The sequence below is a fragment of the Streptomyces sp. M41(2017) genome, assembly GCF_002078175.1.
Lineage (GTDB): Bacteria > Actinomycetota > Actinomycetes > Streptomycetales > Streptomycetaceae > Streptomyces.
On record NZ_MWFK01000003.1, the window covers coordinates 281,003 to 336,261 of the forward strand.

The 55,259-nt window shown below is 71.0% G+C and carries 56 protein-coding genes (2 of these 56 running past the window's edge); 27 read left to right on the forward strand and 29 right to left on the reverse strand.

Translation table 11 applies throughout. From position 1 onward, the window contains the following. From B0675_RS37900 to B0675_RS37915, 4 genes are all read left to right on the forward strand, one after another. A protein-coding gene (locus B0675_RS37900) for an STM4014 family protein (RefSeq protein WP_081224315.1) crosses the window boundary here: on the forward strand, positions 1-478 show its final stretch. Its footprint begins 671 nt before the window's first position; the window shows 478 of its 1,149 coding nt (coding positions 672-1,149); the start codon falls outside the window, past its left edge; its stop codon occupies positions 476-478. A 71-nt stretch (positions 479-549) separates the two neighbouring features. Continuing rightward, the gene (locus B0675_RS37905; protein WP_081224584.1) at positions 550-1,356 is read left to right on the forward strand and encodes an STM4013/SEN3800 family hydrolase; all 807 of its coding nucleotides are present in this window, start codon (positions 550-552) and stop codon (positions 1,354-1,356) included. Further along, the gene (locus B0675_RS37910) at positions 1,353-2,708 is read left to right on the forward strand and encodes an STM4012 family radical SAM protein (protein ID WP_081224316.1); all 1,356 of its coding nucleotides are present in this window, start codon (positions 1,353-1,355) and stop codon (positions 2,706-2,708) included. Before B0675_RS37905 ends, B0675_RS37910 begins: the two co-directional genes overlap by 4 nt. 6 nt (positions 2,709-2,714) lie before the next feature. Next, positions 2,715-3,605 (forward strand): STM4011 family radical SAM protein, encoded by an 891-nt coding sequence (locus B0675_RS37915; RefSeq protein ID WP_081224317.1) that lies wholly within the window; start codon positions 2,715-2,717, stop codon positions 3,603-3,605. Between the two features lie 34 nt (positions 3,606-3,639). Here the strand turns inward: B0675_RS37915 and B0675_RS37920 are convergent, their stop codons facing one another. Next, positions 3,640-4,821, reverse strand: a complete 1,182-nt coding sequence (locus B0675_RS37920; RefSeq protein ID WP_081224318.1) for a serine hydrolase domain-containing protein — start codon at positions 4,819-4,821, stop codon at positions 3,640-3,642. Between the two features lie 190 nt (positions 4,822-5,011). Here B0675_RS37920 and B0675_RS37925 point away from each other — a divergent pair, with 190 nt between their 5' ends. Continuing rightward, the gene (locus B0675_RS37925) at positions 5,012-6,277 is read left to right on the forward strand and encodes a TDT family transporter (RefSeq protein WP_081224319.1); all 1,266 of its coding nucleotides are present in this window, start codon (positions 5,012-5,014) and stop codon (positions 6,275-6,277) included. 312 nt (positions 6,278-6,589) lie between these two features. On the opposite strand, the gene B0675_RS37930 is transcribed toward B0675_RS37925, so the two are convergent. From B0675_RS37930 to B0675_RS37945, 4 genes are all read right to left on the reverse strand, one after another. Continuing rightward, entirely contained in the window at positions 6,590-7,069 is a 480-nt protein-coding gene (locus tag B0675_RS37930; protein ID WP_081224320.1) for a DUF6884 domain-containing protein, read from the reverse strand. Between the two features lie 76 nt (positions 7,070-7,145). Further along, the gene (locus B0675_RS37935; protein WP_081224321.1) at positions 7,146-7,523 is read right to left on the reverse strand and encodes a nuclear transport factor 2 family protein; all 378 of its coding nucleotides are present in this window, start codon (positions 7,521-7,523) and stop codon (positions 7,146-7,148) included. Positions 7,524-7,626: 103 nt separating this feature from the next. Then, complete coding sequence (locus B0675_RS37940) at positions 7,627-8,340, reverse strand: SDR family oxidoreductase (RefSeq protein ID WP_081224322.1); 714 nt, start codon at positions 8,338-8,340, stop codon at positions 7,627-7,629. 262 nt (positions 8,341-8,602) lie between these two features. Next, positions 8,603-9,526, reverse strand: a complete 924-nt coding sequence (locus B0675_RS37945; protein ID WP_081224323.1) for a LysR family transcriptional regulator — start codon at positions 9,524-9,526, stop codon at positions 8,603-8,605. Positions 9,527-9,723: 197 nt separating this feature from the next. Here B0675_RS37945 and B0675_RS37950 point away from each other — a divergent pair, with 197 nt between their 5' ends. Beyond that, positions 9,724-10,026, forward strand: a complete 303-nt coding sequence (locus tag B0675_RS37950) for a muconolactone Delta-isomerase family protein (RefSeq protein WP_081224324.1) — start codon at positions 9,724-9,726, stop codon at positions 10,024-10,026. A gap of 146 nt (positions 10,027-10,172) precedes the next feature. Then, the gene (locus B0675_RS37955; RefSeq protein ID WP_081224585.1) at positions 10,173-11,354 is read left to right on the forward strand and encodes a YbfB/YjiJ family MFS transporter; all 1,182 of its coding nucleotides are present in this window, start codon (positions 10,173-10,175) and stop codon (positions 11,352-11,354) included. Positions 11,355-11,438: 84 nt separating this feature from the next. Here B0675_RS37955 and B0675_RS37960 read toward each other — a convergent pair whose 3' ends face one another. Beyond that, entirely contained in the window at positions 11,439-12,059 is a 621-nt protein-coding gene (locus B0675_RS37960; protein WP_081224325.1) for a TetR/AcrR family transcriptional regulator, read from the reverse strand. Between the two features lie 57 nt (positions 12,060-12,116). Between B0675_RS37960 and B0675_RS37965 the strand changes: the two genes are divergently transcribed. Continuing rightward, positions 12,117-12,854, forward strand: a complete 738-nt coding sequence (locus B0675_RS37965) for a transporter substrate-binding domain-containing protein (RefSeq protein WP_081224326.1) — start codon at positions 12,117-12,119, stop codon at positions 12,852-12,854. A gap of 66 nt (positions 12,855-12,920) precedes the next feature. Here the strand turns inward: B0675_RS37965 and B0675_RS37970 are convergent, their stop codons facing one another. Beyond that, complete coding sequence (locus B0675_RS37970; RefSeq protein WP_081224327.1) at positions 12,921-13,640, reverse strand: TetR/AcrR family transcriptional regulator; 720 nt, start codon at positions 13,638-13,640, stop codon at positions 12,921-12,923. A gap of 115 nt (positions 13,641-13,755) precedes the next feature. On the opposite strand from B0675_RS37970, the gene B0675_RS37975 reads away from it, so the two are divergent. After that, positions 13,756-14,973, forward strand: coding sequence for a saccharopine dehydrogenase C-terminal domain-containing protein (locus B0675_RS37975; protein ID WP_081224328.1), 1,218 nt, complete (start codon positions 13,756-13,758; stop codon positions 14,971-14,973). 48 nt (positions 14,974-15,021) lie between these two features. Here B0675_RS37975 and B0675_RS37980 read toward each other — a convergent pair whose 3' ends face one another. Continuing rightward, on the reverse strand, positions 15,022-15,540 hold the full coding sequence (locus B0675_RS37980) for a GNAT family N-acetyltransferase (protein ID WP_081224329.1): 519 nt from the start codon (positions 15,538-15,540) through the stop codon (positions 15,022-15,024). 140 nt (positions 15,541-15,680) lie between these two features. Here B0675_RS37980 and B0675_RS37985 point away from each other — a divergent pair, with 140 nt between their 5' ends. Together B0675_RS37985 and B0675_RS37990 are read left to right on the forward strand one after the other, a co-directional pair. Continuing rightward, a complete protein-coding gene (locus tag B0675_RS37985) occupies positions 15,681-16,427 on the forward strand; it encodes a DUF1838 family protein (protein ID WP_081224330.1) in 747 nt (248 codons plus the stop codon). 127 nt (positions 16,428-16,554) lie between these two features. After that, positions 16,555-17,109 carry a dihydrofolate reductase family protein gene (locus B0675_RS37990; RefSeq protein ID WP_081224331.1) on the forward strand — a complete coding sequence of 185 codons (555 nt, stop codon included), beginning with the start codon at positions 16,555-16,557 and terminating at the stop codon, positions 17,107-17,109. A gap of 68 nt (positions 17,110-17,177) precedes the next feature. On the opposite strand, the gene B0675_RS37995 is transcribed toward B0675_RS37990, so the two are convergent. After that, positions 17,178-18,281, reverse strand: a complete 1,104-nt coding sequence (locus tag B0675_RS37995) for a hypothetical protein (protein WP_081224332.1) — start codon at positions 18,279-18,281, stop codon at positions 17,178-17,180. Between the two features lie 156 nt (positions 18,282-18,437). On the opposite strand from B0675_RS37995, the gene B0675_RS38000 reads away from it, so the two are divergent. Beyond that, a complete protein-coding gene (locus B0675_RS38000) occupies positions 18,438-19,076 on the forward strand; it encodes a VOC family protein (protein WP_081224333.1) in 639 nt (212 codons plus the stop codon). On the opposite strand, the gene B0675_RS38005 is transcribed toward B0675_RS38000, so the two are convergent. From B0675_RS38005 to B0675_RS38015, 3 genes are all read right to left on the reverse strand, one after another. After that, complete coding sequence (locus B0675_RS38005; RefSeq protein WP_241540166.1) at positions 19,069-19,503, reverse strand: hypothetical protein; 435 nt, start codon at positions 19,501-19,503, stop codon at positions 19,069-19,071. The two genes, B0675_RS38000 and B0675_RS38005, sit on opposite strands and share 8 nt — an antisense overlap. 167 nt (positions 19,504-19,670) lie before the next feature. Continuing rightward, complete coding sequence (locus B0675_RS38010) at positions 19,671-21,248, reverse strand: N-acetylmuramoyl-L-alanine amidase (RefSeq protein ID WP_081224334.1); 1,578 nt, start codon at positions 21,246-21,248, stop codon at positions 19,671-19,673. A gap of 328 nt (positions 21,249-21,576) precedes the next feature. Then, positions 21,577-22,326 (reverse strand): D-Ala-D-Ala carboxypeptidase family metallohydrolase, encoded by a 750-nt coding sequence (locus B0675_RS38015; RefSeq protein ID WP_081224335.1) that lies wholly within the window; start codon positions 22,324-22,326, stop codon positions 21,577-21,579. Between the two features lie 234 nt (positions 22,327-22,560). On the opposite strand from B0675_RS38015, the gene B0675_RS38020 reads away from it, so the two are divergent. Both B0675_RS38020 and B0675_RS38025 read left to right on the forward strand, forming a co-directional pair. Next, positions 22,561-23,598, forward strand: coding sequence for a helix-turn-helix domain-containing protein (locus B0675_RS38020; protein WP_081224587.1), 1,038 nt, complete (start codon positions 22,561-22,563; stop codon positions 23,596-23,598). Positions 23,599-23,707: 109 nt separating this feature from the next. Further along, the gene (locus B0675_RS38025; protein ID WP_241540167.1) at positions 23,708-25,048 is read left to right on the forward strand and encodes a DUF1254 domain-containing protein; all 1,341 of its coding nucleotides are present in this window, start codon (positions 23,708-23,710) and stop codon (positions 25,046-25,048) included. A 12-nt stretch (positions 25,049-25,060) separates the two neighbouring features. On the opposite strand, the gene B0675_RS38030 is transcribed toward B0675_RS38025, so the two are convergent. The 4 genes from B0675_RS38030 to B0675_RS38045 all read right to left on the reverse strand — a co-directional run bounded on the left by B0675_RS38030 (position 25,061) and on the right by B0675_RS38045 (position 28,433). After that, positions 25,061-25,663 carry a GNAT family protein gene (locus tag B0675_RS38030; protein ID WP_081224336.1) on the reverse strand — a complete coding sequence of 201 codons (603 nt, stop codon included), beginning with the start codon at positions 25,661-25,663 and terminating at the stop codon, positions 25,061-25,063. Then, positions 25,660-26,742, reverse strand: coding sequence for a ThiF family adenylyltransferase (locus B0675_RS38035; protein ID WP_241540168.1), 1,083 nt, complete (start codon positions 26,740-26,742; stop codon positions 25,660-25,662). The genes B0675_RS38030 and B0675_RS38035 overlap by 4 nt, the downstream gene beginning before the upstream one ends. 239 nt (positions 26,743-26,981) lie before the next feature. After that, the gene (locus B0675_RS38040) at positions 26,982-27,311 is read right to left on the reverse strand and encodes an N-acetyltransferase (protein ID WP_241540170.1); all 330 of its coding nucleotides are present in this window, start codon (positions 27,309-27,311) and stop codon (positions 26,982-26,984) included. A 213-nt stretch (positions 27,312-27,524) separates the two neighbouring features. Further along, a complete protein-coding gene (locus B0675_RS38045) occupies positions 27,525-28,433 on the reverse strand; it encodes a helix-turn-helix transcriptional regulator (protein ID WP_107482977.1) in 909 nt (302 codons plus the stop codon). A 247-nt stretch (positions 28,434-28,680) separates the two neighbouring features. Here B0675_RS38045 and B0675_RS38050 point away from each other — a divergent pair, with 247 nt between their 5' ends. From B0675_RS38050 to B0675_RS38060, 3 genes are read left to right on the forward strand one after another with little or no spacing between them, the layout of a single operon-like run. Then, positions 28,681-28,995, forward strand: coding sequence for a carboxymuconolactone decarboxylase family protein (locus B0675_RS38050; RefSeq protein WP_081224338.1), 315 nt, complete (start codon positions 28,681-28,683; stop codon positions 28,993-28,995). Positions 28,996-29,049: 54 nt separating this feature from the next. Then, a complete protein-coding gene (locus tag B0675_RS38055) occupies positions 29,050-29,889 on the forward strand; it encodes an SDR family oxidoreductase (protein WP_081224339.1) in 840 nt (279 codons plus the stop codon). Positions 29,890-29,947: 58 nt separating this feature from the next. Continuing rightward, positions 29,948-30,358, forward strand: coding sequence for a cupin domain-containing protein (locus B0675_RS38060; RefSeq protein WP_081224340.1), 411 nt, complete (start codon positions 29,948-29,950; stop codon positions 30,356-30,358). Positions 30,359-30,400: 42 nt separating this feature from the next. Here B0675_RS38060 and B0675_RS38065 read toward each other — a convergent pair whose 3' ends face one another. The 3 genes from B0675_RS38065 to B0675_RS38075 form a co-directional block, all read right to left on the reverse strand. Further along, positions 30,401-30,961, reverse strand: a complete 561-nt coding sequence (locus B0675_RS38065) for a TetR family transcriptional regulator (protein WP_081224341.1) — start codon at positions 30,959-30,961, stop codon at positions 30,401-30,403. Beyond that, complete coding sequence (locus tag B0675_RS38070) at positions 30,958-32,493, reverse strand: MFS transporter (RefSeq protein WP_081224342.1); 1,536 nt, start codon at positions 32,491-32,493, stop codon at positions 30,958-30,960. The genes B0675_RS38065 and B0675_RS38070 overlap by 4 nt, the downstream gene beginning before the upstream one ends. Positions 32,494-32,635: 142 nt before the next feature. Then, on the reverse strand, positions 32,636-33,694 hold the full coding sequence (locus B0675_RS38075) for an ABC transporter permease (RefSeq protein WP_081224343.1): 1,059 nt from the start codon (positions 33,692-33,694) through the stop codon (positions 32,636-32,638). A gap of 78 nt (positions 33,695-33,772) precedes the next feature. Here B0675_RS38075 and B0675_RS38080 point away from each other — a divergent pair, with 78 nt between their 5' ends. Continuing rightward, positions 33,773-34,237 carry a MarR family transcriptional regulator gene (locus B0675_RS38080; protein ID WP_241540172.1) on the forward strand — a complete coding sequence of 155 codons (465 nt, stop codon included), beginning with the start codon at positions 33,773-33,775 and terminating at the stop codon, positions 34,235-34,237. Positions 34,238-34,426: 189 nt separating this feature from the next. Continuing rightward, entirely contained in the window at positions 34,427-36,151 is a 1,725-nt protein-coding gene (locus B0675_RS38085; RefSeq protein WP_081224344.1) for an MOSC and FAD-binding oxidoreductase domain-containing protein, read from the forward strand. A gap of 59 nt (positions 36,152-36,210) precedes the next feature. On the opposite strand, the gene B0675_RS38090 is transcribed toward B0675_RS38085, so the two are convergent. Beyond that, positions 36,211-36,459, reverse strand: coding sequence for a DUF5133 domain-containing protein (locus B0675_RS38090; protein ID WP_081224345.1), 249 nt, complete (start codon positions 36,457-36,459; stop codon positions 36,211-36,213). Positions 36,460-36,662: 203 nt separating this feature from the next. Continuing rightward, positions 36,663-37,796 carry an NAD(P)/FAD-dependent oxidoreductase gene (locus B0675_RS38095; protein ID WP_081224592.1) on the reverse strand — a complete coding sequence of 378 codons (1,134 nt, stop codon included), beginning with the start codon at positions 37,794-37,796 and terminating at the stop codon, positions 36,663-36,665. Positions 37,797-37,993: 197 nt separating this feature from the next. On the opposite strand from B0675_RS38095, the gene B0675_RS38100 reads away from it, so the two are divergent. After that, entirely contained in the window at positions 37,994-38,614 is a 621-nt protein-coding gene (locus B0675_RS38100; RefSeq protein WP_081224346.1) for a TetR/AcrR family transcriptional regulator, read from the forward strand. Between the two features lie 29 nt (positions 38,615-38,643). Here the strand turns inward: B0675_RS38100 and B0675_RS38105 are convergent, their stop codons facing one another. Further along, positions 38,644-38,934 (reverse strand): DUF3303 family protein, encoded by a 291-nt coding sequence (locus B0675_RS38105; protein ID WP_081224347.1) that lies wholly within the window; start codon positions 38,932-38,934, stop codon positions 38,644-38,646. A gap of 187 nt (positions 38,935-39,121) precedes the next feature. Next, the gene (locus B0675_RS38110; protein WP_081224348.1) at positions 39,122-40,009 is read right to left on the reverse strand and encodes an SDR family NAD(P)-dependent oxidoreductase; all 888 of its coding nucleotides are present in this window, start codon (positions 40,007-40,009) and stop codon (positions 39,122-39,124) included. A gap of 70 nt (positions 40,010-40,079) precedes the next feature. On the opposite strand from B0675_RS38110, the gene B0675_RS38115 reads away from it, so the two are divergent. Beyond that, positions 40,080-41,021, forward strand: coding sequence for a LysR family transcriptional regulator (locus tag B0675_RS38115; protein WP_179165553.1), 942 nt, complete (start codon positions 40,080-40,082; stop codon positions 41,019-41,021). A 61-nt stretch (positions 41,022-41,082) separates the two neighbouring features. Here B0675_RS38115 and B0675_RS38120 read toward each other — a convergent pair whose 3' ends face one another. After that, a complete protein-coding gene (locus B0675_RS38120; protein WP_081224350.1) occupies positions 41,083-41,292 on the reverse strand; it encodes a hypothetical protein in 210 nt (69 codons plus the stop codon). Positions 41,293-41,539: 247 nt separating this feature from the next. Here B0675_RS38120 and ppk2 point away from each other — a divergent pair, with 247 nt between their 5' ends. Next, positions 41,540-42,502 carry a polyphosphate kinase 2 gene (ppk2, locus tag B0675_RS38125; RefSeq protein ID WP_081224593.1) on the forward strand — a complete coding sequence of 321 codons (963 nt, stop codon included), beginning with the start codon at positions 41,540-41,542 and terminating at the stop codon, positions 42,500-42,502. 15 nt (positions 42,503-42,517) lie between these two features. Here the strand turns inward: ppk2 and B0675_RS38130 are convergent, their stop codons facing one another. From B0675_RS38130 to B0675_RS38145, 4 genes are read right to left on the reverse strand one after another with little or no spacing between them, the layout of a single operon-like run. Beyond that, a complete protein-coding gene (locus B0675_RS38130) occupies positions 42,518-44,461 on the reverse strand; it encodes a glycogen debranching N-terminal domain-containing protein (RefSeq protein ID WP_081224351.1) in 1,944 nt (647 codons plus the stop codon). Next, positions 44,458-45,822, reverse strand: a complete 1,365-nt coding sequence (locus tag B0675_RS38135) for a hypothetical protein (RefSeq protein WP_081224352.1) — start codon at positions 45,820-45,822, stop codon at positions 44,458-44,460. The genes B0675_RS38130 and B0675_RS38135 overlap by 4 nt, the downstream gene beginning before the upstream one ends. Next, positions 45,819-46,619, reverse strand: a complete 801-nt coding sequence (locus tag B0675_RS38140) for a sugar phosphate isomerase/epimerase family protein (protein ID WP_081224353.1) — start codon at positions 46,617-46,619, stop codon at positions 45,819-45,821. The genes B0675_RS38135 and B0675_RS38140 overlap by 4 nt, the downstream gene beginning before the upstream one ends. Before the next feature lie 13 nt (positions 46,620-46,632). After that, positions 46,633-47,679 (reverse strand): zinc-binding alcohol dehydrogenase, encoded by a 1,047-nt coding sequence (locus tag B0675_RS38145; RefSeq protein WP_081224354.1) that lies wholly within the window; start codon positions 47,677-47,679, stop codon positions 46,633-46,635. Positions 47,680-47,803: 124 nt separating this feature from the next. Here B0675_RS38145 and B0675_RS38150 point away from each other — a divergent pair, with 124 nt between their 5' ends. The 5 genes from B0675_RS38150 to B0675_RS38170 are packed head-to-tail and all read left to right on the forward strand — an operon-like array spanning position 47,804 to position 53,303. Further along, positions 47,804-49,207 (forward strand): extracellular solute-binding protein, encoded by a 1,404-nt coding sequence (locus B0675_RS38150; RefSeq protein WP_081224355.1) that lies wholly within the window; start codon positions 47,804-47,806, stop codon positions 49,205-49,207. Between the two features lie 31 nt (positions 49,208-49,238). Next, positions 49,239-50,258: a sugar ABC transporter permease gene (locus tag B0675_RS38155; protein ID WP_081224356.1), complete on the forward strand. Its 1,020-nt coding sequence runs from the start codon at positions 49,239-49,241 to the stop codon at positions 50,256-50,258. After that, positions 50,255-51,139 (forward strand): carbohydrate ABC transporter permease, encoded by an 885-nt coding sequence (locus B0675_RS38160; RefSeq protein WP_081224357.1) that lies wholly within the window; start codon positions 50,255-50,257, stop codon positions 51,137-51,139. Before B0675_RS38155 ends, B0675_RS38160 begins: the two co-directional genes overlap by 4 nt. Before the next feature lie 3 nt (positions 51,140-51,142). Beyond that, positions 51,143-52,357, forward strand: a complete 1,215-nt coding sequence (locus tag B0675_RS38165; RefSeq protein ID WP_081224358.1) for an ROK family protein — start codon at positions 51,143-51,145, stop codon at positions 52,355-52,357. Between the two features lie 34 nt (positions 52,358-52,391). Continuing rightward, a complete protein-coding gene (locus tag B0675_RS38170; protein WP_081224359.1) occupies positions 52,392-53,303 on the forward strand; it encodes a Gfo/Idh/MocA family oxidoreductase in 912 nt (303 codons plus the stop codon). Positions 53,304-53,493: 190 nt separating this feature from the next. On the opposite strand, the gene B0675_RS38175 is transcribed toward B0675_RS38170, so the two are convergent. Continuing rightward, positions 53,494-55,259 carry the 3' portion of a SpoIIE family protein phosphatase gene (locus B0675_RS38175; RefSeq protein WP_081224360.1) on the reverse strand. 442 nt of this gene lie beyond the right edge of the window, so 1,766 of the gene's 2,208 nt are visible here — the last part of the coding sequence; its start codon lies off the right edge, out of view; it ends in the stop codon at positions 53,494-53,496.

Sequence of the window (55,259 nt, forward strand, 5' to 3'; positions counted from 1 at the left end):
GGACGGGCTGCACATCGAGCGCTGGCTGCCGAAGGCCTCGCTCGGTGACCGGTCGGCCGACCTGCGGGTCGTGGTCGTGGCCGGCCGGGCCACCCACGCCGTGGTCCGGACGAGCCGCTCCCCGCTCACCAACCTGCACCTGGGTGGGGCACGTGGTGATCTCGCGGCGGTGCGCGCGCTCGCGGGTGACCGGTGGGCGCAGGCGCTCGACATCAGCGAGCGGGCCGCCGCCTGCTTCCCCGACACCCTGTGTGTCGGCGTCGATCTGCTTCCCGCGATCGGCTGGCGCCGGTTCACCGTGGGAGAGGTGAACGCCTTCGGTGATCTGCTCCCCCGCCTGACGGGTCTGCCCGGCAGCGGCGCCGAGGGCCTGGACACGTATGCGACGCAGGTCGCGGCGGTCCAGTCCGTCTCGCCCGACCGCTTCCCCGCACGCCCCGCTCCCACCGCTCGACGCACCACCGAGGACAGCACATGATCCCGCCCGACACCGGCCCCGTCGCCGCGCACAGGCCGCCCGCCACACCCGGTCCCTGCGTCACACCGGACATGAACGAGGTGGTGGGCCGCGACGACCTGCTCCTGCTCACGCTCGACACCCTGCGCTACGACGTGGCCGTCGAACTCGCCGCCGCCGGCCGCCTTCCGAACCTCGTGGCGCATCTGCCCGGGGGCACCTGGGAGCGACGCCACGCGCCGGGCAACTTCACCTACGCCTCGCACCAGGCGATGTTCGCGGGATTCCTTCCCACGCCCGCCTCCCCGGGACCACATCCTCGGTTGTTCGCGGCGCGCTTCGCCGGCAGCGAGACGACGGCGGGCCGCACATACGTCTTCGACACCCCGGATCTGGTGTCCGGCCTCGCCGCCCGGGGCTACCGCACGGTGTGCATCGGCGGGGTCGGCTTCTTCAACAAACAGGGCGCGCTCGGCGGCGTACTGCCCGGCCTCTTCGAGGAGAGCCACTGGGAGGCGGAGTTCTCGGTGGCCTCTCCGACCTCGTTCGAGGCACAGGTCGCCCGGGCCGAGAAGACCGTGGCCGAACTTCCTCCCCGGCAGAGGCTGTTCCTGTTCCTGAACGCGTCGGCCCTGCATCAGCCGAACTGGTTCCATCTGCCCGGCGCGACCCGGGAGACCGGCGACAGCCGGGCCACTCACGCGGCGGCTCTGGAGTACATCGACCGGCATGTGGGCCGGCTGTTCGCCGCCATGAGTTCCAGGCGCCGGTGCTTCGCCATCGTCTGCTCCGATCACGGCACCGCCTACGGGGACGACGGCTACACGGGCCACCGCCTCGGCCACGACAGTGTGTGGACCGTGCCCTACAGCCACTTCTTCCTGGAGCCGACCGTATGACCCTCACTCCCGTGGCCGCCCCGACCGGGACACCGCGCCCGTATCAGAGCTACACCTACGCCTATCCGCACAAGACCGCCTATCGTCCCCTCACTCCGCGCCCCACGCTGAAGGACGTGTGGGCGGGCGAGTCCCGGAGTTCGCTCTCGCTGTACGTGCACATACCGTTCTGCGAGGTCCGCTGCGGGTTCTGCAACCTGTTCACCCGGATCGGGGCGCCCGACGATCTGAGCGGGCGCTATCTGGACGCGGTGCGACGCCAGGCCGTGGCGATGCGCGAGGCGCTGGGCGACGACGAGCCCCCGCGATTCGCCAACGCCGCGTTCGGCGGTGGCACACCCACGTTCCTCGACGCCGGCGAGCTGGAGCGGCTGTGCGACATCGCCGAGCGGGAGATGGGCGCCGACCTCCGTGCGATCCCCCTGTCCGTCGAAGCCTCTCCTTCCACCGCCACGGCCGACCGGCTGGCCGTGCTGGTCGCTCGGGGCACCACGCGCCTCAGCCTGGGAGTGCAGAGCTTCGTCGAGGAGGAGTCACGCGCCGCAGTACGGCCGCAGCGCCGCTCCGACGTGGAAGCGGCACTCACGCGGATCCGCGAGGCGGCGGTACCGGTCCTCAACATCGACCTGATCTACGGCATCGACGGCCAGACGGCGGCCAGCTGGCGTGTCTCCCTGGACGCCGCCCTGGCCTGGCGGCCCGAGGAGATCTACCTCTACCCGCTCTACATCCGCCCTCTCACCGGCCTCGGCCGGCACACCGATCCGCACCGTGCCGACCGGGAGTGGGACGAGCAGCGCCTGCGCAGGTACCGCGAGGGGCGCGACCACCTGCTGGCCCATGGCTACGAACAGGTGTCGATGCGCATGTTCCGCCGCGCGGACGCACCACCCCAGGGACCGGACGACTACGCCTGCCAGACCGACGGCATGATCGGCCTGGGCTGCGGCGCCCGCTCGTACACCTCGACGCTGCACTACTCCTTCGACTACGCCGTGTCGATGCGGGAGATCCGCGGCATCATCGACGACTACACCGCGACCGAGGACTTCTCCCGCGTCCTGCACGGCCGCCACGTCGACGAGGACGAGGCCCGGCGCAGGCACCTGCTGCAGTCTCTGCTCCAGGCCGAGGGCCTGCCCGTGACCGACTACCGTCACCGCTTCGGTTCCGATCCCCGGGACGACTTCCGTTCCGAACTGGACACCCTGGCCGCACGGGGATGGCTCACGCCGCCCGGTGACGGCCGGCTGTGTCTGTCCCCCGAAGGGCTCGCCCACTCGGACGCGATCGGGCCCGAGTTCTTCTCCCCGGCCGTGCGGGACGCCATGGCCGCCTACGAACTGAAGTGAGACCCGGTGGACCTGACGATTCTTTACCGCGGGCCGCTCGCCTCCTGCGACTACGACTGCCCGTACTGCCCGTTCGCCAAGCGCCGGGACACCACGGACCAACTGCGGTCCGACCGGGCTGCGTTGCAACGGTTCACCACGTGGGCGGGCGAGCAGCGGGAGGACCGGCTGTCGGTGCTCTTCACCCCGTGGGGCGAGGGCCTGGTCCGTTCCTGGTACCGCCGTGCTCTCGTGGAGCTGTCCCACCAGCCCCACATCCAGCGGGTCGCGATCCAGACGAACCTGAGCTGCCGTACCGACTGGCTCCAGGAGGCGGACCGGGACACGGTGGCGCTGTGGTGCACGTACCACCCCGGGCAGACGCCGCACGAACGCTTCCTCGCCAAGGCACGCCGGCTCACCGCCCTGGGCGTGCGCTTCAGCGTCGGCGTCGTCGGCCTGCCCGAGCATCGGGAACCGGCGCGACGGCTGCGCGAGGAGCTCCCGGAGCACGTGTACCTGTGGGTGAACGCCGCGGAAGGACACACCTACTCCGACGAGCAGGCCGCCGAGTGGACCGCGCTCGACCCGCTCTTCCCCTTCAGCCGTCACCCGCACCGCTCGGCCGGCCTGCCCTGCCGCACCGGAGAGTCCGTCATCTCGGTGGACGGCGACGGAACGGTCCGCCGCTGCCACTTCGTTCGCGGCGAGCTCGGCAACCTGTACGACGGTTCCTACCGGACCGCGCTCGCTCCGCGCCCCTGTCCCCTGACCTCATGCGACTGCCACATCGGCTACGTGCATCTGGAAACGCTGCCGCTGTACGACGTCTTCGCGGGCGGGGTACTGGAACGCGTCCCGCGGATGACACCGGACAGGGACCTCCTGCCGGTGGTCCCTGCACGCCGGCCGGTCTGAGCGACACCGCTACGCCCTCTCACCGACCTTTCCATCAGCGGGTGTCGACGTTCCCGGCGCACAGGGCGTGATCCACCAGGTTGCCGGCGGCCCGCTCCTGTTCCAGGATGTGTTCCAGGCTGTCGCCGCGCGCCTCGGACATGGAGACCACGACACTTCGAGTTCCGCTCGGGGTGACGCCGTTGAGCGTGATGTAGCCGCCGTCCCCGCCCTCATGACTCCAGTAGGTCCCGCCACAGCTCAGCGGGCGTTCGACCAGCCCGAGTCCGTATCGGCCGCCGGGCCACAGCTGTTGGACCTCCGCGTTCACCGGCACGGTGCGCTGCATCTCGGCCAGCTGTCGACGCGGCAGGAGGCGGCCTCCCAGCAACGCGCGGAGGAAGCGGTTCTCGTCCCCCGTGGTCGTGACGAACGAGAGATTCTCGTGGTCCACGGGGATCTGGTCCGTGACGTCCACACGAGCTCCGGGGCCGAACAACTGGTAGGCGTTCGCGTGCGGTCGAGGGAGGGTGGACGCGGTGCCGCCCCACCGGGTCCGGCCGAGGGCGAGCGGGCGCAGAATGCGGTGTTCGATCTCCTCGTGAGCGGGGTGGCCCGTGGCGCGGTGGATGATCGCGGCGAGCAGGATGTATCCCGTGTTGGAGTACTGCCAGCCCTCGCCCGGCGGAAAGTCCGGGGCGTGATCCATGGCGCGGGCGATCAACTGCTCCGAGCTGTAGACGTAGTGACGCTGCTCGTAGTACTCCTGCGGCGTGGTGTAGCCGGGCACGTCGTCGTGCAGGCCGCTCGTGTGCTGAAGGAGCTGTCGGACGGTGATCAGGCGGCCGTCGTTGCCGTTGCCGTCGACCACTCCCGGCAGCCAGCGGTCCACGGTGTCGTCCAGGGACAGCCCGCCCTCGGCCTCCAGTTGGAGGACGACGGTGGCGATCAGTGTCTTGGACGTGCTGGCCATACGGAAGTAGCCCTCTGCAGGGACCGGACGACCGGTGTCCAGGTCGGCGGTTCCGCTGGTCGCGACCGTCTGCCGGCCGTCGGGTTCGATCGTTCGGGCCTGGACACCGCTGACGCCGAGCGCGTGGATCGCCCGGGCGTCCTCACGCAACTGCCGCGCGAGAGTCGGGCGTTGAGGCTGCGCGAGGGCGGTGCCCGCCTCGACGGTGAGCAACGCCGCGATGCCGAGTGCCAGGGCCAGGTGTTTGCGCGGAGTCGAGGTCATGGTCGAACGCTAGGTCCCGGCGAGAGGACGGGGTATCCGGCGCACCCCCGGGCTCCGGTTGGGGATATCCCCCCACGCGATGCGCTCGGGCGCGGACGAGATCGACGCCGGCCCTCAGTGTGTGCCGTACAGCGCTCACATCAGGACATGCGCGACGGTACGGCCCCAACCCGACCATAGGGTTCGAGGAATGAATTCCTCCCCGTCCGCCCCTCCGACGGCGCTCACAGCACACAGGACGAAGCGTCCGCCTCTCGGTCCCACCTGGTTCGCCGCCGTCATGGGCACCGGCATCGTCGCCAACGCCTCGGTCACGCTGCCCTGGACCTTCCCCGGGCTGCGAACCGGCGCCATGGTCGTCTGGCTGGGCGCCGCGCTCCTCCTGGTCCTCCTGGCCGCCGGATACCTGCGGCAGCGAGCCCTGCGGCTTCACGCCGGTGATCCGGTGATGGCGCAGTTCCTGGGGGCGCCCCCGGTGGCACTGCTCACGGTGGGCGCCGGGGCGCTGCTGCTCGGCCGCCCGCTGATGGGAAGCGAGGCGGCGCTGGACGTGGACTGGGTGCTGTGGTCACTCGGTACGGTGCTCGGCCTGGTCACCGCCTGCACGGTCCCGTACCTGATGGTCACCCGGCATCGCTTCGCGCCGGACGCCGCGTTCGGGGGCTGGCTCATGCCCGTGGTGCCGCCGATGGTCTCGGCCGCGACGGGCGCCCTGCTCATCCCCCACGCACCGGCGGGTCAGCTCCGCCTCGCCCTGCTGCTGGCCTGCTACGCCATGCTCGGACTCGGCCTCATCGCGGCGCTGCTCGTGATAGCGCTGATCTACGGCCGCCTGATCCATCACGAGGCACCCTCCGGAGCGGTGGTGCCCACGGTGTGGATCGGCGCGGGCGCCCTGGGACAGGCCGTCGCGGCCCTCGGCGCACTCGCCGCGGCGGCGCCCAGCGTGCTCCCGGCGCCCTACGCGCAGGGGACCGTGGTGCTCGCGCTGCTGGGCGGGCTCGGCGTGTGGGGTTTCGCCATGCTGTGGCTCACGCTCGCCGCGGGGTTGACGGTACGGACGATCCGGACCGGTCTGCCTTTCGCGGCCACCTGGTGGTCGTTCATCTTCCCGGTCGGCGCCTGCGTGACCGCCTGCAACTCCCTTGCCGCGCAGACAGGTTCGGATGCGTTCAAGTGGATCGCCGTGGCGTCCTACGGGCTGCTCGTCCTCGCCTGGATCGTCGTGGCCGGGCGGTCCGCCCTTCACGCCGCCGAGCACATGTGCCAGTGGGCGGTCGCCGGCCGCGCACGTCGTCCTGCCGTCGGAACGGCACCTCGCGAAGACGGGACCACGCCGCCCGCGGAAGGCGTCCACGCCGGCGCGCGTCCGGCTGCCGAGGCCCGGAGGCCCGGCCTCGACCCCACGGCCGAGGTCGTCGGTGCCGGCGCCCTGGCCGCCGACGACGAGGGATGACCACCCCGGACCGTTGACGGCGGGCCCGCTCCGGTGATCGGAGCGGGCCCGCCGTGACTGTCGCCTGATGTCCCTCTGCGATCCGCGTGTTCTGCGTTCCGAGATCGGCTACGTGAACCGAGTCGATCGGGCGCCCCTGGTGTTTCTGCTCCAACCGGCGCTGCGCACCCGGCTCGTCCGAGGTGGGCGGGCGGCACCGTGGCTCTCGGCCCCCGGTGCCGGCGATCCCGCGGCGCCGCTGTGGCGCCGCGGGATGGTGTGTCCCCTCATCCGCCTCGTGGCCGTGCACGGAAAGCTGTCCGGTCTCCCCGTTCACAGAGGTGACGGGTCCGCGTTCCGCCGGACAGGTGGGGCCGCTTGTTTGCGCATCGCTGCGAGTCGGGCCATCTGCTCGCCCATGCCGCGCGTCCCGGCCAGGGGGTTCAGGGCCCCCGGCCAGACGCTGCGGACGAGGCTCACGTGCCGGGCGCCCCCGAGGACCACGACGGGACTCCCGAGGATGACACCCCGCCTGTGTGCCTGCTCCAGAAGGGCGGCGGCCGTGATGGAGTCGGCGGCGCCATGGGGAGTGTCGTACGGCTCGACGACGTCGTCCAGGTCGAGCAGGCCGTACCGCGCGGAGAGGATGAGCAGCCGACCGGGCTCCAGCGCCTCCGCCGCCCTTCGGCACGCGCGGTGGTAGGAACCGACGTACAGGTCCCCGGCCGGTGCCCGCCGGTCCAGCTTGCGACTGCCGCACGGAATGACGACCAGTTCGGGGTCGAAGCAGTCGAGATGGTCGTTCGGTGTCATGCGTGCCGTCCTGTTCCGGTGGGTGTGAGCGCGCCTGCGTCTGTGCGCGGTGCCGGCCGGCACGGACCGAGCGTCCCTACGGGAGGCGGGACACGTGGTAGTGGGCGATCTGCCAGTCCTCGGCCGTCCGGCGTACGAGGACGCTGAGGTTGACGCCGATGGTGGGGCGGTCGGTGAAGGAGAAGTCGACGGCCAGGTAGCCCAGTACGAGGTCCTGGGAGAGCCGTCTGGTCTCGAGCACCTGGTACGCGGCCTCCATGCCGAGGGGTTGCGAGTCGTAGTAGGCGGCGACCCCTCGTCTGCCCGTGCTGTAGGGGTGGAGCCCCTGGAAGATGGCGTCCTCGGTGAACTGGGCCGCGACCCGATGGGGCTCGTGGGCGTCGACACCGGCCTTCCACCGGTCCAGGACGTCACGCAGGATCGCTTCGTCGTCCTTGGTCTTCGTGGTGTCCATCAGGTTGCTCCTGGTGTTCGGGGCCCGAGGCCTGCCGATGTGGTGGACGGTGCGGGGTGCGCGACCGGCGACACCCCACACCTCCAAGGGTGGACCCGCCGGGTCAGTGACCGGCGCTCATCCCACCGTCCACGTGGAGGATCTCACCCGTGACGAACGGCGCGTGCTGCAGATACATCACCGCGTCGACGATGTCGGAGGACTCGCCCATACGGCGGACCGGGTGCAGTCCCGCGAGGGCCTCGTGCGTGTCCTCGGGGTGCATGGGGGTCTTGATGGTGCCGGGCGAGACCGCGTTGACCCGGATCCCGCGCGTGGCGTACTCGATGGCGAGGGACTTGGTGGCGGACTGCAGTCCACCCTTGGTCAGCGAGGCCAGCGCGGACGGCACCCGGGCGTCGGCGTTGTCGACGAGGCTGGTGGTGATGTTGACGATGTGGCCGCCGCCCTGCGCGAGCATCTGCTCGATGGCGAGCTGGGTGACGTGGAAGAAGCCGGTGAGGTTGATGCCCGTCACGGCCGCGAAGTCGTCCGCGGTGTAGTCCGTGAACGGCTTGGCGACGAAGACGCCCGCGTTGTTGACGAGCGCGTCGATGCGGCCGAAACGCTCGATGGCGGCGGCGACGACGCGTTCCGCCGTCGCGGCGTCGGCGATGTCGCCCTGCACCGTCAGCACGTCGGTGTCGTCGGTGGGGGCGATGCTGCGGGACGTGCCGACGACGGCGTAGCCCTGCTTGCGGTACGCGGCGAGCAGGTCGGCGCCGATGCCCTGCGAGGCGCCGGTGATGATCGCGACCTTCTGGTCCTGAGTGGTCATGGTGACGTTCTCCGTGCGGTAGAGCGGCCCGTCCGCTCGATGCGGGACGGTTGTCGAGTGATTCCGGTTGCCGATCGATTTACTAGCCGACCGGTCGACTAATGCGAAGGTAAGCGGTCCCGGCGCTTCCGTCCACGGTTGGCGAGCCTCTCCCCGGGACCGGGTTCCTCCCAGGTGATAGGCGCAGACTTTCAGCCCAGGTCAGACGCTTCCTTCCCGGCTGACCTGGGTCGGCGCCCGTACAAGGGGACCTCGCGGCGGGCTACTGCCGGTAGGGATCGCAGTCCGGCAACCAGGCATCCGCCGCGTGGACGCCGAGGTCACCGACGCCGTCGCACAGTGCCTCCATCGTCGAGATGACCGACGAACGGACCTCGTTCCGGCGCCGGACCAGGGACCATGTCCAGTGGATCTCGGGCCCTACGACGGCACGTCGGACCAGGTCGGACGGCAGCGGAGTGGTCTGTCCCTTGGGCGAGTTGATCACGGGTCCACCGATGCGCCGGACGTGATCGAAGAACGCCGGACCGGTGATCCCGCCGTCGGAGATACGGACGGCGCGCGCTCCGGTGCCCTTGGTCACGGCCTCGGCATAGGCGTTCCAGGACGACCACGAGGTGGTGTCGTCGTCCAGGAGTACGGCGCTGTCCGAGGCCCGCACCTCTCCCGTGACATCTCCCGGGGCGACCGCGTAGAGCCGGTCCGCGCCGATCAGGCGGGCCCGCAGGCCGAGCTCGTCCAGGGTGCCGGTGGGTACCCAGCAGATCGCCAGGTCCAGGCTTCCGTCGGCGACCCGTGCGGCCTGGGCGTGCGAGGGCGCCACCCAGGCGTCGATGTGGACCTGGGCCACGGCCGCGGTACGAGCGGTCAGGTCCGGCGGAAGCCAGTTGACGTAGCCGAGACGGACGGGTTCGGAGCCGGACAGCCGGCGGGCGCGGAGCTGGAGCTCGTCGGCGCCGTCCAGGAGGGCGCGGGTGTGGGGCAGCAGGGCCGATCCGGCGGGGGTGAGCGCAACCGAGCGGCGGTCCCGGTCGAACAGGCGCACGCCCAGGTCCCGTTCGAGGGCCTTGATCTGCTGGGACAGGGACGGCCCGGCGATCAGGAGACGCTCGGCGGCCCGGCCGAAGTTCAGTTCCTCGGCGACGGCGACGAAGTACCGCAGCTGGCGCAGTTCCACACGGGCCATGCTACGTCGGTGGGAGGGTGCGCCTACCAGCAGGGAGCCGGCCGGTCGTGGCGCTCCGGCGAGGGCGGGCGGACGATGGAGACATGCGCGCCCGAGAGTGGGTGAAGGCGGTGTCTGCCCTCCGGGGGAGGCCGCTGGGTCCCACCTCTGCCGCGAAGCGTCACCGACCGGACCACCTCACCGAACGGAGTACGACCATGCGTGAGTTTCTTGTCGAGATCACCACGACCGTCCCGGAGGGGACCCCGCAGGAAGAGGTGGACCGGCGGCGGGCCGCCGAAGCCGTCCACGCACGCGAACTGGCCGCCACCGGCCACCTGGCACGCCTGTGGCGCCCGGTCGGCGAGCTGCGCAGCATCGGCATCTGGCGCGGAGACGACGAGGACGACCTCAGGGAGAAGGTGCTGGGCACCCTTCCGCTGAGCCCGTGGATGACCTTCGAGGTCACACCGCTGGAATCCCACCCGAACGACCCGGGGAGCGCGGACACGACGGCGTGAGCCGACCCCTGCCCCAGCTCCCCCGTGCATCTCCGAGGACCTTCATGCCGTCGTGCCGCCCCGTCACGTCCACCGCCACGGAGCTCGTCTCGCGGCACACGGCCTGGATCCACGTGCTCCAGGCCGCTGCCGCACTCGCGGCGGGCATGGGCGTCGGCCGGTTCGTGTTCACCCCGATCGTCCCCCTGATGCACGCCCAGGCACGGCTGTCCCCGGGCGCGGGCGCCCATCTGGCCACCGCCAACTACGTCGGCTACCTCGTCGGGGCACTCGCCGGCATCCTGGCACCTTCCCTGATCCGCTCCCCCGCTCTCCTGCGCGCGAGCCTGGTCGTCCTGGTCGTCAGCCTGGCGGCCATGCCCGTGACCCACAGCACCGTTCTGTGGATGGCGTTGCGGCTGGCGGCAGGGGTGGCCAGCGCGCTGGTCTTCGTCATCGCGGTCAGCTCGCTGCTGAGCCACCTGCGCGAGCATCCGGCCCACCTGTCCGGCTGGGCGTTCGGCGGTGTCGGCGCCGGCATCGCCCTGTCCGGCCTGCTGGTCCTCGCCGTGCGTTCCCTCGCCGACTGGCGGGCCGCGTGGTGGGCCTCGGCCGTACTCGCCGCGATCCTCTCCGTCGTGGCGTGGAACCTCCGCCCCGAAGGCGCACCTGAGCGATCGGCCGTGACGGCGGTGCCCGACCCTGCGGACGGCCTCGTGCGGAGGGCACGCACGGGGCGCTGGTTCACCGCCCTGTTCACCTCGTACACCCTGGAGGGTGTCGGCTACATCGTCGCCGGCACGTTCCTGGTCGCCGCGATCGAACAGGGCTCACCCGGTTGGATCGGGAGCGGCGCCTGGGTGGTGGTCGGTCTGGCCGCTCTGCCGTCCTCCGCGCTGTGGGCCTGGCTGGGGCGTCGTCGGTTCCGGCCCGGTCTGCTGTGTGCCGCGCTCGTGATCCAGGCGGTGGGCATCGCCCTGCCCGCTCTGTTCGACGGTGTGACGGCCGCCCTGATCTCGGCGGTCCTGTTCGGCGCGACGTTCATCGGCATCAGCACCCTCGCCCTCGCCACAGGCACCCATCTGCGGTTTCCTCGGTCCGTCGCCCTGCTGACCGCCGGTTACTCGGTCGGGCAGATCGCCGGTCCCCTTCTCGTCGCACCATTGCTCCAGCACGGCTACCGACAGGCGCTGCTGCCGGCGTCCGGTGTGGTGCTCGCGGCTGCCGTGTCAGCGGCCGTCCTGCGGAGCGGGTTCCCGCACCGGATCGTCGTGGCGGAGGACGGCTTGGGCAGTGGGCGAGCCGGAACCGCCCGGCCTGTCGCGGGTCCCGAAGCGCGCACCGGCTGAGACGTGCCCGATGCGCCACACGGTGCACCGGACCCTGGGACACCGGGCCTGAGCCGATCGGCGGCGGCCGGGGGCCGCCGGCCGTCAGATACGCGCTGCGGGCTCCTGCGGCATCGACGCGCCGAGCAGCGCCAGGCAGTTCGCCCACAGGGGGCCGAGCTGCCGGGTGTTGTTGTACAGCTTGGCGAACAGGACCTGGCCCTCCAGCTGGGCGACGACCGCCCGTGCGGCCTCCCGGCTGTCGGTCACAGCGATGTCATGGCGGGCGAGCGCCTCGGAGACGACCGACTCGACCATGCCGACCTGCTCCTCGAAGATCGCCTGCAGCCGTTCTCGTACGGACTCGGTCTGGTTGCTCATCTCCAGCGTGAGGTTCCCGAACATGCAGCCCGACACGGTGCCGCAGTTCTGCTGGCCGGCCAGCTGTGCGGCTTCGGTGTCCTCGAACAGCCGACGGAGTCGGATCAGCGGCTCCTCATCGCTGCCGAGGGCCCTCGCCCAGGCCGACTTCTGTCCGGCCCACTGCTCGTCGATCACAGCGAGAGCGAGAGCTTCCTTGGACTCGAAGAAGTAGTAGAAGCTCCCCTTCGGCACACCGGCCGCCTTACAGATCTCGGCCACACCCAGCGCCGAATAGCCACGCAGCTCGATGAGTGACTGCGCGGCGCCGAGGATCTTCTCTCTCGCGTCGCTGGTACGTCCCATGAGGGAAGTGTACGACCGGTCGTCTATAGATGGCGGGTCTGACCTAGACTCCGCCCCATGGAGATCGCGACCGCTTCCGTCGTCGAGGACCTGGCCCCGGCCGGTGCGCTGAGGGCCTCCATCAACCTGGGCAATCCCGTCCTCGCGCAGGGCACGCCCGACCAGCCCCGCGGGGTCACGGTGGACGTCGCGCGGGAGATCGGCCGTCGTCTGGGAGTGCCGGTGGAGCTGCTGTGCTTCGACGCGGCGCGCAAGTCGTTCGAGGCGATGGCCTCGGGCGCGGCGGACATCTGTTTTCTCGCCGTGGAACCGGCACGCGAGGCGGAGGTCGCCTTCACCGCCCCCTACGTGGTGATCGAGGGCGTGTACGCGGTGCCCGTCGACTCCCCCCTCACCTCGGTCGCCGAGGTCGACCGGCCCGGCGTCCGGATCGGGGTGAAGCAAGGCTCCGCGTACGACCTTTTCCTGACCCGGACACTCCAGCGGGCGACGGTCGTCCGCGGCGACGAAGGCGTGGACGTCTTCCGCGCGCAGGGCCTGGAGGTCGCCGCCGGGATCCGTCAGCCTCTGACCGGGTTCGTGGCGGCGAACGCGGGCGAAGTCCGGCTGATCGAGGAGCGGTTCATGGAGATCCGGCAGGCGGTGGGAACGTCGCGCAAGCACGCGCCGGGGACCGTACGGTTCCTGCACGACGTGGTCGAGGAACTGAAAGCGGACGGTTTCGTGACCGACGCGCTGCGCCGCTCCGACCAGTCGGAGACGCTGGTCGCACCGCTCGCACGCACACGGGGCTGAGCCGGGGACGCCGGCCCCGAACCGGGCTGCCGGTCGGTCCGGCCGCCTTCGCGCGACGGTCGCACATCAGGCTCCGTCCGGGGACGACGACCGCGTCAGTTGCGCGGCGGCGCTGTCCAGCAGCATGTCCAGGGCCGTCGGGTAGGCGCTGGTGACCATCCGCGTGGCGAGGAGGGGAGCCGCCTCGGCGATACGGGGATGCGTCGTGGCGGGCAGTCGGGCGTAGGTGGACCGCCACATGGCCTCGTCGGCGCGCAGCGCGGCACTGGGCAGCGCGAGGGAGGCCGCGTCCAGGGCGGCGAAGGCGAGCGTCTGGTCGATGAAGGCGTGGTAGATCCGGACGGTGTCCGGCAGCGGAAAGCCTGCCGAACGCAGCAGTTCCAGGACCATCTCGTCGGCCGCCAGCTCGTTGGCCCGGCCGCTGACACGGCTGGTGGTCAGCTGGGCGGCCTGCGGGTGGGCGACGTAGGCGGCGTGGATGCGCAGCCCCATGGCCCGCAGGTCGGCCCGCCACTCCCCCGTCGGCTCCCAGCCCCGCAGCGCCTGGCCTATGAGCGCGTCGGCGATGGCGAGGGTCAGGTCGTCCATACCGCGGAAGTAGCGGTAGAGCGTGCTCGGGTCGCAGTCGAGCGCCAGGCCGAGGCGACGCGCGGTGAAGCCGGCGCTCCCGTGCTCGCGCAGCATGCGCAGTGCGGTCTCGACGATCAGTTGTTCGGAGAGCACGGTGCCGCTGCGGGTGGGCCGACGGCGGCGCCGTTTCTCCTCGGGCACCACGGGTTTCGCCACGGTGACCTCCGGTGGACGCTTATGCCAACGCCATTGACCTTACGTGACGCCGGGGCGTTGTATCTCACCGAGGGGCGCGCCTCGTTCTCCGTAGGACCGACAGGGAGTTCTTGCCATGCGTGTACTGCTCGTAGGAGCCGGTGGTGTGGGTACCGCGATCACCCGGATCGCGGCGCGACGTACGTTCTTCGAGGCGATGGTGGTCGCCGACTACGACCCGGCCCGGGCGGAGGCCGCCGTCACGGCGGTGGGCGACGACCCGCGGTTCGTCGCGGCCCGCGTCGACGCGAGTGACACCGCGGCGGTGGCGGAGCTGCTGGCCCTGCACCGTTGCGACGTCCTGCTGAACGCGACCGACCCGCGCTTCGTCATGCCGCTGTTCCAGGCGGCGCGTGCCGGCGGCGCGAACTACCTCGACATGGCGATGTCGCTCTCCCGGCCGCACCCGGAGCGACCGTACGAGGAGTGCGGGGTCAAACTCGGCGACGGCCAGTTCGCGGAGGCGGAGGACTGGGAGAAGGCGGGCTCGCTCGCCCTCGTCGGCATGGGCGTGGAACCGGGCCTGTCGGACGTGTTCGCGCGGTTCGCGGCCGACGAACTCTTCGACGAGATCGAGGAGATCGGCATCCGTGACGGCGCGAACCTCACCGTCGACGGGTACGACTTCGCGCCCTCCTTCAGTATCTGGACCACCATCGAGGAGTGCCTGAACCCGCCGGTCGTGTACGAGGCGGACCGCGGCTGGTACACCACCGAGCCGTTCAGCGAACCCGAGGTGTTCGACTTCCCCGAGGGCATCGGGGAAGTCGAGTGCGTGAACGTGGAGCACGAGGAGGTGCTGCTGGTGCCCCGCTGGGTGGACGCCCGGCGCGTCACCTTCAAGTACGGCCTCGGGAACGAGTTCATCGAGACGCTCAAGACCCTCCACCTGCTCGGGCTCGACCGCACGGAGCCGGTGACGGTCGCGGGAGCCGACGGCCCGGTCGCGGTGTCGCCGCGGGACGTCGTCGCGGCCTGTCTGCCCGACCCCGCGACGCTGGGTGAGCGCATGCACGGGAAGACCTGCGCGGGCACCTGGGTGCGCGGCAGCAAGGACGGCGCACCGCGCGAGGTGTACCTGTACCACGTGGTCGACAACCAGTGGTCGATGACGGAGTACGGCAGTCAGGCCGTGGTCTGGCAGACGGCGATCAATCCCGTCGTCGCCCTCGAACTCGTCGCGAACGGCACCTGGACCGGCGCCGGCGTCCTCGGGCCGGAGGCTTTCCCGGCGCGCCCCTTCCTGGAGCTGCTGACGGCGTACGGCTCGCCGTGGGGCATGCGGGAGCAGTGACCCGCAGGGGGGGCGGTGACGCGCCGCTCCTGGTCCGGGAACCGGTCGTCACAGGGACGTGGCGTGGACACGGACGGGGAGTCCCGACCGGGAGACGGCCTCCCGCTCGAACGGGAGCCCGATCTTCGCGGCGACCCGCTGCGAGGCAAGGTTGTCCGGTCGGACGATCGCGATGAGACGCGTCGCGCCGAGGGCGTCGCGGGCGTGGTCGCGGCAGGCCCGCGCGGCCTCGGTGGCGAAGCCGTTCCCCTGGAGGTCGGCCCGCACGTGGTAGCCGACCTCCAGCTCCGTGACTCCCTCGATCTCCTGAGGTGTCAGGCCGCAGTCTCCGACGAACTCTCCGGTGGCCCGGAGGGAGACCAGCCACAGCCCGAACCCCTCCTGCTGATAGAGACGCTGGTTCCACTGAATCCAGGCCAGGGATTCCTCCCGGGTTCCGGGCTTCGGATAGTGGCGCATGACGTCCGGATCGCCGAGGAGTGCGGCCATGTCGTCGAGGTCGCCCTCGGTCATCTGCCGGAACGAGAGCCTCGCGGTGGGCGGCGGACCCTGCTGGTGCCGGTTCACGGGCACTCCTTCATCGTGGTGGCCGAGCCGTCGGCCGCGCAGTCTGCCGGGTCCCCGGGAGCGGCCTGTTCCGGTCGCTCCCGGACCCGATTGCGGTGAATGTCGTCCGGCAGGGGCGGCCGTCGCGCAGAGTACTCCGTATGACGACCCCCGCTGAGCTGCTCCGTTCTCTCGCCCGCACCCGAGCGTCGCTCGACGGCGAGGAGGTCACGTACTGGTGGACCGGAGACGTGTACTCCTGGTCGCCCGACGAGCCGTACCAGCGGGTGTTCGGCTTCGAAGGAGTCAATGTCGCCCGACTGATCCAGGACCCGGAGGACGGCCCGGACGCGTACCGCCTGCTCACCCGCGAGGCCGCCCTCTACCTGGATCCCGTCACCCGCGACATCTTGGAGACCTGGCAGGATCTGCCGGTGGTGCACGTCTGGAACGATCCCGCCAACCAGAAATGGCGCCCCTTCCCGGTCCCGACGACCCGCCTCGGTGACCAGGTCTGCTTCAGTCTGGAGATCCCCCTCACCTACCCGTCACCCCTGCCGGTGGCCCAATACCCCGTGCACTCGGCCGGCGACACCTACAAGGCGTTGGAACTCTTCCAGTTCTTCGCCGACCGCGCCGACCTGGCCGGCACCGCGCCCGGCGTCCCCGCCACCATGTCGTGGACCCGTATGTCGCCCTGGCTCCCGTGGATGGCCCGCGGTCCGCGCCCGGGCGGCCTCACCTACCACTGCCGCGGCCGCAAGCTCAGCTCCTCCGCTGAGGTACCCGAACGCATCCGCGCCTACATCGCCGACCACCACCCGCAGTTCGCCCAGGCGCCGGAGAAGTGGAGCGAGCCGAACGAGACGAGCTGGACGTACTTCCGCAGGCTCAATCCGCCGGCGTAGGCGCTCCGGGCCGGAGCGGCGTCCCCGGGCGACCGCCCCGGCCACTCCGACCGATTCCTTTGGGAGCCGGCCCGGGTCTCTTCATGCGACGGGGCCGGATCGGCCGGACCCGAGGACGGAGACCGTCATGCGCAAGCTGATCGCTGGATCGTTCGTCACCCTCGACAACGTCGTCCAGGATCCGGGCGGGTTCGGCGAGATCGACCGCGGCGGCTGGGCACTGGAGTACTTCGACGAGGCCTCGCGCCGGCGCGCCACCGACGCACTGCTGGCGAGCGACACCTTCCTTCTCGGACGAGCGACGTACGAGACGCTCGAGAAGGCCTGGTCGAACAACACCGGCCGGTACGCCGAGGCGATGAACGACCTTCCCAAGGTCGTCGTCACGAACACGCTGAGGGGCCCGTTGCCCTGGAACGCGACCGCCCTCCCCGGTGACGCGGCACAGACGGTCGCCGACCTCAAGCGGCAGCCCGGCGGCACCATCATCATGTACGGCAGCTTCACCCTGATGCGAACGTTGCTGCAGCACGAGCTGATCGACGAACTCAACCTCGGTGTCCACCCCGTCGTCGTCGGCGAGGGCCGGCGCCTCTTCGACACCGCGCTGCCGCACGGGCTGACGTTCGCGGCCGCGACCCCGAGTGCCACGGGTGTCGTGACGCTGACCTACACCCCGTAGCAGCTCCGCAGGCAGGCAGTCGTCCTCCTCCCCTGACAACGACACCCCCACCCGAACGGGACCGCCTGCTAGAAGATGTGGGCTCGTCTCTGCAGCGCGCGGTCGCCGTGGCTCTCACGCAGCCACGGAGTGCGTACGTCGGGCAGCCGGGCCAAGGCGTTCCGGAAGGTCGTCGGATCGATCCGGAAGAACCGATCGGGTCGGGGTGCGGCCGGGTCGTCACGCAGGACACCGGTCGGCATGGTGCCCGACGCGGGGAACGGTAGGTGGACTTCGGGAAAGGCCAGCCATCGCCAGATCCCGAACGGGAGCGGCACCGGTCGTGCCGTGGCGGATGGGCTGTCCGGTGCCCAGACTTCGCCCGTCTGGGGATGGGCCGGCACGAGAAGGATCGCGGCATCGGCGTCGGGCTCGGTGCACCCGGGGCCGGCTGGGGCTGCCGTGCGTACCGGTGACCCGTCGGGCAGGAGCACGTCCAGGGCACGTTGGAACACCGCCTCCGCCAGACCTCTCGGGACCTTGACCGGGTATCCCGCCGAGGCCGCCAACAGCTGAACGAGGACAGGCCCGGCCGCCGCTTCCCACTGAGGGTTCCAGGACCACCAGCCCGCCGAACCCGACCTCCACCCCGTCGTGATCGGCACGCACGGGGGCGTCCCCTCACACTCCGTCATCAGCTCCGCCCACGAGAGCGGCGCGGAGTCCGAACCCGCAACGGGCAGTCGCCGCACGGCGTCAGGGTCCAGCCATACCGTCTGCCAGGACGAACAGTCGTCGATCCGGGTGGCCACGGGCAGTCCGCAGCCCACGCAGTCCATATTGGGGCCGTCGCCGCCTCCGATGCCGCAGCAGAAGCCACCACCCCTCGCCGGGATCAGCTCAGTGCCGCGGACATCGCCGGGAGCGACGGCGATCGCGCCGGGCACACCGTCGCACAGGATGTCGACCGGCGCGTGGATACCGCGGGCTCGCGCCTCGTCCGGATCGACGTCGTGCCACTCGCGCCACGGCGGTCCCCAGGGCTCCGGGTCCACGGCGAAAGTACCCGGCGCCATGAGCACCGGCAGCTGAAGGCCGTTTCCGTACTGCTGATGAGCGTGTGCGGGCAGGACGACTTGGGACAGGGGAACGGTCAACTCGGCGCCGCAGTCGGCGCACACGAACACGAACAAACGTCCTCCACCTCGGAAAGAGAGGCATCATCGCATCCAGGCGACGACCGGCCCATCGAATTTCGACGGGCCCCGATCCGGCCCTCCGCAGGCCGCGGACGGGGCGACCAGGGGGACAATGAGCAGCCCCCGAATGCGACGGAGTGAAGGAAGCGGATGCTCACCGGGATCGTGATCGACGCGCTCGATGTACGGCACATGAGTCACTTCTGGCTGGAGGCGACTCGGGGGCGGACGGGCGGCCTTGAACTGCGGTGTGTGGCGGCCTCGGAGCCGAGAGCCGCGCAGAAGAACCGGCTTCACCTCGACCTCGCGGGCGGGGTGCACTGGGAGGCCGAGGTGACGCGCCTGCTCGGGCTCGGTGCGACGCGGGTGGACATCGGGCAGGGAGATGTCCCGTGGGACGTGCTGGCCGATCCGGAGGGCAACGAGTTCTGCGTGCTGCGCCCTGGTCACCCCGGGGTGATCGCCGACTCCGGGCTCGTCGCGATCTGCCTCGACGTCGCCGAGCGTGATCGCCACGCGCAGTCGGCCTTCTGGCAGTCCCAGGCCGACTGGCACACGGTCGAGGACCACGACTGGGGCGTACGGCTGCGCAAGGAACCCACCAGCACCGTCTCACTGGTGATGGGACCACCCGCCACACCGAAGGCCGGCCGCAACAGACTGCGCCTGGAGGTCAGCCGGGGCGACGGGGACCCGGGCGAGTTCCACGATCCGGGTGGCAACGAGTTCCACGTGAGGGGCGGAGCTCTTGTTCCCGGGCCAGCCGCGCGCCCGTCTCTCCCTAGTTGATCCGCCGCATGCTGTCGGCGCCGAAGCCTTCCCAGTCGATCGTCATCGCCGACGCCGTGAGTCCGTAGACCCGACCCACTGCCCGGTCCGTGTTGCCGTCGTCGCACTTGAGCCTGACGACCTGCACACCGTCCTGCCTCGTCACCCTGCCCCGGCAGTGATGCCGACCCATCAGCTCGGCCCTCAGACCGGTGACGTGGAGCACCAGCGGTTCGAAGCCCGAAGGAGCCCATCTGCCGACGAGCGTCGCTGCCGAACCCTCGCCGGTGCCTTCAGCGCTGGGCGTGCGGACCACGCCACGTGCCGTGGACGTGGGCGTCGACGCGGAGGACTTGGCGTCCTCTGCTCCGGCAGCACTGCATCCGGCCAAGGCGCTCAGCGTCGCCACGATTCCGGCAGCCCTCTGCATCCGCGTGGCCACGTCCACGTCACTCCTCACAAGTACCACCCTCGAAACCAGCGACAGACAGAAGCGCTGGTCAGCGCGCTGAGAGTAGCAGCACACCGAGCCGGCAACTGCACCGTCCCGCAGGCCCCCACCCTGCGGGCCGCGGCGCCGGAGTGATGCGCCACGGCCCTGTTGTGGGTCTTGGCTCAGCGGCCCGCCTGCAGGGCACCCCAGGTGGCCGGGCCGACCTGGCCGTCGACGCTCAAGGAGCGGCTGCTCTGGTAGTCGCGGACCGCCTGTTCGGTGCCCGAGCCGAAGTCGCCGTCCGCGGAGACGGTGCGGCCCAAGGCGGCGGTGAGGGACCTCTGGAGTCGTTGGACGTCGGCGCCCGTGCTCCCCTGGCGGAGCGCCGGCACGGTGCCGGCGGAGAGGAGCGCGGTCCAGGTGCGGGCGCCGACGACCCCGTCGGCGCCGAGGCCGCGGGCCTGCTGGAAGGAGGTGACGGCCGCGGTGGTCTTCGAGCCGAAGCTGCCGTCCACGGTCCCCACGCTGAAGCCCTGCGCGTTGAGAAGCGACTGCGCCGCCGACACCTGGGCTCCGGAGGAACCGGCGCGCAGGGTGTCGTACGACGGGAAGGTCAACTGGACGCCGCCTCCGCCTCCGCCACCGGTACTGCCGCCCACCAGTTGCATGTAGTACGTCCAGTTCCAGTTCGGCCCCGGGTCGGTGTGGTCATTGCCCGGCACCTCGGAGTGGCCGACGATGTGGGCCCGGTCCTTGGGGATGCCGTAGCGGTTGCACAGGTAGGCCGTCAGCGCCGCTGACGAGCGGTACATCGCGTCCGTGAACCACGTCGGGTCGTCGATGTAACCCTCGTGCTCGATGCCGATGCCCGTCGCGTTGCCCGAACGGGCGTGCCACGCCGTGTCCTTGTCACGGACCATCTGGGTGATCTGGCCGTCGGACGACCGCACGACATAGTGGGCGCTGACCTCGGCCGTCGGGTTCTGGAACCAACTGATCGTCCCGGCGTAGGACCCCTGGGTGACGTGGATGACGACCTTGCTGATGGAAGCGGTCCGGCCCACGGCGTAGTTGGACGTACTGGCCGGGACCCACAGGGCCGAGGGATAGTCCGGGCTCTGCGCCGCCGGCGCCACGGCCGCTTCGTATAGGCCCCGTTCGGGTGCGACGGGGCGAGCGGGAACGGTCAGCTCCTCGCCGTCGGGCGTGCGGGCTTGCACGCCGTCGGCCAGGAAGGTGTAGACGGTGTCGGCGTAGAGGCGGGCCGAGGAGGGTTCGGTGGCGCCGCCGTATCGGGCGACGATCGGGTACCAGGCGTCCGCGTCGCGCCGTTGGGCTCGACCGAGGCCCGCGTCGTCGGCGTAGGAACGCAGGACGGCCGCTCCGCCGCGGATGTTCGACGCCGTGTTCTCGCGGAGGTCGCGAGGTGTGTCGCCGGTGATCCGCGCGGCCAGTTCGAGGGTGTGCTGGTCGGGGTTGCTCACCAGGTGCATCACCCCGTAGCCGCCGGCCTGGCTGGGAAGGCCGTCATGGTCGTCGAGGTGGGTCTCTCCGTATCCGAGGGCGACGAGGACGTCGCGCGGTACGTCGAACTCGGCCGCCGCCCGAGTGAAGTCACGGCTCACCGGTCCGGGAGCGGATCCGCCCTCGGGGCGCGGCCCGGCCACGGCGGGCTGTACCGCGGTGACGAGCACGGTCAGCGTGCCCAGAACGGCCAGGGCCGCGCGCAGTTGGAGAGGGCGGGTCGTTCTGCGGTTCATGCGTGTGCCTCCGTGGGGACTGGGGCTTCGGGCGCGCGGTCGCAGAGCCCGTGGCTTCGGGAGGGAGGGGGGCGGACAGCAAGGTCGCGAAACGCGATGCACATTGCACCGTGCACATTGCAGGCGATGGCCGCCGGGTTGTGAGGTATCGGCGTGACGGGCCACGGGGACGGCGGGCCGCCCGCGCCGGTGACGCCCCCGGAACCCGGCCTGGCCTGGCGGAGTCGATCAGGCCAGGCCAGACCGCCCCCGCTCAGGTCCGAGTCGGGTCGGGATCCATGGCGGAGTCGGGTCGGTTCGCGCCCGGTGAACCCGGCTCCACAGGTCCTCAGATGGTGCCGTTCTCCCACCACCAGGCCCGGCCGAGGTCCGCGCGGCTGTCGACGTGCTGGTGGTCGACGGTGTACGTCTCCAGGCCGGAGAATCCGCAGGTCTCCGCCTTCTGGTACACGGTGCGGTTGGCCACGCCTGGCACGTCGAGGTCGGCCGCGGTGCCGTACAGGTGCATGCTGTCGCTGGCTCCGCCGATCTCGGCGTTGTGCGCGATGCTGCGGAAACCGGAGTTCACGGTGATGGCCGTGTTGCCGAGCTTCTTGCGCAGCGCCTCCAGCTTGTACATGGCACGCCGGGCGTTCTCCTTGGCGGCGGCCGCGCTCACCTTGCCGCCGCTGAAGGTGCCGCTCGAACGGTCGGTGAACTCGCTCCAGTTGAAGTGAACGGTCGAACCGTCCGACTGCTCCAGGGCGTTGAGCTGAGCCTGGGTGGCGGGTCCGGCGCTGCCGTCGGCGGACAGGCCGTAGGCGGCCTGGAACCGGCGGACCGCGGCGGCCGTGCCCGGGCCGAAGTCACCGTCGATGCTGACCCGGGAGTGCCCGGCGGAGTCCGCCGCCCAGCCGGCGACCCGGATCTGCAGCTCCGTCACGTCCGCTCCGGTGGCGCCCTGGTTCATGGTGCGCGTCCAGTTGTAGGCCTGCGCGGTACCCGACAGGAGGAGCGGACCGGCGAAGGCGCCGAGGGTCGCGGCGAAGGTTCCGCGCAGGACGGCGCGACGGTTCGGAATGCGCTGGGGGGAGGTCATCGTGATTCCTTCGGGGACGTGGCGGCGTGGTGGGCGTGGTTCGTCAGTGGGCGATCTCGACGCGGGCGGTGGCGCCTGGTTCGGGGGCAGACGAGGTGGCGGGAGCGACGGGGGGAACCGCGTGTCGTTCTGTGGGGCCGGTGCGACGAAGCGAGTTCATGCTCCGGCCTGCGCCTCGAACTGTCATGCTCATTCGAACGTGCTGAAATATCGCAGGCGGAAAGGGTGTTGGCCGTGCTTCGCTTCCACTTCTCTGCTGAGGATCTGGCTCGGACCCGGGTCGCCGCCGCCCCGCACCCGCTGTGGGAGATCGCCGCCAGCCTCCACCGCTTCCAGACCCCGGCGGGCCGCTGGGCGTACGCACACTGGTACCGACTCGCCCGTGAGCGCCTGCGCGAGGCCGGGCTGGAGGATGTGGTGCGGCGGGTCCTCCTGCCGCTGTTCCCGCGTGCTTCCTACTTCCCCGACTTCCTGACCCCGTTGGAGGGCACGGCTGGTCTCGAAGCGGGTCTCGAGGCGATCCTCGGCACCCCGGCCGACCAGGTCGCGACGGAACTCGCGGCCCTCGCCCGGGTCACCCGGATGCCCGCCTGGCTCGGCCGCCTCACGGAGCAGGAGGGCCGGGGCGAGCTGGCGGAGATACTGCGCGCCTACCACCGCGCCGTCATCGCCCCGCACGAGGAGTGGATGTACGAGAGCCTGCACACCGAGCGGATCCGGCTGGCCCGTCACCTGCTCGACGGGGGCACCGAAGGCCTGCTGGGCGGGCTGGGGCCGACGGTCCGGTGGAAACACCCGAGGCTGGAGGTCAGCACCTATCCGACGGAGCACGACATCCGGCTGGAGGGCCGCGGACTGCTCCTCATCCCGTCGTACTTCTGCTGGAAGGGGCCGATCTCGCTCGCGGATCCGGGGTTACCCCCGGTCCTCATGTACTCCACGCACCGGGAATCGCTCGCCGGGCCGGCCAGGACGGCGGCGGAGAGCCCGGGATCGCCACCCTTGCAGGTACTGCTGGGCCGCTCCCGCGCGGCGGTGCTACAGGCCGCCGCAGCCGGAGCGACCACGACCGAGGCCGCCCATCGAGCCGGCGTCACACCGGCCACCGCGACCCATCACACGACCGCGCTCCGCGACGCCGGGCTCATCACCAGCCACCGGCACGGCAACACGGTGATCCACACCCTGACGCTGATGGGAGCGACCATGCTGAGCAAGAACCAGGCGGGCCCGCTCCGGGAATCCGCGTCGGCCCGTCGCCCCCACCTCTGATCCGCACCGGGCGGCAGCCTTGCGGGTGGCTTTCCGATCTCCGTGTGGCGGGCTCTCCCGGGCCGGGGAACGATGGCGGTCGGGACTGGTCACGAGAGGGCGGTACGGAGTGTCGGATCTTGCGGAGCTGGCGGCGGAGGCGTACGTCTACGGCTTTCCGATGGTGGTCGACCTGGACGAGGTGGGCCGCTTCACCCGCGACGGCATGGGATCGGTGGAACCAGCGCCCTTCAACCGGTTCAGCCACGCGGCCGTCCTCGCCGGTCCGAAGGACACCTTCGTCAGCATCAACAACGACACCGTCTACTCGGTGGCGCAGCTCGATCTGAGCGGCGGACCGCTGCTGCTGCGGGTGCCCGACACCGGCGGCCGCTATTACGTGCTGCAGTTCGTCGACGCGTGGACCGACAACTTCGCGTACGTCGGCCGACGCGCCACCGGCACCGCGGCGGGCGAGTTCCTGCTGGTCCCGCCGGGCTGGACCGGTGAGGCGCCGCAGGGTGTGAAGACGATCGCGTCGCCGACGACGGTGGCCACGATCGTGGGCCGCTGGGCCTGCGACGGCGTCGATGACCTTCCGGCCGTCCGTGCTCTCCAGCAGGCGACCACGCTGGAGCCCCTGGAGGCCGGTGCGTCGTGCCGCGGGCTGCCGGCCCCCGAAAGTGCCGTCGCCGAGACCGAGTTGCTGTTCTTCGAGAAGCTGCGCACAGGGATGCGCGCGTTCCCGCCCGCGCCCGCCGACCAGGACTACCAGCAGAAGTTTGCGCCGCTCGGCCTCCTCGACAGCAGCAGCCCCTATGTCACGCCCTCCGCCGAGCTGGAGCAGGCGCTTCGCACGGGCTACCGGCGCGGCAAGGACCGCGTGGAGCATGCCACCACGCACGGCGCCGGCCCCGAGCAGAACGGCTGGAAGCTCACGTACGACGCCTTCAACTACAACCTCGACTTCTTCGAGGTCGGCGCCGTCAAGTCTCCCCAGTGGGTCTCTCAGGACCGCGACGCCGCCCGGACCGTACGCGCCGCGGCCGCACGTGCCGGGCTGTGGGGCAACCACGGCTACGAGGCCGCCTACGCGATGGCCTGGGACGACGAGGACGGCAAGCCGCTCGACGGCACCCAGGCCTACACGATCCGCTTCGAGACGACCCCACCCGTGGACGCCTTCTGGTCGATCACCATGTACGACATGCCGCGGTACTACCTGGTCGACAACCCCATCGGCCGCTACTCCATCGGTGACCGGACCGCGGATCTCCACTACGACCGCGACGACTCGCTGACCCTCCACCTTCAGCCCGAGCAGCCCGCCGACCGGGCGGCGGCGGCCAACTGGCTCCCCACGCCGCCCGGTCCGTTCCGCCCCATCCTGCGGATGTACCAGCCGCACCCCGCCGTTTTCGACGGCAGGTACACGATCCCTCCGATCACGCGGCGGGAGCACCCGGCCTAGAACCGTTCACGCTCACGCGGGAAGCAGTGCGTCCCCTTCGAGGATCAGTCGTTCGGCGGCGCTGGCCTGCGGAATCCACTCGGGCGCCACGGCCGCGTACGTCGCCACGTCATGCCACTCGCCCTGGGTGTGGAACAGCTGGCGCAACGTCGCCTCGGGGCGCAGGCCCGCCGCGAACATCACCTCGCTCATGCGTGCGTGGTCCGCCCGGTGCCCGGCCCAGATGCGGTGCAGGCCGAGCCGGCCGAAGCCGTACGCCATGAGGAGCCGGCCCGCCTCGTGACCGTGACCGCTGACGGGCGCACCCGGCAGCAGCACCAGACTGGTCAGCATGGCGTTGCGCCCGTACTCCTCGACGAGGAGCCCCATGGTGCCGACCATGGCGTCCTCCCCCGGTGCGCACACGGCGAGGGTGTGCTTGCGGCGCGGCTGTACGTAGGGCTGGGCGAGGCATTTGGCGAAGGCGTCCTGGGCCTGCCGGGTGTCCATGCGGTCGATACCGAGGAAGCGTGTCAGCAGTCGGTGGGTGTGGATGCGTTCGAAGGGAGCGAGGTCGGTGGCCCGCATCTCCCTCAGCCACAGATGCTCGCCGTGCAGTTCGGGGAGGTGGGTCATGCCGAGGCTCCCGCGCCGACGAGGGCCGGGACGGCGCCGATCAGCTCTTCGAGGTCGACGTAGTAGCGGCCGGAGGCCACCGGCCCGCCGAGCAGGATGCGCCGGGCGGTGTCGGTCACCAGGGCGCCGCCGAGCATCACGCCGCTCGCCAGCTGGGGCCAGCTCGAAAGCGTGCTGCCGATCCGGGCGAGGGCGTCGGTCATCGCGGGACTCAGGCGGCTCTCGTCGCAGATCTGGAGCAGGTACGCCAGGGTGCCGGCCGGGTCGAGCTCCCGTACGGCCCGAGCGGTGAGATCGCCGCCGCGGCCGTGGAAGAGGGGGCGGTCCGGCTCATCGTCGAAGCGCTCCACGTCGAGCAGCCCGCGGTCGTTCGCGTCCATGAGGACGGGCACGCGGTGGGCACGGGCGTACTCGCGGGCGGCCACCTTGATCCAGGGGGTGTCGCACTCCTCGATCAGAAGATCCAGGGGGTGCTCGTCATCGCCGAAGAAGCTCTCGATGTTCTCCTCGGTGATGCCCTCGCTCCAGAGTTCGATGTCGAGGTAGGGATCGATCTCGTACATCTGACGGGCGCAGAGGACGGTCTTGGGAATTCCGAGGTCGTGGACGCCGGCTCGCAGGCGATTGAGATTGCTCAGCCCGAGCACGTCGAAGTCCGCCAGGCGGAACGATCCTCCTACGCCTTCCATCGCGCAGGTGAGCGCGGCGCTGTTCCCGACGGACAGACCGATGACTCCGATACGGCGTTCCAGCAGGCGGCGCTGCTCGGTGTCCGTGATCTTGTCGCGGTTGCGGTCGGTGCGCACGCGCCGGAACTCCCGCTCCGGCAGCACGTGCACGAGACGCCCCGTCCACGGGTACCAGACCCAGCTGCCGAAGTGGTGGCGTTCGACTCCACCGCACAACGCGTCGACAGCGGCGGCGTGTTGCTGGTCGGTGAGGGTCTCCCCGGGCCGCAGGCAGCTCACCAGTTCGGCGAGCTGGTCGTGGATGAGGTCATGCGTCTCACGTACGGCGCCGGAGGCGAGCAGCGCGTCGAAACGTGCGCGGTCGTCGCTCTCGCCCAGGCGATACAGCACGGGACGAGCGGGGACTTCCGAAAGGTCGAGCGGCACGGAGCCGGACCGTACATCTCGGGGAACGGGAACATGGGAATTGATCACGAGTAGGGAAGTTAGCAGCGCGTGATCTTGGAAAATCGCCGATTCGGACGGAACGCAAACTCGAATTCATGCACGAACTCTCACCTCCTCCGCACCGTTTACGAGTTCACGGTGCCGAAGCGTGACGGGACGCGTCGCTGCTCGTCGGGTCCTGGTCACATGGCCGTCGGGGCGGCGACGCCGGGCCTGCCGTGGGAGCAGCGTCCGCCGGTCGACCTCGGGATGCGCATCCGGCGGAGCAGGGCCCGGGTGAGGCGGGCGTCGAGGGTGGTGCGCCAGGTGACGTCGGGATGCAGGGAACGCAGGTGCGACAGTGCCCGCGTGCCGAGCCCGCAGTCGCGGAACGGTTCGTCCAGGACCACGTCGGTGATGACGCCTTCGGCGCACTCGTCGCACGCTCGATAGGTCACCAGTCCGATCACCCTGCGGACGTGCACCAGGAGCAGGCACTCGGCGCCGACGGTGTCGGGGGACGCGGACGGCATGAGCTCCACGTTCCGGTAGGCCAGCACCCTCCGATGCCAGCGGCCCCGGCGCCGTCCGGTGCGCCGGTGCCTTCCGGGTGCCGCCAGCGATGGCGCGCCCCCGTGAGATCCGATCTCATCAGGCGCCTTGCTCGGGGTGTTCGGCTGAATTCCCTGCATAGCCATGGCGAGTGCCCCCTCGTGCCGGACACATGCCCCTTCGACGCCCGTCCGTCAGGTGGTTCGACCTGTGGGGTCGACGTCACCGGCGGTGTTCGCGGTCGCGGTCGCGGCGTTCTCGGTCGCGGCCCAACTGGCCAGGAGGCGCAGGGCGTCGTGGTCCGGGGTGCCGGGTGCGGCCGTGTAGGCGGTGAGGGTCAGACCGGGGTGGGCGGGCAGTTCCATGGCGTCGAAGTCGAGCGTGAGGTCGCCGATCGCGGGGTGGCGGAAGGACTTGCGGCCGGTGAGGTGGAGGCGCACGTTGTGCTTGCCCCAGGCGGTGCGGAACTCCTCGCTGCGGGTGACCAGTTCACCGATCAGACCGGTGAGGTCACTGTCGTACGGGGCGCGTCCGGCCTCGGTGCGCAGCAGGGAGACGGTGGTGTTGAGGGACTCGTCCCACTCGGGGAAGAAGTCGCGGCCGCCGGGGTGCAGGAACTGGAAGCGGGCGATGTTGACCGGTTGCGGGGCACCATCCGCGTAGAGGGGCGCGTACAGGGCACGGCCGAGGTCGTTCACGGCGACGATGTCCAAGCGGCCGTTGCGGATGAACGCCGGTGAGTCGGTCATGGACCGGAGGACGCGCAGGACGCTGTCCGGGAGCGGGCCCCTGGGGCGCTTGGCGCGGCGGGCCGGTCGTTTGGCTGCGGCGCGGGCCAGGTCGTGGAGGTGGGCGCGTTCGGCGTCGTCCAGGTGGAGTGCGTTCGCGATCGAGGTGAGGACCTCCTCGGAGGCGCCGGCGATGTGACCGCGTTCGAGTCGGATGTAGTAGTCGATGCTGACGCCGGCGAGCAGGGCGACCTCTTCGCGACGCAGTCCGGGCACCCGGCGGTTGCCGCCGTAGGCGGGCAGGCCGGCCTGCTGCGGGGTGATCCTGGCGCGGCGGGAGGCCAGGAACTCACGGATGTCGCTCTCGGTGCTCACGCTTTCCAGGCTAAGCCGATCGCCGCGCCACTGGGGGGTCCTGTCAGTACCTGTGATGCCAGGCCCTCCCCCACGCCGTTGATCTGCGGTTTCCTCGACATCGGCAGCGAGTGCGGGCTGTGGGGCCACCCGGAGCGTCCAGCGTGGCGCTGCCCGAATGTCCGCCGTGGCAGCCGCCCGCAGCGCCGTCCGCGTCCGAGACTGTGCCGGGCCCGATCGATCCCGTTCTCTTCCCCAAGGAGTCACCATGCCGAAGCAGTCCGCGCCGCAGGAACTCGCGGCGATCGCGCCCAAGCTCGTCGAGGTCACCGACGAGGTGCTGTTCGGCGACGTCTGGGAGCGCCCAGGCCTGTCCCCGCGCGACCGCAGCCTGGTCACCGTGAGCGTGCTGGCCGCCCTCTACCGCACCGAGCAGCTCGGCTACCACCTGGGAGTAGCCCTGGACAACGGGCTGAGCGTGGAGGAGCTGTCCGAGGCGATCACCCACCTCGCGTTCTACGCGGGCTGGCCGAACGCCATGACCGCCGTCGGCCGGCTCAAGGAGATCGCCGACGCCCGCTGACGCCTGCCTTTCCGGACACCCCGTCCCTTCCTCAGCCGTACGGAGCACTTCATCATGAGCAAGGTCTTCCTCATCACCGGTGCGGGGCGTGGCCTCGGCACCGACATCGCCCGCCAGGCCCTCGCCGCCGGCCATCAGGTCGTGGCCACCGGTCGCCGGCCCGAGCACGTCCTGGAGGTGCTCGGCGGCGAGCGGGACCACCTGCTGGCCACCTCCCTGGACATCACCGACGCCGCGTCGGCGCAGCGCGCCGTGGAAGCCGCGGTGGAGCGCTTCGGCCGGATCGACGTGCTGGTCAACAACGCGGCCAACTTCTACGCCGGCTACTTCGAGGAGGTCTCCGACGCGCAGATGCGACGGCAGATCGAGACGAACCTGTTCGGTCCGATGAACGTCACCCGCGCCGTGCTTCCCGTCATGCGGGCCCAGCGCGACGGCCACGTCATCACCCTCTCCTCCCTCGCCGGAGCGGTCGGCCAGGAGTTCTGTGTCGCCTACTCCGCCGCCAAGTTCGGTGTCGAGGGGTTCATGGAGTCCCTGCGTCACGACCTCGAACCGTTCAACATCCGCACCACGATCGTCGAGCCGGGCTTCTTCCGCACCGAGCTGCTCGTGGACGCCTCCACCACGTGGCCGGAGCTGTCGGTCGACGACTACGCCGAGCGGACGGCGGCCACCAAGAAGGTGTGGCAGTCGATGAACGGGCAGCAGGCGGGCGACCCCGCCAAGCTCGCCGCCGCACTGCTGGCGGTGGCGGACCAGAAGCAGCCCCCGGCGCGCTTCGTCGCCGGAGCCGACGCGATCGACGCCGTCGCCGCCAAGGGCAGGGAACTGATCGCGCAGGCCGAGGCCTCGCGCACACTCGGCGGCGACCTCGCCCACGACGACGCCTGAGCGGCGTCGCATCGCCGTCCGGCCTTCCCTCACCACTGAACGATCAAGGAACGGAACGATGGAGCACATCACCTCGACGCCCACCGTGAAGGCTCCCGCGGAGCGCTTCACCGGCGACGTGTACCTCAACATGATCGCGACACCGACCGAGCCCGCCCGTCTCGCGGCCGGCCTGGTGCGCTTCACCCCCGGCGCCCGTACCAACTGGCACTCCCACGCTCTGGGGCAGGTCCTCCACATCACCGACGGGGTCGGCCTGGTCGGCACGCGGGACGGCGCCGTCGTACGGGTCGGTGCCGGGGAGACGCTCACGTGCCCGCCCGGCGAGGAGCACTGGCACGGCGCCACCGACACCAACCTGATGGCGCACATCGCCCTGGTGGTCGGCGACGGGAACGGAGACGGCACCACCTGGCTGGAGCCCGTCACCGACGAGCAATACGCGAGCGCCGTCGCCGACGTCGGCTGATCGCACCCGCGGCCTCGTCGGACGCCCGTCCGGCGAGGCCGTTCATTCCTCCCGCAGGAGGGTGCTCCGGAGCAGTTCGATCAGGTCGGCGGGGTCGGCGGCGGCCAGTTCGTCGAACGCTCCGGAGTGCCGGCCCAGCAGGATGCCGGTGACGGCCGCGGCGACCAACTCGGCGCGCAGACCGGGCCGTTCGGCTCCCTCATGGGTCAGGCGCTCCCGTAGCGGCTCGACGAGCCGTGCGTGCAGCGCCGAACGCGCGGCATCCTGGGCCGCCGGGTCGCTCAACGGCTGCACGGCGACCTGAAGCAGCGGGACGGGGCCTCGCCGGTCGGCCCGGTCGAAGACCTGGCGCAGCCGCTGCTCGTCGAAGAGGTCGGCCAGGGCCGCGTCGCCCTGTTCGGCGTTGAGCGCCGCGACGTACAGCAGTGTCTTGGAGCCGAAGTAGCGTGCGATGAGCGTCGGATCGACGCCCGCGCGCTCGCCGATGTCGCGGATGGTGGTGCGGTCGAAGCCCCGCTCGGCGAACAGTTCGCTCGCCGCCGTGAGCAGGAGTTCGCGGCTGCGGGCCGCGTCGCGGCGGCGTCCGGACGCCTCGGCGCTCATCCCTTGCCACCGGTGTCCTCGACGAGGCGCGCGCCGTCCGGTTCCGGGACGCCGTCCGCCGCGCGGGCCGGCCGGCCGATCCTGACCGGTGCGGAGGGGCCGCGCGTGCCCGGCCGGACCAGGACGTACGCGATCACGGCGGTGGCTGCCCAGACCGCGCAGCCGACGAGACCCGCGGTGCGGTAGCCGTTCTCCGGCGGGAGGTCGTGACCGGGGCTGGTGGCGGCCTGGAGGACGACGGCGCTCAGGGCGCTGCCTGCCGAGTATCCGATGTACTTCACCACCTGATTGAAACTCATGGCGCTGCCGGTCTCGTGGGCCGGGACGTTTCCTACGACGAGTCCCGGTGTGACGGCGAAGTTGACACCGACGCCGAGGCCGGCGACGGCCATGGTCACGAACACCTCCCACAGGGCGCCGTGGGCGAACACGAAGCTGAGGAGCGCCGCCAGGGAGAGCAGACAGCTGACGGGCAGCAGCCGGACCGGCGGCTGGGTACGGACCAGGAGGCGGACCACGCGTCCGGCCACCAGGCTGCCCGCCGAGAACGGCACCAGGATCAGACCGGTGACGACCACGGAGGCTCCGAAGCCGTAGCCGATGCTCGACGGTGTCTGGACGTAGCGCGTCACCAGCGAGATCAGCAGGTACATGCCGACGCCGCCCATCATGGTGGTCAGGTGCGCGGCGAAGACCGTACGGTCGCGCACCAGACGCAGGTCCACCAGGGGGTGTGTGACGCGCAGTTGGTGCATCGCCCAGCCGGCCAGCAGCAGCACGGACGCGGCGCCCAGCACCAGCAGCCGGGGTGAACCCCACCCCCAGCGCTCGGCCTGGGTGAGGGCGAACAGGAGGCCGCTCATGCCGAGCGTGAGGAGCAGTGCCCCGGTGACGTCCATCGGTCGTGCGGGGCGTCGCGGAGCCGTGGGGATGACGACGGCCGCCGCGATGAAGGCCAGCGTGGTGGCGATCACGGCGAACCAGAATCCCGCGTACATGCCGAGGCTCTCGGCCAGCAGGCCGGTGACGGGGTAGCCGATACCGACCCCGGCGGCCGTGGTCAGCGAGAGCGTCGCCAGCGCCGACCGGGCCCGCTCGGGCGGCAGGGAGTCGCGCGCGGTGGCGATGGCGAGGGGGACAAGACCGAGCCCCACGCCCTGCAGCGCGCGGCCCGTGATGAGACAGGCGAACCCGAGCGGCAGGGCCGCCAGCAGGCTCCCGACGAGCACGGTGGCGAGCCCGGTGAGGATCACGATCCTGCGGTGCGGTCCGTCTCCCAGTCGTCCCGTGGCCGGGGTGGCGACGGCGCCGACCAGCATCGTGACGGTGAGGGACCACTGGGCGTCGGCGACCGGGACGTGGTCGACGTCGGCGATGGTGGGGATCAGCGGAGCACCGAGGCTGCTGATGATCGCGACCAGCATGCCGAGGGACACCAGGACGGGGACGAGCGCCCGCTGCCGCCAGGGCGACAGGGCGGGGCCGGATATCGGATGCACGGGCAGTTCGTTCCTGTCGTCGGTCGTTGTCATCAGACGATGTCTTCAAGCGATGACATCGAGTGTCCCACCCGGTCGCCGCCGGCGGTACCTGGCCCCTTTCCGCCGTGGGCCCGGAGTGGCACGGCGAACGACTCCCCGACCCCACGACGCCCGGTTCCGCGAAGGCGTCGCGTCAGCCCATGGCGGGGTGCGGCTCGCCCGGGGCGTCCGCGCGGGCTGTTCCACCGCGCCGGAACACGTCCTTCAGGTAGAGCACCAGGGCGGCTCCGATCACCCAGAGGGGCAGGATCACCAGCGCCTGGGTCAGGCCGTCGTCCTGGAAGCGGGAGAGTCCCTCCATCGCGCGGACACCCACTCCGACGGGCAGGATCTCGGAGAGCGGGCGCAGCCAGGCGGGAAGGTACGCCGGCGGCATGATCCCCCCACTGGTGCTGTTCCCGAGGATCAGCATCAGGATCGAGGCGAGGCTGACGCCGGCGGGGCCGAAGAGGCGCAGCAGCACCATGGTCGTGGCGCCGACCGCCGCCCCCATCAGCGCGACCACCAGTGCCAGCGGCAGGAAGGGGCCGGGCAGCGCGCCGAATCCCGGAGCCCCCGCGACCGCCGTCACGACGACGCCGCCGACCACGCCGAAGAGGGCGAGGCTCGCCATGCGATGGCGGTACTCGAGCCGGGGGGCCAGTTGATACGTCGTCATGCCGAAGAGGTAGCCGGCCAGCACGAGCCCGAAGGCCGCGTAGAAGACGGAGAGGCCGCGGGTGTCCCCCGGCGCCGCCGGGACGACGTCCTCGACGGAGAGTGCGTGGTGCTCGGCCCGCGCCGCGGGACCGAAGGCGGCGGTCACGGTGCCGGTGACGGCTGCTCCGTTGGCGCTTCCGTACAGCAGCTTCCCCTGGCCGAGATAGGCCGCGTACACGGTTCGGTCCTGGACGGCACGGCGGGCGGCCTGCGCGTCGGGGAAGGTTTCGAGAGCGAACCCGCCGGGGACGGCGTGTGCCAGATCGTCGCGCAACTGCTCCTGCCGGGAGCCGATCTCCGTCGTCCCGACGTGCAGGTCGTGGGGGCGGGGCGCGTGGAAGGCGGCGAGGTACACACTCACGAAGACGGTGCCGATGAGCAGGACGACCGCCACGGGGAGCAGCACCGCCCGTGCCGCGCCGGAGCGTGGAGGCGCGTGGGCCACGTCGAGAGCGTGCTTGTGCGGTTGCCGGGTGGAGAGGTGCTGGGCCATCGAAGGTGATCCTAGATTGGAAGGCAGCTGATAATATCTGCACAGCATAATCAGTTGCCTTCCAATGAGGTACGCCGCGTGAACCGTCCCGACGAGAACCCCGACCGGCGCACGGGCTATGTGGCCTGGCAGATCGGCCAGATCATGGCGTCCAGGATCGAGCGCACGCTGCGCCCGTTCCAGCTGACGCTGGCGCAGAACAACGCCATGACACAGGCGATCCTCGATCCGGGTGTGTCCAGCGCGACCGCGGCCCGCCGTGCCGCGATCACCCCGCAGTCCATGGGCACCGCGGTCAACGGCCTGGTCGAGCGGGGTCTGCTGGAGCGCCGGACCACCCCGGGCGACCGGCGCACGCACCGCCTGCACATCACGGCGGCCGGCCGCCGGCTTCACGGGGAAGCCCTGAAGGCGGTCGACGCGACCCACGCCGAGGCGCTGCAGGCGCTCACGCCGGCGGAGCAGGACCACGCTCACGCCCTGCTGCTGAAACTGCTGGCCTCGCTCAATCCCGCAGCCGTGGACGACGACAGCACGCCCTGACATCGCTCGCGGGACGACCGGGCGGCGACGGGGCCCGGGCACGCGCGGGCACCGGACCGATCTTGCCGTGCGCCGGCTGAAGAGGCCGGTCCCGTGTCCCCGGAAATAGAATCGCCGTAGCGCGGAGATCGCGCCGATCGCACAGCAGGCATGGGCCACACCGGCCGTCCATCGTGCAGGAGGTCCGCAATGGCGACACTGCTGTCCGTCAACGTGGGGATGCCGAAAGACGTCGCGTGGCAGGGGCGGACCGTCCACACCGGAGTGTGGAAGGCCCCCGTGCAGGGCCCACGGCTGGTGCGGCGACTGAACATCGAGGGGGACGGCCAGGGTGACCTCGCCGGTCATGGCGGCGAGATGCGGGCCGTGCTGGTCTACCAGCTGCAGTCCTACCAGTACTGGCAGAAACAGCTCGGGCGCGACGACCTGACGTTCGGGAACTTCGGAGAGAACTTCACGGTCGACGGCCTGCCCGACGACGACGTCTGCATCGGCGACCGCTACCGCATCGGGGACGCCGAATTCGAGGTGACCCAGCCCCGCGTCACCTGCTACCGCGTCGGCATGCGCCTCGGCGAACCCACCATGCCGTCACTCCTGGTCGCCCACCATCGCCCCGGCTTCTACCTTCGCGTCCTCACCGAGGGACACGTCCAGGCGGGCGACGACATCACGCTGATCAGCAGGGGCCCGGAGCGGCTCAGCGTCGCCGACACCGACGCGCTCCTCTACCTCCCCGACCGCGACGCAGACCAGTTGCGCAGGGCGCTGAACGTCCCCGCCCTCAGCCCCGGATGGCAGCAGTCCTTCCGCGAGCTCTCGGGTGCCTCGTCACCGCAGGGGCAGGACCCGGGGTGGCCGGGCTTCAAGCTCATGCGCGTCGCCCGGATCGCCCACGAGACCCCCACGGTGTCGTCGATCTACCTGAACACCACCGACGGCACTCCCCTGCCCAGAGCCCGGGCGGGCCAGTACCTGTCCATCCGCCTCGGCATCGACGGCGCCGCCCCGGTGGTGCGCAGTTACTCCCTGTCCTCGGCGCCGGACGCGGACGCCTACCGCATCAGCGTGAAACACGAACCCCGCGGACAGGTCAGCACCTACCTCAACGCCGGTCTGCGCCCCGAGGACCTCGTGGAGATCGCCAGCCCGCGCGGGACGTTCGTGCTCGACGAGGGCTCCGGGCCGATCGTCCTCGCCTCGGCGGGAATCGGTGCCACCCCCGTGGTGGCCATGCTGCACCAACTGGCCGCGGCACGAGACGCCCGTCCGGTCTGGTGGATCCACGTCGCGCACGACCGTGCCCATCACGCCTTCGCCGACGAGACGCACGCGCTCCTGGCGCAGCTGCCCACCGCCCAGGAATACGTCTACTACACGGCCGACGACGAACCGACCTCGCCCGCGGACGAGGCCTACGTCCGGCGGGGACGCCCGACCGCCGAGTCTCTCGCGGCCATGGGCATCCCCGCCGACGCCGATGCCTACCTGTGCGGACCGACGGCCTTCATGGACGCCTTCGGCGCAACGCTCCGGGATCACGGTCTGCGGCCCGAGCGGATCCACACCGAGGAGTTCAGCACGCTCGCGGCCATCAATCCGGGCATCACGTCCGCGCCGACGGTCGAGCCCCACCAGCCTTCCGGCCCGAAGGGCACCGGCCCGCTCGTCGCCTTCGCCCGCAGCGGCATCAGTGTCCCCTGGTCGCAGGCCCGGGCATCGCTCCTCGAACTCGCCGAGGCCTGCGACGTCAGCACCCGCTGGTCCTGCCGTACCGGCGTCTGCCACACCTGCGTCACCCCGCTCATCTCGGGGGACGTCACGTACACCACTCCGCCCCTCGAACTCCCCGAGGCGGGCTCGGTCCTGATCTGCTGCAGCGAACCGGCCGACGAGATCGTTCTCGATCTCTAGGACGTGCGGCGAGGACGACAAGGGAATCGCCCGCCCGTGAGAGGACGCATCACCGGCCCCTACGCGGCCAACGTCTCGTCCGCCTGCGTGGCGCCGCCCGCGCGGTCGGCGCCGTAGCGCTCCAGCAGGGCATCGGCCGTACGCAGGGCCTGCTCGGCCGTCCGGGCCCCCGTCATCACGCACAGCGTGTACGTGGCGTCGTCGAGCGCGCGGCTGGTACGGCCGGTGGGGCGCACGTCGTGTTCGATGCGCACCTCGGCAAACCGGGCCAGCACGGCGCGCAGTTCCCTCTCCGCCGGAAGGATCATGGTTCTCCCTCTCCCCCTGAACAGCTCGTGAGGCGGCCGACCGCCGTCACGAGAACCAGGCCACATGTAGGGCGTCCGACACCGCATCTGGCACGGAGTGTCATCACGCAGCTCTTCAAGTGCCCGGCTCCGAGAGGTCTACGCCACCGCTTTCGGCCAAGAGTTTCGAGCCGTGCCCGGGGGCAGGGGGCACCCTGGTGCCCTTAACGGCTCGCCGCGTCGGCGAAGTCGGGGAGTTCCGTGGAGAGCAGTTCTTCGGCACCCCCGTCGAGGAGCTCCTGCATCCGGTGGGAGCGAGGCAGCATGGTCGCCTCGTAGGCGTGGATCGCCTCCTCGATGGTGCTGTTCCTCGCGAGGGCGAGCGCCAGTTCGCAGGCGTCCAGCATGGCGAGGTTGACTCCGACACCGAGCGGCGGCATGTGGTGGGCGGCGTCGCCGAGCAGGGTGACCGTCGGGTCGTGGTCCCAGGTGTGGGGGACGGGCAGGGCGAGGATCGGGCGGTCGACGTAGAGGCCGTCGTTGTCGGTGAGCAGGCGACGCAGTCGGGGAGACCAGTCGCGGAAGCGGTCCAGGAGGAGCGCGCGGATGCCGTCCGTGTCCTGGATGGTCAGACCCGCACCCGTGAGCCAGTCGGCGGGCACGCGCTGGATGACGTAGACGCGGATGTGGTCGCCGCCGTTGCGCTGGGCGAACAGGCCACGGTCGCCGTCGGCCGCGGCGGCGCCGCCCTGGCCGACGAGTTCGGCGATGTCGGCGTGCCGGTTCTCGACGTCGTGGAACCACGCCTCGAGGAAGCTGACACCGCTGTACCGGGGGACGGCCGGGGAGAGGGCGCGGCGCACCTTGGACCAGGCACCGTCGGCGCCGATGACGAGGTCGGCCTCGATCGTCGTGCCGTCGGCGAAGCGCAGCCGGCGGGGGCCGTCCGCCGGACCCTCGACGGACCGCAGGGTATGGCCCCACCGCACGGTGCCGGGCTGGAGGGAGTCGAGGAGGAGGTCGCGCAACCGGCCGCGGTCGATCTCCGGTTTGAAGCGGTCGCCCGCTTCGGGGGTATGGTGGAAGAGGACCCTCGCGTCCGCGTCCAGCTGACGCATCTCCTGGCCCTCGGGGCGGGACAGCCGGAAGAACTCGTCCAGGAGGCCGGCCTCGCGCAGGGCGACCTGGCCGTTGTCCTCGTGCAGGTCGAGCGTTCCGCCCTGGTCCCGGGCCTCGGGTCCGCTCTCATGGTCGAAGACGGTGGCTGAGATGCCGTGCCGCTGAAGAATCCGGGCGCAGGTCAGGCCGCCGGGACCGGCGCCGACGATGGCTATGCGGGGAGTCGGGGTGGTGTTCATGATCATGCTCCGTTCGTCTCACCCGGGGGAGGTCTCGCCGGGCGGGCTGGACAGTGACGTCCCTCCGGACGGGCCGGCGAGGGATGAGGATGCGGAGCGCGTCGGACAGCGGGCCGCGACCCCAGAAGAGCACACCGACTCACTAAGTGCAACCGTTTCACTTTTGAAGTCGGTCCACCTAAGGGTAGGGTGGAGACATGCCGGAGACAGAGACCTCCCCCACCGCCGCCGCCCCGATCGGGCGCCGCGAGCGCAAGAAGGCCGCCACCCGTCAGGCCATCGCCGACGCCGCCCTGCGCCTCTTCCTCGCACGCGGATACGACGACGTCGGCATCCGCGAGATCGCCGATGCCGCCGACGTGTCCACCACGACGCTGTTCAAGCACTTCCCGGTCAAGGAGGCGCTGGTCTTCGACGAGGAAGCCGACCAGGAGACGCGGCTCCTCTCCGCCGTACGCGATCGCCCCGCCGGCCAGTCCATCCCGGCGGCCCTGTGCGAGCACGCGCTACGCCTCCGCCTGGCCACGTCGGACGGCGACGCCGAGTTCACCGCGTTCCTCGGCCTCGTCGACAGCACGCCGGCCCTGCGCGACTACGTCCAGTCCATGTGGTTGCGTCACGCCGACGCCCTGGCCCGGGTCGTGGCGGAGGAGCGCGGCCTGCCCGTCGGTGACCCCGCCTGCGTCGCCCTGGCCCACTTCGCGCTCGAAGCCCCCCGCACGGCCCACGGCCGGGACAACCCCCGCGAGGCCATCAGGCGCGCGTTCGCCCTGCTGGAGAACGGCTGGACGGCCCTCGACTCCGGCGGCCACCAGTAGGCACCGTTTCCAGTCTTCTGCCTCTGGGGTCAGCCCAGTTGGGACAGACCCTTCCGCAGATCCTCCGCGTCCATGACGGGGGCGAGTTCGAGCCGCGCGCCGAGGTTCATGAAGAACGGCTCGGCGATCAACGGTATTTCACTGGTGTCCTGCATGTCGAAGACCATGAAACAGGCCCGGTTGCCGTCGATGGTGGTGAAGTAGGTCGCCTCCGGCTTGAGGTGCTCCATCGTCTCCCGCATCAGCTCCGCGAGCTTGCCGCTGCTGATCAGCTCGTTGGCCTTCTCCGTGTCCATGGTCGCCCTGAGCATGACGCGCATCGCACTCACCTTCTCGCCTGGTCGACACACGCGTAGGCACATCAACGTGCACTTTTAGGCTATGCCGCTCATCACTTGCGCGCCCTTCGGCACCCAGGCACCTGTCGCACGGCGACGATCACGCACGGCGGATCACCACAACTCCTGCCCTGAAGGAGCGCGTTGACGTGGCCGGCATCCCGCCGCCTCAGGGCCTGACCATGCGGTCCTGTTCCACCAGGGGCGCGCCGTCGTGCCACGGCAGCACCTTGCCGAAGCGGATCAGTTCGCCGTACAGAGAGGGATCCACCGGCTCGGCGAAGACCAGGCCGAGCAGGGCTCCAGCCGCCCGGGCGGGCGACTGCGCCTGGCTGTAGTCGCTGAACCAGGGGCGCGAGGTCGCCGTGTCGACCATGCCGGGGCACACGGCGGCGATCAGGACCCCGGCCGCGAGGTCGCGCTCCCGGCGCTCGGCGGCGACACCGCGCACGGCCGCGACCTGGGCAACCTTCGAGGGCACGTTCAGCCAGACCGGCCAGCCGGCCTCCTGGGCGGTCCCGGCGTGGACGGCGCTGCGCCAGGACTCGACGGCGTACTCGACCTGGTCGAGACTCGCGCCGTCGAACAGGGGGTGCAGCCGCGGATCGAGGTGGCCGAGTGTGCCCAGGCTGCTGGCCACCACGAGCATCCTGCCGCCCGGACGCAGGAGGGGGGCGAAGGAGCGCAGGATCGCGTGCGTGGCGATGTTGGAGACGTCGATGAACTCGTCGGCGCGTTCGGCCTGGGACTCCTCGGGCAGGACGCGGGCGACCGCGTTGGACAGCACGATGTCGACCCCGCCGTGCCGGGCCCGGAGCTCTTCGGCGAGGCGGACGACGGCGTCGGTCTCCGTTACGTCCAGGATCCGGCCCTCCACGCGGGCGCGGGTACCGGGAAGCTCCGCGACCTCGCGGGCGGCGTCCGCCACCCGCCGGCCGTCGCGGCCGGTGAGCAGGACCAGGTCGCCGGGGCTCATGCGGGCGGCCAGTCCTTCGACGAGGGCGCGGCCGAGTCCTTGGTTGGCGCCCGTGACGAGGGCGATGCGAGAAGCGTTCATGCCTCCACGCTAGAAACCCGCGCTCCATGCGTCCAACGAGAGTTGAGCATGGCTAGTATGCGTGAACGTCATGGACTTCACGGATGTGTCACTCACCGCGCTGCGGGTCTTCCGCGCGGTGGCCGAGCAGGGCACCTTCACCTCGGCCGCCGCGTCGCTGGGCTACACCCAGTCGGCCGTGTCCCGGCAGATCGCCGCGATCGAGCGGGCCGCCGACGCCGAATTGCTGGAGCGGCGGCGCGACGGCGTGCGGCTCACCGCCGCGGGCCGGATCGTCATGCGCCGCGCGACCGTCGTGCTCGACGAGATCGAGGCGACCGCCAGGGAGTTGTCCGGTCTGCCCGGGCAGTCGGGGACGGTCCGCCTGGGGTGGCTCCCGAGCGCCGGAGCCGTACTGCTGCCGCTGGCGCTGACCGCGCTGCGGACGACGGATCCCGGGCTGCGTGTGGTCGGCAGGGAAGGCACGACTCCCTCCCTCGTCCGGGCTGTGCGGGCCGGCAGCCTGGATCTGGCCCTGCTCGCCTCCGCCCCGCCGTTCCGGCCGCCGGACGCCGAATCGCCGCCGCTCGCGGTGCAGACCCTCACCGAGCGCCCCCTGTGTCTGGCGGTTCCCGCCACACACCCGCTCGCCCGGGCCGACGCCGTAGACGTGGCCGACCTGCGCGGTCAGCGATGGATCGCCGGCACCTCCGCGGGAGAGGACCGGCTCCTCGGCGTCTGGCCGGGCCTGGACGAGCGGCCGGAGATCGCCCACACGGCGCGCGACTGGCTCGCCAAGCTGCAGCTCGTGGCCGCCGGCGTCGGCCTGACGACCGTGCCCGCCACCCTCTCCTCCGCCGCTCCGCCGGGAGTCCGTGTGCTCCCCGTGCGGGGAGGGCCCCAGGAGACGCGGCGCCTGTTCCTGGCCCGTCTCCCCCACCCGCCGGCCGACCCGGTCGTCCGGGTGGCGGCCGCCCTGCGCGATGCGGCCCTGGAGGCCGACGCGCCCGCGCCGTCACTGCCGCCTTCGTGAGCACGTCACACGGCCTGCGCTGCGCTCCCGTCAGAGGCAGCGCGGCCGTGAGAGCCGCCCGTCAGTGATGCCGGCGCCCGCCCCGGTTCTCGAACTCCCGCCGTACCCCGGCGCCGTCGTCCACGACCAGTCCGGCACTGTCCGGTATCTGGAGCACCCCGGCGCAGTGCTCGCACAGCATGGGACCGCTCGCGGACGGGATCGCGGGCCTGCTCCCGCACGCCCTGCAGACGCCCGTCCCCCGGCCGTCGTCGGTCTCTCGTACATCCATCACTGCGCTCCCTCCGCGTGGGCGACGCGGCGGCTCCGCTCGCCCGCAGGCCGAGTTCCCAGAAGGGCCGGGACTACCCACGTCGGGCATGCTGAGAGGGAGGACCGTGAGTCCCCGTCGCCGTGCGGCCCCCGTCCGGCCATCCGCCGCGAAGGCGGGAGTGACGTGCGGCTTTCTGGGAACCACACACGGCGTGTACCGAACGCGGATCCGCACGGATCACGCAGGACCGGGCCGAGAGGTGACCATGGACGAGGCTCAGAGATCCCTTCTGGACGGATTGACGATCGACGCGAGCAGTCCAGAACAGCCCGTCCTCCTGGACCAGGCGGGCCGGCCGCTCGCGACGTGGCGGGAGAACTACCCCTACGACCGCCGGGTCCGGCGCAAGGAATACGACCGGCAGAAACGCATCCTGCAGATCGAGCTCCTCAAGCTGCAGCGCTGGGCCAAGGACACCGGCGCCCGCGTCATCGTCGTCTGCGAGGGGCGGGACGCGGCGGGCAAAGGGGGAACGATCCAGCGCTTCACCGAACGCCTCAACCCTCGCAGCGCACGCATCGTCGCCCTGGACAAGCCCACCGAACGAGAAGCCGGGCAGTGGTACTTCCAGCGCTACGCCGCGCATCTGCCGGCACCGGGTGAGCTCGTCTTCTTCGACCGCTCCTGGTACAACCGCGCCGGGGTCGAGCGCGTCATGGGCTACTGCACGAACGACCAGTACGACCTCTTCCTGCGGCAGTGTCCCGCCTTCGAGGAGATGCTCGTCGAGGACGGGATCACCCTGGTGAAGTTCTGGTTCTCCGTCTCGCGCGCCGAGCAGCGCACCCGATTCGCCATCCGTCAGGTGGACCCCGTCCGGCAGTGGAAGCTCTCTCCCACCGACCTCGACTCCCTGGACCGCTGGGACGAGTACACCCTCGCGAAGATCGAGATGTTCCGCGCCACGGACACCGAGCACGCTCCGTGGACCGTCGTGAAGAGCAACGACAAGCGCCGAGCCCGTCTGGAGTCCATGCGCAGCCTTCTCGCCCGCATCGACTACACCAACAAGGACGCCGAGGCGGTGGGAACGCCGGATCCGCTCGTCATCGGCCCGGCCGACACCCTCCTCGAACCCGGCGAGGAGGACCGCACGCTCTCCCCGACGCCCCTGGCCCGTCACGCCGACGGACCGGGGCACCACCCGGCGGCGGACCGACGGGCGTGAGCCGCGGGGGACGACTCACGCGCCGACCGACCGGACCCGTTCCCGCGCCGTCCTCAGCGCCAACGGTGTCGCCGCCGCCCAGGCCTGCGGGGAGCAGCTGTGCGGATAGGGGACGGGACGCGGGGTGGTGGTGCGGTCGTAGCCCGCGATGACCTCGGGGAGGCGATGGCCGTGGTGGGCGGCCGCGGCGACGAGGCCGTCGGTCACGGTGTCGAGCTCGCGGGCCAGGCCGTGGCGTGCCAGGCCCAGGGCGATCACGGCGTTGTCGTGCGGCCAGGCACTGCCGCGGTGATACGAGAGCGGGTGGTAGGGCTTCTGGTCCGCGGCGAGCGTACGGATCGCCCAGCCGGAGAAGAAGTCGGGCTCCAACAGCCTTCGGCCGACGCGCTGAGCGTGGGTGGTGTCGAGGATGCCCGACCACAGGAGGTGTCCGGCGTCCGACGCCAGGGCGTCGGCCTGGCGGCCGTGGCCGTCGAGCGCGAGGGCCGGGAAGTCCGCCTCGGGCATCCAGAAGTCCGTGTGGAACCGGTCGCGCAGCTCGGCGGCGGTCTTGTCGAGGCGCTCCGCGAGAGACGCGTCGTTCCATACGTCGCGGGCGAGCAGGGCCGTTCGCAGCAGCGCGTCGTACGCGTAGCCCTGGGCTTCGCAGACGGCGACGGGGCCCTCCGCCTGGGTGCCGTCGGCGAAGCAGACGGCACCTTCGGAGTCCTTCCAGTTCTGGTTGACCAGGCCGCCGGGGTCCGGCTGGTAGACCAGGTACCCGTGGGTGTCCAGGCCGCCGTCGGTGTGCATCCACTCCACCGCACGGCGGGCGTGGTTCTCCAGCCGGCGGGCGAGTGAGGCGTCGCCGGTCGCCTCGTAGTGGGCGTGCAGGAGGACCAGGAAGAGCGGGGTGGCGTCCACCGCTCCGTAGTAGCGGCCGTACGGGACCTGGCGGAAGTGCGCGAGTTCTCCGTGGCGGGTCTCGTGGACGATGCGGCCGGGCTGTTCGCCGCTGAAGGCGTCGTGACGGCGGCCCTGCGTGGCGGCGAGGGCGCTGAGGGTCGCGGCGGCCGTGTCCGGGCGGTACGGCAGCAGGAAGTACGAGGTGAGCAGGGAGTCACGGCCGAAGAGGGTGAGGAACCAGGGGATGCCCGCCGCGGGGACATGGACCGTTTCGCCGTCGAGGCCGGTGGCGGAGATGGTCAGCAGGTCGATGTCGGCGAGCCCGCGCGCGCAGGCGCGCGCCAGATCGTCGGTCGCCGGGGCGGCCCCGGTCCGGGACGCGGAGGCGGTCGAGTGCCGTGGTGCCGCGGGTGGTTGGGGTGCCGTGCCGTGGGGATGGGCGCGCACGGTGAGGTGGAGTTCGGCCTGTCCGTGCGCTTCGAGGGGCAGGTTCCAGCGCAGGACCTTGGCGGTGGAGGGGCCCTCGCCCTGCTCGGCTTGAGTGGCGTCCGGCGCGGGACGGCAGGTGAGCGCGGTGTGCGACTGCCAGTCGGCTCGCCGGTAGCTGAACAGCACGCCCGTGTCCGTGGCGGCGGAATGGCGTTCGGCGTCGGGCTTCGGGTAGCGCCGGTCGTCGGCACGCAGCTCGAAGAGGTCGGCGAAGTCGGCGTCCACGACGAGTTCCAGGAGCGCCGTCACCGCTTCGGGGCGGTTGCTGACCAGCCGTACGTGTTCGGTGAACACGCCTGCGGAGACGCTCTGTTGACGGAACACGGTGTACGCGGCGGGTTGGTCCCGGGTGCCGGGCGGGGTGAGGACGCACGCTGCCGTGGCGTCGTCCTGGACCTCGGCGGGCACCAGGATGCCGGGGGCGTTGCCGTCGACGGTGAGCTGCCAGCGGCTGAGGTGGCGGGCGTCGCGCAGGAACAGGCCGTCGGGCAGGGTGCCGCGAGTCGCGTTGATGCCGCCGTCGGCGTCGAGGTGGGCGAAGGTGGCGTCGCGTACGAGCTGTACGGGGTGGCCGGCCGTGGTCACGGTCGGGGCTCCTTGAGGTCGGCGTCGTCGGCGCACAGAAGGTCGAGGGTGAGGGCGGCGGTCCACGAGAAGTGGCGGGCGCCGCGGGCCTCGCCGCTGAGCGGGTCGACGTATTCGGCGAATCCGGTGCGTCCGGCGTCCGCGAGGAATCCCTGGCGCAGCCGTGCGGCGTCGCCGTGCAGTCCGTGGGTACGCAGTCCTCGCTCGATGAGCCAGGCGGTGTTGAACCAGGCCGGACCGCGCCAGTAGCGGTGCGGGGCGAAGGCGTGGCCGGTGAGGTCGTAGCTGGGGACCAGCCGGGTGGCCGGCGAGGTGAAGTGCGGACCGTGGAGTGCTCGGCTCAGTCGCCGGACGATCTCGGGTGGCAGCCCGGGGATGATCAGCGGGACGAGTCCGGTGATGCTCCGCTCGTCGACCAGGCTCCTGTCGCCGAGGTCACGGACCCGGAAGACGCCCGTACCGGCGTCCCACAGGTTGTCGACGAGGTGCCGGGTGAGGCGATCCGCCCGTTCCCGGTGCGGTTCGCCTGGCAGGCCCAGCTCGCGGGCGATCTCGGCGAGGGCGAGTTCGCTGACGACGAGGAGCGCGTTGAAGGCCGGGTCCTCGACGGCGAAGCGGTGCTCGGCGGCGCGGTCGTCGTATCCGGCGTCGCGGTAGTCGGTGGCCAGCCTGACGTAGCGGCCGTAGTCGAGGTCGGTGGGACGGTCTGCGGGCTGGCCGTGGTCGAGGTCCGCACGCCGGAAGCTGTCGGGTGGCGTGGGTTCGACGCGGGCGAGGGCGCGGTCCCAGGTGGGGCTGTTGTCCATACCCGGCTCCCAGGGGTGGACCACAGACACCAGTCCGTCGCCGCCGAGGTCGCGGCGGGTGAGCAGGTAGTCGTGCCAGCCGACGAGGCGGGGGTGGACCCGGGAGAGGAAGCCGCGGCGCCGGGATTCGGCCGGGTCCGCGCTGTGCACGAGCCACGCCGCCAGGGCGTGGACCGGTGGCTGGACGATCCCGGAGGTCTCCCGGGTCGCGGGGGCTCCGGCGGTGGCTCCGGCGTGGGAGGAACGCCAGAAGTCGGGGCTGGGGAAGTACGCGTCGGCGGGCACTGCGTCATTGAAGACGATGTGCGGGACACGGCCGTCGGCCCACTGGGCGGCGAGCAGGGACTCCAGTTCCTGCTGGGCCCTGCGCGCGGACAGGTGGCGCAGCCCGATCGCGATGAAGGCGGAGTCCCAGCTCCACTGGTGCGGATAGAGGGTCTGGGAGGGGACGGTGGAGGTGCCGGTCCAGTTGTCGAGGAGGACCCGCGCCGCGCCGCGCCGCAGGGTCAGGGCTGCGGCTGCGGCGGGCGCGGGCCGGTCCAGCAGGGTGTTCACGCGCCGGACCTCTGGAGGAAGGCGGGAACGGAGCGGACGGCCTCGAGGGGGTCGCCGGTGAGGCGGCATTCGGCGGCGAGGTAGCCGTCGTAGCCGATGGTGTGCAGGGCGCCGAGCCAGGCGGGCCAGTCGAGGTGGCCGGCGCCGGGCTGGAAGCGGTTGGAGTCGGAGACCTGGGCGTGCCCGATCCACTCGGCGTGGGCGAGGATCGCGGCGGCGGGGTCCGCTTCCTCGATGTTCATGTGATAGCTGTCGATGCCGATCTTCACGGAGTCGAGGCCCGTCGCGCGGATCAGGTCGGCGGCCTGTTCCAGGCGGTTGACCATGTGGTCCTCGTACCGGTTGAGCGGTTCCAGGAAGAGGGTGACGCCCTCCTTGCGGGCGTGTTCTCCCAGTTCGGTCAGCCCGGTCAGGAGTACCTCCCGGTCCTGCTCCTCGGTGCGCGGCGGTTCGAAGGGAGGGAGCCTGCGGGAGAACATGCCGTAGGAGGCGGGGGTCTGCGCGCCGAGGCCACCGATCTCGGCGATCACGGTGAGCTGGGACTTCATCTGGGCGATGGCGTCGCGGCGCACGTCCTCGTCGAAGGCTCCGAAGAAGTGGAGCATCTCGACGCACACCGTCGGCATGACGACCCCGTCCTTGCGGGCCCGCTTCAGTTCGTCGAGGCGGGAGGCGAAGTGGAAGTCGCCCTTGGCGCGCAGTTCGACGGCGTCGTAGCCGGCCTGCTGGGCGAACTCCCATTTGGCCTGCAGGGTGTCTCCGGGCAGGAGCTGTTCCTGGGCGGCGGTCTTGAGCATGGGGAAGGGCCTTTCAGAATTCCAGGACGACCTGCAGCGCCTCGGCAGGACGCTCGTCGAGCAGGACGTACGCGTCGGCGGCGTCGGCGGCGGGGATGACGTGGCTGACCAGGGAGGCGACGTCGACCTGATCCTCGGCCACGAGGCGGAGGAAGGTCCGCTGGAGGCGTTCCACGCTCCAGCGTCCCGCCAACTGCGGTGGGACGCCGCCGATCTGGGAGCAGATGAGCTGCACGCGGTTGTGGTGGAACTCGTCGCCGAGGCGCAGTCCGACGCCGTCGCCCTGGTAGAAGCCGGAGGCGACGACACGGCCGCCGACGGTGACCGAGCGCAGCGCCTCGTGCAGGGCGGGGTAGACGCCGCTGATCTCGATGGCGAGGTCGGCGCCGGAACCCGCGGTGGCCTCGCGGATGCGCTCGGCGACATTGTCGGTGCGGGCGTTGAGCGTGTGGTGCGCGCCGTATGCCTTCGCGGTCTCCAGGCGTCCGTCGAGGGCGTCGACCGCGGTGACGCGGGCGCCGTTGAGCTGGGCGAGGCGGGTGGCGAGGAGGCCGATGACGCCCTGGCCGAAGACGGCGACGTCCTCGCCGAGGTGGATGTCGCCGGCCAGGACGGCGTTGTAGGCGATGGCCCCCACGCGGGCGAAGGCGCCGGCCAGGGTGTCCAGCCCGGCCGGGAGCGTGTGGCCGATCATGCGCTCGACGGGGACGATTCCCTCGCTGCGGTGTCCCCAGATGCCCCACACGAGGTCGCCGGGGCGCGGCAGACCGGGTGTGCCGGTGAGTTCGGGCGAGATCTCGACGACCTCTCCGACCTCCGAGTAGCCCCAGCCGGCCACCGGGTATTCGATGCCGGCCGCTCCGTCGCGGAACAGCCGGGCCTCGGGGTCCCAGGTGCGGGTCAGGTACGGGTTGGTGCCGCGGTAGGCGGTGAGCTCGGTGCCGGCGGAGATGCCCGAGTAGCGGGTGCGGACTCTCAGATGTCCGGGCGGGAGGTCGGCGCGAGACTGCTCGACCACCTCCACCTGACGTGGGCCGGTGAACTGAACGACGCGTTCCACGGATGACTCCGGAAGGTTGCGGTGGCGGGTTGAGATGACAATATCCGGAACTTATGTCTTGTCAACAAGCAAAACTAATGCTGAGATGCGTGCTCAGTAGACGTAAGTGGAACGAGGACACGCAATGCTCAGCAAGCACCTGCGGTCGAAGGTGACCGCGGTCGGCGTCACGTCAACCCTGGGGCTCGGGCTGCTCACCGGCTGTTCCGGAAGCACCGGGCCCGGCGCACCGGACCGGGAGATCACGGTCTGGTCCCAGGAGAACCTCCCCGACCGCGTCGCCGCGACGCAGAAGATCGTCAGCGGGTTCGAGAAGCGGACCGGGATCAAGGTCCACCTCGTCGGCGTCGACGAGGGTCAGATGCCCCAGCTCATCATGGCGGCGGCCGCCTCCGGAAAACTGCCCGACGTCATCGGTGCGGCACCCATGGGCCAGGTCTGGCAGATGTACACCAACGGCCTGCTGAACACCGACATCCCGAAGAAGATCGTCAGCGAGCTCGGGCAGCGGACGTTCAACACCAACGCCCTGGATCTGACCTCCGACGGCGCCACGCGCCTCGGCGTCCCGTCCGACGCCTGGCTCCAGCTGATGGTCTACCGCAAGGACCAGTTCGACGAGAAACACCTGCCCGCACCCGACACCTACGACCGCACCCTCAAAGCCGCTCAGGCCCTCACCGGCAAGGGCCACGACGGCATGTCCGCGGCCACCGACCCCTCCGACGTCTTCACGTCCCAGAGCTTCGAGAGCGTCGCCCTGGCCAACGACTGCCAACTCGTCGACGACCAGCACGAGATCGCCCTCGCCTCACCCCAGTGCGAGAAGGCCTTCGCCACCTACGACCGTCTCGCCCGCACCTACGGAGCCCCCGGCACCCAGACCGTCGACTCCACCCGAGCCACCTACTTCGCCGGGCGCTCCTCCATGGTGATCTGGTCCTCCTTCCTGCTCGACGAGCTGGCCGGACTCCGCAAGGACGCCCTGCCCAGCTGTCCCCGGTGCAAGAAGGACCCCGGGTATCTCGCCCGCAACAGCGGGATCGTCACCGCGCTGAAGGGGCCCGACGCCACCGAGGCCGCCCAGTTCGGCGAGGTCACCTCCTGGGTCACCACCAAGACCGCGGAGACCGCCGCCTCCCGCGAGTTCATCGAGTACATGATGGGCTCCGGCTACGAGTCCTGGTTCGGCATGTCGCCCGAGGGCAAGATCCCCGTCCGGCACGGCACCGCCGAGCAGCCGAACCGCTACATCGACGCCTGGCGGCACAGTGACATCGGTGTCGACACCCGCAAACCGTTCGACCAGGTCTACCCCGCGAGCCTGCTCAACCAACTCGCCGCCGGGGTCAGCAACATGCGCCGCTGGGGGATCTCCCAGGGCGAAGGAGCCCTCGTCGGCGCCACCAACGGCGAACTGCCCGTACCCAAGGCCATCGGCGAGATGACCGGCGGACAGACCTCACCCAGCGAGGCGGCCCGCGAGGCCGACGACGAAGTCGCCGCCCTCAAGAAGTCCCTTCAGTAGCCGCCCGCCTGCACGTAACGAAGGTCTCCCCATGACTACAGCCCCCTCCGACGCACAGCAGCGCCGGAATCCCGACACGCGGCCGACGCCGCAGCCCGCCGCGCCCGGGCGCCGCCCCATGACCGCGAGCCGCCGCACCAACCGGGCGGGCCTCGCGTTCGTCTCGCCCACCTTCCTCGTCGTCCTCGTCGTGGTCGTCCTGCCCATCCTGTGGACCGTCCTCCTGGCCTTCCAGCACGCCAAGTTGGTCGACATCCAGGGCATGGGCCTCTTCGGCCGCTGGACCCTCGACAACTTCACCCAGGTCTTCGACTCCGCCGGCTTCTGGTCGAGCCTCACGACCACCCTCATCTACACCGTCGGCGCCACGTTCGGCTCCATCCTGCTCGGGCTGGTCGCCGCCCTCGCCCTGCGCACCCCCTTCCGCGGACGCGGACTCCTGCGCGCCGCGATGCTGCTGCCCTACTGCGCCCCCGTCGTCGCCGTCGCCTTCGTCTGGGAGGTGGCCCTCAGCCCGCAGTACGGCATCGTCAACGACTGGGGCCGGCGCCTGTTCGGCTGGGACGACCCCATCGCGTTCCTGTCCACTCGTTCCTACGAAGTCCACCTGCTGGGCGTCCACTTCGACATCCCGCTCGCGCTGCTGACCGTCATCGCCTTCGAGTGCTGGCGCTACTTCCCCTTCGCGTTCCTGTTCATCCTCGCCCGCCTCCAGGCGATCCCCGACAGCCTCGAGGAAGCGGCCAAGGTCGACGGAGCCACTCCCACGCAGCGCTTCCGTCACGTCCTGCTGCCGCAGCTGATGCCCGTGATCGCCCTGCTCTGCGTCCTGCGGTTCATCCTCACCTTCAACAAGTTCGACGACGTCTACCTGCTGACCGGCGGCGGCGCGGGCACGGACGTCGCTGGGGTGCGCGTCTACGACTTCCTCACCGCCCGCTACGACGTGGGAGCCGCGGCCGCCCAGGCACTCGTCCTGGCCGCCGCCCTGGTGATCCTGCTCGGCTTCTACTTCAAGTTCTTCGGCAACAAGGTCCAGGAGGAATCGTGACCCCCAAGGCCACCCTGACCAGGGCCCAGTTCGAGGAGAAGTTCTTCGGCGTCCTGCGCTGGTTCGTCATCGCGTTCCTCGTGGTGATCACCGTGCTGCCCTTCTACTACATGCTGATGCTGTCGGTGAAGCCCATCGACGCCCTGCTGCTCGACCCGGGCTCCCTGTGGGTCCCGGCCAAGGACTTCACGCTGTCGACCTACCACGACGTGCTCAGGTCCACCGACGACGGAGGCCAGGGCTTCCTCAAGTTCCTGCTCAACTCCGCGCTGGTGTCCCTGGCGACGGTCGTCCTCACCCTGCTCGCCGCCGTCCCCGGCGCCTACGCCGTCAGCCGCCTGAAGTTCTTCGGCCACCGGCAGGTGAGCGCCCTCTTCCTCGCCGTCTATCTCTTCCCGTCCACCCTGCTGGCCGTTCCGCTGTTCGTCGTCTTCGCCAAGATGGGACTGTCCTCCAGCCTGATCGGCCTGGCCATCGTCTACGTCGCGCAGACCGTGCCGGTGTCCATCTACATGCTGAAGAACTACCTCGTCACCATCCCGTACTCCATCGAGGAGGCGGCCGCCCTGGACGGCTGCAGCCGGCTCCAGACCGTCCGCAAGGTGATCCTGCCGCTGGCCCTGCCCTCGCTGATGGCGACCGGGCTGTACGTCTTCATGATCGCCTGGAACGAGTTCCTCTTCGCGCTGCTGTTCCTGGCCGCCGCCCCCGACCAGTGGACCGTCTCCCTCGGACTGGCCCAGCTGTCCAACGGAATCGAAGTCCCCAAGACCGTACTCATGGCCGGTTCCGTGGTGTTGACCATTCCCGTGGTACTTCTGTTCTTCGCCGCCGAGCGCCTCCTCACCGAAGGCCTCACCAGCGGCGCCGACAAGAGCTGAGTCATGGGGGACTTCACGATGACGCCGAACCAGGTCAGCGCGGGCGAGTTGCTCCAGCTCATCCGCGGCGGCCGCGCCAACACCCGCGCCGACCTGCAGCGCGCCACCGGCCTGTCCCGCTCCACCATCGGCCAACGCCTCGACCTGCTCAACCGGGCGGGCTGGCTGCGACACAGCACCGGTACCTCCACCGGCGGCCGGCCCTCCCACCAGATCGTCTTCGATCCCACGCACGCCTCGGTCATCGCCGTGGACCTGGAGACCCGGCACGCCCGCGCCGCCGTCCTGGACCTCGCGGGCACGATCCTCGCCGAACACACCGGGCCCCTGGACATCACCGACGGGCCCGACGAGGTGCTGGACCAGCTGTCCTCGTGGTTCCCCGACCTGATCGCCGCCGCCGGCACCGAGGCCACCCACATCTGCGGAATCGGGCTCTCCGTCCCGGGCCCGGTCGACTGGGAGACGGGCCGGGTGGTCGAGCCGCCGATCATGCCGGGCTGGGACCAGTACCCCATCCGCGAACGGCTCCAGAAGGCCTACGCGCAGCACGTCGGCGTCAGTGCGGAGGACGGGCCCGTCCCCGTCTTCGTCGACAACGACGCCAACCTCATGGCCCTCGCCGAACACCAGGCCAACCACCAGGACTGCTCGGCCTTCGTCCTCATCAAGGCGTCCACGGGCATCGGCGCCGGCGTCGTCATCGGCAACCAGGTCTTCCGGGGTGTCGACGGAGGCGCCGGCGACATCGGCCACATCCGCCTGCACGACCGGCCGGACGCGCTGTGCATGTGCGGTTCCTACGGCTGTCTCGCGGCCGTCGCCAGCGGCCGCGCTCTCGCCCGCGACCTCACCGACCTCGGCCTCCACCCCACCTCCGGCTCGGACGTCCGGCGTCTTCTCGCCGAGGGGCAGCCCGACGCGATCCGGCTGGCCCGGGACGCGGGACGCCGGGCCGGCGAGGTCCTGGTGACCGTCGTCGCCCTCCTCAACCCCGGAGTCCTCATGCTCGCCGGCGACCTCTCCGGCGTCCCCTTCATGACCGGGGTGCGTGAACTCCTCTACCAGCGCGCCATGCCCCGCACGACCGCGAACCTCCAGGTCGTCACCTCCCGGCTGGGCGATCACGCGGGCCTCATCGGCGCCGCTTCGATGGTCGTCGAGATCCTCTACTCCCCCGCCCGCGCCGACACCCGCCTCGCCCGCCTCACCCTGTGACGGCGGGCCGCACCGACCGAAGGAAAGAACGAACGTGACCACTGACCTCGCCGCCTGGACGCACGCCCCCGTCGAGGTCGGGCTGGTGGGAGCCGGCCCCTGGGCCCGGGCGATGCACGCCCGCGTCCTCGCCGCCGGGCCCGAGACACGGCTCAGCGCCGTCTGGGCCCGCCGCCCGGAGGCCGCGCGGGAGACCGCCACCCCCTACCGCGCCCGAGTCGCCGCCGACTTCGAGGAACTTCTCGACCACTGCGAGGCCGTGGCCTTCGCGGTACCCCCCGCCGTCCAGGCGGAGCTCGCCCCTCTGGCGGCGAAGCGGGGGAAGGCCCTCCTCCTGGAGAAGCCGCTCGGCCCCGATCTGTCGGCGGCACGCCGCGTGGCGGACGCCGTCGCCGAAGCCGGTGTCGTCTCCCAGCTCGTCCTCACCAAGCGCTACCACCCCGCGACCAGGGAATTCCTCCGCCGGGCACAGGCAGTCGACGTTCTCGGAGCGCGCTCCTGCTACCTCCACGGCGCCTTCCTCGGTGGTGAGTTCGCCACCGGCTGGCGTCTGGAGCACGGCGCCCTCCTGGACCTCGGCCCTCATCTGCTGGACCTTCTGGACACCGCCATCGCCCCCATCACCGGCATCCGCAGCACGGGCGACGCGCGCCGCTGGACCGAACTCACCCTCGAACACGCCAACGGCGCCGTCAGCCAGGCGACCCTTTCGGGTTCCGTCCAGGTACCGCGCGCCATCACCCGCGTCGAACTGTTCGGCGCCGAGGCACCCCTGATCTACGACACCGCCACGATCGACCACGAAGAGGCCTGGCCCGTCCTCCGCAGGGAGTTCGCCACCGCGGTACGCACGGGCACCGCGTCCGAACTCGACGCCCAGCGCGGGCTCCACCTTCAGACCCTGCTGACCGAGGCCCACCGGAACAGGACCGACGCCGACCGATAGCCCCCTTCCTGGCACGGGCGCCGAACGTGACGGCGGCGGAACACGCCATCGACGAGACCGGAGCGCGCTGGCTGTTCGTCGTGGTGGCCCCGCCCACCGGCGTCATCTACCAGACCCAGGGCGGCGGTTACGGCTGTATCCGCTCGGCCCAGCCCCGCGGCCGCGTCCGGAAGCGCCCGACCCGCGGTGGCTATCGGGGAGTTGCCGTCAGGACGAGGATCGCCTGGTCGTCGTCGCCGTGCCGGCCGTCGGTGAAGGTGTAGACCGTGTCGATGACGGTGCCGATCACGGCCTTCGCGGTGGGCTGGTTCAACGGCATGGCGTCGGCGAGGCGTTCCTCTCCGAGCAGTTCGCCGTCGCTGTCACGGGCCTCGGTGATGCCGTCGGTGTACAGCAGCAGGCTTTCCTGGGGCCGCAGGGTCAGCCGGTGCTCCTGGAGATGGAGGCTGGGCGTGACGCCGAGCAGGGAACCCGTGGCGTCCACGGGACGCGTGCCGTCGGCCGTGATGTGGAGCGGCAGGGTGTGGCCGGCCCGCACGAGTGTGATGTCCAGCCCGCTTTCGGTGGGGGTGAGGTGGCCGTACACGAGGGTGACGAATCCGGTGCCGTGGCTGTCGGGCCGGTTGAGCAGGGCTCGGTTGACGGCGTCGACGACGGCGTCGGGGCCGGGTACAAGCGGTGCGACCGCACGGGCGGTGTGACGGACGAGGGCCGTCGTGGTGGCGGCCATGGCACCGCGACCGCACACGTCACCGACCATGAACGCCCACCGGTCGTCGGCGAGGGGGAAGACGTCGTAGAAGTCGCCGCCGATGTCGAGGCCTTCGCCCGCCGGGTGGTAGTGGGTGGCGATGTCCGCGCCCGGGACCACCGGCACTTCGGGCAGGAGCAGGCCTGCCTGGAGGTCCCGGGCGAGTGCGACGCGCTGGGTGTACTGGCGGGCGTTGGCGGCCGCCGAGGCGGCTCGGCGGGCGAGCTCCTCCGCGAGGGCGACGGTGTGTCCGTCGACCGCGTCCTCGCCCGTGGTGAGGAGGGTGAGGGTGCCGAAGGCGCGGCCTCGGTCGACCAGGGGCACGCACACGTAGCCGGTGACCGACAGGTCGTGCCAGGGGCCGGGGCCGGTGGGGGCGCGCCGGGCGACCTCGCTCAGGCCCGTGTCCAGGACGCGGGCCACGGCATCGTCGGCGGCGTCGTAGACGGGGATGTGGGAGGCGAGCAGCGCCTGCTCCTGGACCGTGGGCGCGGCGGTGGCGACGCGACGGACGCGGCCTCCCTCGATGATGTCGATGGCGCACAGCGGCGCCAGGACCGGCACGCACGAGTCGGCCAGCCGCTGGAGGGCGTCGTGGTAGTCGAGGTTGCTGGTCAGGGCGGTACTGGTTTCCAGGAGGAACGCCAGGTCGTTGCGGGCTGCCCGGGCCCGGGCCTCGGCGGCGAGGCGCCCCTGCTCGGCCTGGTGACGTTCGATGGCCAGGGCCGCCGTGTCGGCGAAGACGCGGGCGAGCGCATGGTCGGCTTCCTGCGGGGCGCGCGGGGCGCGGTGGTACATCGCGAAGGTGCCCAGAAGGGAGCCGTCCCGCGCCAGGATGGGCGTGGACCAGCAAGCGGCGACCCCCGCCCGGTCGGCGAGGTCGCGGAAGTCGTCCCAGAAGGGGTCGGTGGTGATGTCGGTCACGATGACGGCCGTGCGGCGGTGGGCCGCCGTACCGCACGAACCGACGCCCTCGCCGGTGGCGATGCCGTCGATGGCCTGGTTGTAGAAGTCCGGGAGACTCGGCGCGGCACCGTGGCGCAGACGACGGCCGTCGGTGTCCGCGAGCAGCACGGAGACCAGGACCTCGTCGGGAGAGAGGTCCTCGATGGTGCGTGCCATGCCTTCCAGCACCTGCTGCAGGGGGGCTTGCCGGGCGATCTGCTCCAGCAACGCCCGGTGCTCGGCCGTGAGGCGCTGTGCCT

Excerpts from the sequence above, each read along its gene's own strand:
- B0675_RS38055 (WP_081224339.1), top strand. The coding sequence starts at position 29,050 with ATGAGCAAGGTCTTCCTCATCACCGGTGCGGGGCGTGGCCTCGGCACC.
- B0675_RS37920 (WP_081224318.1), bottom strand. The coding sequence starts at position 4,821 with ATGACCTCGACTCCGCGCAAACACCTGGCCCTGGCACTCGGCATCGCG.
- B0675_RS37975 (WP_081224328.1), top strand. The coding sequence starts at position 13,756 with ATGCGTGTACTGCTCGTAGGAGCCGGTGGTGTGGGTACCGCGATCACC.
- ppk2 (WP_081224593.1), top strand. The coding sequence starts at position 41,540 with ATGGACGAGGCTCAGAGATCCCTTCTGGACGGATTGACGATCGACGCG.
- B0675_RS37910 (WP_081224316.1), top strand. The coding sequence starts at position 1,353 with ATGACCCTCACTCCCGTGGCCGCCCCGACCGGGACACCGCGCCCGTAT.
- B0675_RS38110 (WP_081224348.1), bottom strand. The coding sequence starts at position 40,009 with ATGAACGCTTCTCGCATCGCCCTCGTCACGGGCGCCAACCAAGGACTC.
- B0675_RS37935 (WP_081224321.1), bottom strand. The coding sequence starts at position 7,523 with ATGGACACCACGAAGACCAAGGACGACGAAGCGATCCTGCGTGACGTC.
- B0675_RS37960 (WP_081224325.1), bottom strand. The coding sequence starts at position 12,059 with ATGGGACGTACCAGCGACGCGAGAGAGAAGATCCTCGGCGCCGCGCAG.
- B0675_RS37925 (WP_081224319.1), top strand. The coding sequence starts at position 5,012 with ATGAATTCCTCCCCGTCCGCCCCTCCGACGGCGCTCACAGCACACAGG.
- B0675_RS37990 (WP_081224331.1), top strand. The coding sequence starts at position 16,555 with ATGCGCAAGCTGATCGCTGGATCGTTCGTCACCCTCGACAACGTCGTC.
- B0675_RS38165 (WP_081224358.1), top strand. The coding sequence starts at position 51,143 with ATGGGGGACTTCACGATGACGCCGAACCAGGTCAGCGCGGGCGAGTTG.
- B0675_RS38050 (WP_081224338.1), top strand. The coding sequence starts at position 28,681 with ATGCCGAAGCAGTCCGCGCCGCAGGAACTCGCGGCGATCGCGCCCAAG.
- B0675_RS37985 (WP_081224330.1), top strand. The coding sequence starts at position 15,681 with ATGACGACCCCCGCTGAGCTGCTCCGTTCTCTCGCCCGCACCCGAGCG.
- B0675_RS37950 (WP_081224324.1), top strand. The coding sequence starts at position 9,724 with ATGCGTGAGTTTCTTGTCGAGATCACCACGACCGTCCCGGAGGGGACC.
- B0675_RS38100 (WP_081224346.1), top strand. The coding sequence starts at position 37,994 with ATGCCGGAGACAGAGACCTCCCCCACCGCCGCCGCCCCGATCGGGCGC.
- B0675_RS37965 (WP_081224326.1), top strand. The coding sequence starts at position 12,117 with ATGGAGATCGCGACCGCTTCCGTCGTCGAGGACCTGGCCCCGGCCGGT.
- B0675_RS38090 (WP_081224345.1), bottom strand. The coding sequence starts at position 36,459 with ATGATCCTTCCGGCGGAGAGGGAACTGCGCGCCGTGCTGGCCCGGTTT.
- B0675_RS38105 (WP_081224347.1), bottom strand. The coding sequence starts at position 38,934 with ATGCGCGTCATGCTCAGGGCGACCATGGACACGGAGAAGGCCAACGAG.
- B0675_RS37940 (WP_081224322.1), bottom strand. The coding sequence starts at position 8,340 with ATGACCACTCAGGACCAGAAGGTCGCGATCATCACCGGCGCCTCGCAG.
- B0675_RS38095 (WP_081224592.1), bottom strand. The coding sequence starts at position 37,796 with ATGAACACCACCCCGACTCCCCGCATAGCCATCGTCGGCGCCGGTCCC.
- B0675_RS37905 (WP_081224584.1), top strand. The coding sequence starts at position 550 with ATGAACGAGGTGGTGGGCCGCGACGACCTGCTCCTGCTCACGCTCGAC.
- B0675_RS37930 (WP_081224320.1), bottom strand. The coding sequence starts at position 7,069 with ATGACACCGAACGACCATCTCGACTGCTTCGACCCCGAACTGGTCGTC.
- B0675_RS38120 (WP_081224350.1), bottom strand. The coding sequence starts at position 41,292 with ATGGATGTACGAGAGACCGACGACGGCCGGGGGACGGGCGTCTGCAGG.
- B0675_RS38115 (WP_179165553.1), top strand. The coding sequence starts at position 40,080 with ATGGACTTCACGGATGTGTCACTCACCGCGCTGCGGGTCTTCCGCGCG.
- B0675_RS38060 (WP_081224340.1), top strand. The coding sequence starts at position 29,948 with ATGGAGCACATCACCTCGACGCCCACCGTGAAGGCTCCCGCGGAGCGC.
- B0675_RS37955 (WP_081224585.1), top strand. The coding sequence starts at position 10,173 with ATGGGCGTCGGCCGGTTCGTGTTCACCCCGATCGTCCCCCTGATGCAC.
- B0675_RS38075 (WP_081224343.1), bottom strand. The coding sequence starts at position 33,694 with ATGGCCCAGCACCTCTCCACCCGGCAACCGCACAAGCACGCTCTCGAC.
- B0675_RS38150 (WP_081224355.1), top strand. The coding sequence starts at position 47,804 with ATGCTCAGCAAGCACCTGCGGTCGAAGGTGACCGCGGTCGGCGTCACG.
- B0675_RS38030 (WP_081224336.1), bottom strand. The coding sequence starts at position 25,663 with ATGACCCACCTCCCCGAACTGCACGGCGAGCATCTGTGGCTGAGGGAG.
- B0675_RS38010 (WP_081224334.1), bottom strand. The coding sequence starts at position 21,248 with ATGAACCGCAGAACGACCCGCCCTCTCCAACTGCGCGCGGCCCTGGCC.
- B0675_RS38000 (WP_081224333.1), top strand. The coding sequence starts at position 18,438 with ATGCTCACCGGGATCGTGATCGACGCGCTCGATGTACGGCACATGAGT.
- B0675_RS38040 (WP_241540170.1), bottom strand. The coding sequence starts at position 27,311 with ATGCCGTCCGCGTCCCCCGACACCGTCGGCGCCGAGTGCCTGCTCCTG.
- B0675_RS38085 (WP_081224344.1), top strand. The coding sequence starts at position 34,427 with ATGGCGACACTGCTGTCCGTCAACGTGGGGATGCCGAAAGACGTCGCG.
- B0675_RS38155 (WP_081224356.1), top strand. The coding sequence starts at position 49,239 with ATGACTACAGCCCCCTCCGACGCACAGCAGCGCCGGAATCCCGACACG.
- B0675_RS38015 (WP_081224335.1), bottom strand. The coding sequence starts at position 22,326 with ATGACCTCCCCCCAGCGCATTCCGAACCGTCGCGCCGTCCTGCGCGGA.
- B0675_RS37945 (WP_081224323.1), bottom strand. The coding sequence starts at position 9,526 with ATGGCCCGTGTGGAACTGCGCCAGCTGCGGTACTTCGTCGCCGTCGCC.
- B0675_RS38070 (WP_081224342.1), bottom strand. The coding sequence starts at position 32,493 with ATGACAACGACCGACGACAGGAACGAACTGCCCGTGCATCCGATATCC.
- B0675_RS38065 (WP_081224341.1), bottom strand. The coding sequence starts at position 30,961 with ATGAGCGCCGAGGCGTCCGGACGCCGCCGCGACGCGGCCCGCAGCCGC.
- B0675_RS38140 (WP_081224353.1), bottom strand. The coding sequence starts at position 46,619 with ATGCTCAAGACCGCCGCCCAGGAACAGCTCCTGCCCGGAGACACCCTG.